The organism is Candidatus Avelusimicrobium aviculae, assembly GCF_949292495.1.
In the GTDB taxonomy this organism is placed as follows: Bacteria; Elusimicrobiota; Elusimicrobia; order Elusimicrobiales; family Elusimicrobiaceae; genus Avelusimicrobium; species Avelusimicrobium aviculae.
Genome location: NZ_CASEZB010000018.1, coordinates 57,549 through 110,929 on the forward strand (window position 1 = coordinate 57,549; position 53,381 = coordinate 110,929).

General features: G+C 49.4%; 51 protein-coding genes and 2 tRNA genes (1 of these 53 only partly in view). 42 read left to right on the top strand and 11 right to left on the bottom strand.

Features of this window, described 5'->3' with window-relative positions; genetic code table 11:
- Positions 1–928, bottom strand: partial view of a hypothetical protein gene (locus ACQY33_RS04655; RefSeq protein WP_428074419.1) — the 5' portion only. It extends 653 nt beyond the left edge of the window; 928 of the gene's 1,581 nt are visible here — the first part of the coding sequence; the start codon lies at positions 926–928; the stop codon falls past the left edge of the window.
- A 550-nt stretch (positions 929–1,478) separates the two neighbouring features.
- Complete coding sequence (locus tag ACQY33_RS04660) at positions 1,479–2,153, bottom strand: helix-turn-helix domain-containing protein (protein WP_428074421.1); 675 nt, start codon at positions 2,151–2,153, stop codon at positions 1,479–1,481.
- A 507-nt stretch (positions 2,154–2,660) separates the two neighbouring features.
- On the opposite strand from ACQY33_RS04660, the gene ACQY33_RS04665 reads away from it, so the two are divergent.
- The 8 genes from ACQY33_RS04665 to ACQY33_RS04700 all read left to right on the top strand — a co-directional run bounded on the left by ACQY33_RS04665 (position 2,661) and on the right by ACQY33_RS04700 (position 11,122).
- Positions 2,661–4,052 (top strand): YfcC family protein, encoded by a 1,392-nt coding sequence (locus ACQY33_RS04665; protein ID WP_428074423.1) that lies wholly within the window; start codon positions 2,661–2,663, stop codon positions 4,050–4,052.
- Between the two features lie 85 nt (positions 4,053–4,137).
- On the top strand, positions 4,138–4,443 hold the full coding sequence (locus tag ACQY33_RS04670; protein ID WP_428074425.1) for a hypothetical protein: 306 nt from the start codon (positions 4,138–4,140) through the stop codon (positions 4,441–4,443).
- A gap of 125 nt (positions 4,444–4,568) precedes the next feature.
- On the top strand, positions 4,569–5,000 hold the full coding sequence (locus tag ACQY33_RS04675; protein WP_428074427.1) for a hypothetical protein: 432 nt from the start codon (positions 4,569–4,571) through the stop codon (positions 4,998–5,000).
- The gene (locus ACQY33_RS04680; protein WP_428074429.1) at positions 5,000–6,328 is read left to right on the top strand and encodes a terminase large subunit domain-containing protein; all 1,329 of its coding nucleotides are present in this window, start codon (positions 5,000–5,002) and stop codon (positions 6,326–6,328) included. Before ACQY33_RS04675 ends, ACQY33_RS04680 begins: the two co-directional genes overlap by 1 nt.
- A 77-nt stretch (positions 6,329–6,405) precedes the next feature.
- A complete protein-coding gene (locus tag ACQY33_RS04685) occupies positions 6,406–7,500 on the top strand; it encodes a hypothetical protein (RefSeq protein WP_428074431.1) in 1,095 nt (364 codons plus the stop codon).
- A 14-nt stretch (positions 7,501–7,514) separates the two neighbouring features.
- A complete protein-coding gene (locus tag ACQY33_RS04690) occupies positions 7,515–8,684 on the top strand; it encodes a hypothetical protein (protein WP_428074433.1) in 1,170 nt (389 codons plus the stop codon).
- A 61-nt stretch (positions 8,685–8,745) separates the two neighbouring features.
- Complete coding sequence (locus ACQY33_RS04695) at positions 8,746–9,969, top strand: hypothetical protein (protein WP_428074435.1); 1,224 nt, start codon at positions 8,746–8,748, stop codon at positions 9,967–9,969.
- Positions 9,959–11,122, top strand: coding sequence for a hypothetical protein (locus ACQY33_RS04700; RefSeq protein WP_428074437.1), 1,164 nt, complete (start codon positions 9,959–9,961; stop codon positions 11,120–11,122). The genes ACQY33_RS04695 and ACQY33_RS04700 overlap by 11 nt, the downstream gene beginning before the upstream one ends.
- Positions 11,123–11,251: 129 nt before the next feature.
- Here ACQY33_RS04700 and ACQY33_RS04705 read toward each other — a convergent pair whose 3' ends face one another.
- Positions 11,252–11,437: a hypothetical protein gene (locus ACQY33_RS04705; RefSeq protein ID WP_428074439.1), complete on the bottom strand. Its 186-nt coding sequence runs from the start codon at positions 11,435–11,437 to the stop codon at positions 11,252–11,254.
- 73 nt (positions 11,438–11,510) lie between these two features.
- Here ACQY33_RS04705 and ACQY33_RS04710 point away from each other — a divergent pair, with 73 nt between their 5' ends.
- The 7 genes from ACQY33_RS04710 to ACQY33_RS04740 all read left to right on the top strand — a co-directional run bounded on the left by ACQY33_RS04710 (position 11,511) and on the right by ACQY33_RS04740 (position 19,645).
- Positions 11,511–13,082: a portal protein gene (locus ACQY33_RS04710; protein WP_428074441.1), complete on the top strand. Its 1,572-nt coding sequence runs from the start codon at positions 11,511–11,513 to the stop codon at positions 13,080–13,082.
- Positions 13,083–13,294: 212 nt separating this feature from the next.
- Positions 13,295–13,594, top strand: coding sequence for a hypothetical protein (locus tag ACQY33_RS04715; RefSeq protein WP_428074443.1), 300 nt, complete (start codon positions 13,295–13,297; stop codon positions 13,592–13,594).
- Positions 13,581–14,192: a hypothetical protein gene (locus ACQY33_RS04720; protein ID WP_428074445.1), complete on the top strand. Its 612-nt coding sequence runs from the start codon at positions 13,581–13,583 to the stop codon at positions 14,190–14,192. Before ACQY33_RS04715 ends, ACQY33_RS04720 begins: the two co-directional genes overlap by 14 nt.
- A gap of 14 nt (positions 14,193–14,206) precedes the next feature.
- A complete protein-coding gene (locus tag ACQY33_RS04725; RefSeq protein ID WP_428074447.1) occupies positions 14,207–15,184 on the top strand; it encodes a major capsid protein in 978 nt (325 codons plus the stop codon).
- A 9-nt stretch (positions 15,185–15,193) separates the two neighbouring features.
- On the top strand, positions 15,194–15,571 hold the full coding sequence (locus ACQY33_RS04730; RefSeq protein ID WP_428074449.1) for a Bbp16 family capsid cement protein: 378 nt from the start codon (positions 15,194–15,196) through the stop codon (positions 15,569–15,571).
- Positions 15,572–16,451: 880 nt separating this feature from the next.
- Entirely contained in the window at positions 16,452–17,039 is a 588-nt protein-coding gene (locus ACQY33_RS04735; protein WP_428074451.1) for a hypothetical protein, read from the top strand.
- Positions 17,039–19,645 (top strand): hypothetical protein, encoded by a 2,607-nt coding sequence (locus ACQY33_RS04740; protein WP_428074453.1) that lies wholly within the window; start codon positions 17,039–17,041, stop codon positions 19,643–19,645. Before ACQY33_RS04735 ends, ACQY33_RS04740 begins: the two co-directional genes overlap by 1 nt.
- Positions 19,646–19,692: 47 nt before the next feature.
- Here ACQY33_RS04740 and ACQY33_RS04745 read toward each other — a convergent pair whose 3' ends face one another.
- Positions 19,693–20,529, bottom strand: a complete 837-nt coding sequence (locus ACQY33_RS04745; RefSeq protein WP_428074455.1) for a hypothetical protein — start codon at positions 20,527–20,529, stop codon at positions 19,693–19,695.
- Between ACQY33_RS04745 and ACQY33_RS04750 the strand changes: the two genes are divergently transcribed.
- The 10 genes from ACQY33_RS04750 (at position 20,516) to ACQY33_RS04795 (ending at position 27,041) form a co-directional block, all read left to right on the top strand.
- Positions 20,516–21,037 carry a hypothetical protein gene (locus ACQY33_RS04750; RefSeq protein WP_428074457.1) on the top strand — a complete coding sequence of 174 codons (522 nt, stop codon included), beginning with the start codon at positions 20,516–20,518 and terminating at the stop codon, positions 21,035–21,037. The two genes, ACQY33_RS04745 and ACQY33_RS04750, sit on opposite strands and share 14 nt — an antisense overlap.
- A 4-nt stretch (positions 21,038–21,041) precedes the next feature.
- Positions 21,042–21,533, top strand: a complete 492-nt coding sequence (locus ACQY33_RS04755) for a virion core protein, T7 gp14 family (RefSeq protein ID WP_428074459.1) — start codon at positions 21,042–21,044, stop codon at positions 21,531–21,533.
- A gap of 8 nt (positions 21,534–21,541) precedes the next feature.
- Positions 21,542–22,789 carry a hypothetical protein gene (locus ACQY33_RS04760; RefSeq protein WP_428074461.1) on the top strand — a complete coding sequence of 416 codons (1,248 nt, stop codon included), beginning with the start codon at positions 21,542–21,544 and terminating at the stop codon, positions 22,787–22,789.
- 9 nt (positions 22,790–22,798) lie between these two features.
- Complete coding sequence (locus tag ACQY33_RS04765; RefSeq protein ID WP_428074463.1) at positions 22,799–24,772, top strand: hypothetical protein; 1,974 nt, start codon at positions 22,799–22,801, stop codon at positions 24,770–24,772.
- Between the two features lie 13 nt (positions 24,773–24,785).
- Complete coding sequence (locus ACQY33_RS04770; RefSeq protein WP_428074465.1) at positions 24,786–25,115, top strand: hypothetical protein; 330 nt, start codon at positions 24,786–24,788, stop codon at positions 25,113–25,115.
- On the top strand, positions 25,112–25,342 hold the full coding sequence (locus tag ACQY33_RS04775; RefSeq protein WP_428074467.1) for a hypothetical protein: 231 nt from the start codon (positions 25,112–25,114) through the stop codon (positions 25,340–25,342). Before ACQY33_RS04770 ends, ACQY33_RS04775 begins: the two co-directional genes overlap by 4 nt.
- Positions 25,342–25,731 (top strand): M15 family metallopeptidase, encoded by a 390-nt coding sequence (locus ACQY33_RS04780; protein WP_428074469.1) that lies wholly within the window; start codon positions 25,342–25,344, stop codon positions 25,729–25,731. Before ACQY33_RS04775 ends, ACQY33_RS04780 begins: the two co-directional genes overlap by 1 nt.
- 1 nt (position 25,732) lies before the next feature.
- Positions 25,733–25,918 (top strand): hypothetical protein, encoded by a 186-nt coding sequence (locus ACQY33_RS04785; protein WP_428074471.1) that lies wholly within the window; start codon positions 25,733–25,735, stop codon positions 25,916–25,918.
- Positions 25,918–26,142 carry a hypothetical protein gene (locus ACQY33_RS04790; protein ID WP_428074473.1) on the top strand — a complete coding sequence of 75 codons (225 nt, stop codon included), beginning with the start codon at positions 25,918–25,920 and terminating at the stop codon, positions 26,140–26,142. The genes ACQY33_RS04785 and ACQY33_RS04790 overlap by 1 nt, the downstream gene beginning before the upstream one ends.
- Before the next feature lie 194 nt (positions 26,143–26,336).
- The gene (locus ACQY33_RS04795) at positions 26,337–27,041 is read left to right on the top strand and encodes a hypothetical protein (protein WP_428074475.1); all 705 of its coding nucleotides are present in this window, start codon (positions 26,337–26,339) and stop codon (positions 27,039–27,041) included.
- Between the two features lie 63 nt (positions 27,042–27,104).
- Here ACQY33_RS04795 and ACQY33_RS04800 read toward each other — a convergent pair.
- Together ACQY33_RS04800 and ACQY33_RS04805 are read right to left on the bottom strand one after the other, a co-directional pair.
- Positions 27,105–27,179 (bottom strand) — tRNA-Arg (locus ACQY33_RS04800).
- A 403-nt stretch (positions 27,180–27,582) separates the two neighbouring features.
- The gene (locus tag ACQY33_RS04805; protein WP_428074477.1) at positions 27,583–28,884 is read right to left on the bottom strand and encodes a Na+/H+ antiporter NhaC family protein; all 1,302 of its coding nucleotides are present in this window, start codon (positions 28,882–28,884) and stop codon (positions 27,583–27,585) included.
- 131 nt (positions 28,885–29,015) lie between these two features.
- Here ACQY33_RS04805 and ACQY33_RS04810 point away from each other — a divergent pair, with 131 nt between their 5' ends.
- The 10 genes from ACQY33_RS04810 to ACQY33_RS04855 all read left to right on the top strand — a co-directional run bounded on the left by ACQY33_RS04810 (position 29,016) and on the right by ACQY33_RS04855 (position 39,155).
- Positions 29,016–30,260, top strand: coding sequence for a competence/damage-inducible protein A (locus tag ACQY33_RS04810; RefSeq protein ID WP_428074479.1), 1,245 nt, complete (start codon positions 29,016–29,018; stop codon positions 30,258–30,260).
- A 21-nt stretch (positions 30,261–30,281) separates the two neighbouring features.
- Positions 30,282–31,103, top strand: coding sequence for a hypothetical protein (locus tag ACQY33_RS04815; RefSeq protein WP_428074481.1), 822 nt, complete (start codon positions 30,282–30,284; stop codon positions 31,101–31,103).
- A 227-nt stretch (positions 31,104–31,330) separates the two neighbouring features.
- Positions 31,331–31,963, top strand: coding sequence for a TetR/AcrR family transcriptional regulator (locus ACQY33_RS04820; RefSeq protein ID WP_428074483.1), 633 nt, complete (start codon positions 31,331–31,333; stop codon positions 31,961–31,963).
- Complete coding sequence (locus ACQY33_RS04825; RefSeq protein ID WP_428074485.1) at positions 31,960–33,282, top strand: TolC family protein; 1,323 nt, start codon at positions 31,960–31,962, stop codon at positions 33,280–33,282. The genes ACQY33_RS04820 and ACQY33_RS04825 overlap by 4 nt, the downstream gene beginning before the upstream one ends.
- 5 nt (positions 33,283–33,287) lie before the next feature.
- Positions 33,288–34,022 (top strand): efflux RND transporter periplasmic adaptor subunit, encoded by a 735-nt coding sequence (locus ACQY33_RS04830; protein ID WP_428074487.1) that lies wholly within the window; start codon positions 33,288–33,290, stop codon positions 34,020–34,022.
- The gene (locus tag ACQY33_RS04835; protein WP_428074489.1) at positions 34,022–34,738 is read left to right on the top strand and encodes an ABC transporter ATP-binding protein; all 717 of its coding nucleotides are present in this window, start codon (positions 34,022–34,024) and stop codon (positions 34,736–34,738) included. The genes ACQY33_RS04830 and ACQY33_RS04835 overlap by 1 nt, the downstream gene beginning before the upstream one ends.
- Positions 34,735–35,664, top strand: coding sequence for an ATP-binding cassette domain-containing protein (locus ACQY33_RS04840; RefSeq protein ID WP_428074491.1), 930 nt, complete (start codon positions 34,735–34,737; stop codon positions 35,662–35,664). The genes ACQY33_RS04835 and ACQY33_RS04840 overlap by 4 nt, the downstream gene beginning before the upstream one ends.
- On the top strand, positions 35,661–36,788 hold the full coding sequence (locus tag ACQY33_RS04845) for an ABC transporter permease (RefSeq protein WP_428074493.1): 1,128 nt from the start codon (positions 35,661–35,663) through the stop codon (positions 36,786–36,788). Before ACQY33_RS04840 ends, ACQY33_RS04845 begins: the two co-directional genes overlap by 4 nt.
- Entirely contained in the window at positions 36,785–37,894 is a 1,110-nt protein-coding gene (locus ACQY33_RS04850; protein ID WP_428074495.1) for an ABC transporter permease, read from the top strand. Before ACQY33_RS04845 ends, ACQY33_RS04850 begins: the two co-directional genes overlap by 4 nt.
- Positions 37,895–37,967: 73 nt before the next feature.
- Complete coding sequence (locus ACQY33_RS04855; protein ID WP_428074497.1) at positions 37,968–39,155, top strand: response regulator; 1,188 nt, start codon at positions 37,968–37,970, stop codon at positions 39,153–39,155.
- A 302-nt stretch (positions 39,156–39,457) separates the two neighbouring features.
- On the opposite strand, the gene ACQY33_RS04860 is transcribed toward ACQY33_RS04855, so the two are convergent.
- Positions 39,458–39,922: a type IV pilin protein gene (locus ACQY33_RS04860; protein WP_428074499.1), complete on the bottom strand. Its 465-nt coding sequence runs from the start codon at positions 39,920–39,922 to the stop codon at positions 39,458–39,460.
- Positions 39,923–40,038: 116 nt separating this feature from the next.
- On the opposite strand from ACQY33_RS04860, the gene ACQY33_RS04865 reads away from it, so the two are divergent.
- Positions 40,039–42,327 carry an O-antigen ligase family protein gene (locus ACQY33_RS04865; RefSeq protein ID WP_428074501.1) on the top strand — a complete coding sequence of 763 codons (2,289 nt, stop codon included), beginning with the start codon at positions 40,039–40,041 and terminating at the stop codon, positions 42,325–42,327.
- A gap of 1,088 nt (positions 42,328–43,415) precedes the next feature.
- On the opposite strand, the gene ACQY33_RS04870 is transcribed toward ACQY33_RS04865, so the two are convergent.
- Positions 43,416–43,488 (bottom strand) — tRNA-Thr (locus ACQY33_RS04870).
- Positions 43,489–43,632: 144 nt separating this feature from the next.
- Between ACQY33_RS04870 and ACQY33_RS04875 the strand changes: the two genes are divergently transcribed.
- Positions 43,633–44,700, top strand: coding sequence for a hypothetical protein (locus ACQY33_RS04875; RefSeq protein WP_428074503.1), 1,068 nt, complete (start codon positions 43,633–43,635; stop codon positions 44,698–44,700).
- 270 nt (positions 44,701–44,970) lie between these two features.
- Here the strand turns inward: ACQY33_RS04875 and ACQY33_RS04880 are convergent, their stop codons facing one another.
- Complete coding sequence (locus ACQY33_RS04880) at positions 44,971–45,795, bottom strand: RDD family protein (protein WP_428074505.1); 825 nt, start codon at positions 45,793–45,795, stop codon at positions 44,971–44,973.
- Between the two features lie 90 nt (positions 45,796–45,885).
- Complete coding sequence (gene ybaK / locus ACQY33_RS04885; protein ID WP_428074507.1) at positions 45,886–46,368, bottom strand: Cys-tRNA(Pro) deacylase; 483 nt, start codon at positions 46,366–46,368, stop codon at positions 45,886–45,888.
- 114 nt (positions 46,369–46,482) lie between these two features.
- Here ybaK and ACQY33_RS04890 point away from each other — a divergent pair, with 114 nt between their 5' ends.
- Entirely contained in the window at positions 46,483–47,034 is a 552-nt protein-coding gene (locus ACQY33_RS04890; RefSeq protein WP_428074509.1) for a type IV pilin protein, read from the top strand.
- Between the two features lie 57 nt (positions 47,035–47,091).
- On the opposite strand, the gene uvrA is transcribed toward ACQY33_RS04890, so the two are convergent.
- Positions 47,092–50,040: an excinuclease ABC subunit UvrA gene (gene uvrA / locus ACQY33_RS04895; RefSeq protein ID WP_428074511.1), complete on the bottom strand. Its 2,949-nt coding sequence runs from the start codon at positions 50,038–50,040 to the stop codon at positions 47,092–47,094.
- Between the two features lie 99 nt (positions 50,041–50,139).
- On the opposite strand from uvrA, the gene ACQY33_RS04900 reads away from it, so the two are divergent.
- The 4 genes from ACQY33_RS04900 to ACQY33_RS04915 are packed head-to-tail and all read left to right on the top strand — an operon-like array spanning position 50,140 to position 53,196.
- The gene (locus ACQY33_RS04900; RefSeq protein WP_428074513.1) at positions 50,140–51,192 is read left to right on the top strand and encodes a lysylphosphatidylglycerol synthase transmembrane domain-containing protein; all 1,053 of its coding nucleotides are present in this window, start codon (positions 50,140–50,142) and stop codon (positions 51,190–51,192) included.
- Positions 51,189–51,707: a gamma carbonic anhydrase family protein gene (locus ACQY33_RS04905; RefSeq protein WP_428074515.1), complete on the top strand. Its 519-nt coding sequence runs from the start codon at positions 51,189–51,191 to the stop codon at positions 51,705–51,707. The genes ACQY33_RS04900 and ACQY33_RS04905 overlap by 4 nt, the downstream gene beginning before the upstream one ends.
- A complete protein-coding gene (locus tag ACQY33_RS04910; protein ID WP_428074517.1) occupies positions 51,704–52,069 on the top strand; it encodes a response regulator transcription factor in 366 nt (121 codons plus the stop codon). The genes ACQY33_RS04905 and ACQY33_RS04910 overlap by 4 nt, the downstream gene beginning before the upstream one ends.
- A gap of 50 nt (positions 52,070–52,119) precedes the next feature.
- Positions 52,120–53,196, top strand: coding sequence for a tetratricopeptide repeat protein (locus ACQY33_RS04915; protein ID WP_428074519.1), 1,077 nt, complete (start codon positions 52,120–52,122; stop codon positions 53,194–53,196).
- Positions 53,197–53,381: the final 185 nt, after the last annotated feature.

Genomic DNA, 53,381 nt, shown 5'->3' on the forward strand with positions numbered 1-53,381 from the left:
CCGTCGTACGGATATTTTTTGCATTGGGCAGTTGTTTAAAGTGTTGCAGATAGGCCTGTACAAAGTTATAGCCTAATAATTCGCTCATGCCGGCAATATGCTGCATAAGCGCGTTTTTCTGCTTAAGGTTCATGTTTGAATAGAGCACAATATCTAACATAGAGCCCAAAGAGGAGGGGTTTTCCTGGGATATTTGTTTCATAATACCCTGGATGTGACTTCCCTGCATGGGAGCGATTTCAATTAAATCTATTCCCGGGGTGCCCCAACTAAGAACAGGATTGTTTTTTTCAATCGCAGTTTGCAAGACTTCCCATTTTTGTTCGTGGCGTCCTCGGGCGAGCAACAAATCTTTATGGTTTGCTTTTATCACTTGTTGCAAATTCAAGTTGGGCAGCTTGTATCCCAGTTTAGTGGCAATATCTGTTTGCGCTTTATTTAAAGCGGTTTCTATGCGGTTTTGCAAATCAGCCACAAAGGCTTCTTTATTTTTAGCAGAGGCGTTTTGCTGCCAAGGGGTTATTTGAGGCATGGAAATCCCTAATTTATTTAAGGATTCCATTTGTTTTGCAAATTTGGGTTTAACAATAATGGCCGGGTCTTTTTGCAAAGCGCGGCGCAGATTTTCTATTAGTTCCAACTGATTGGTGAGTTCTGCCTTTTCTACGAGTGATAATGCTTTTGTTTCCTGCGGGCGTTCCCATTGGCGTACAGGCAGTATTACTTCCGAGGTGGACGGAGTGGCGGCGACTTCTCTTTCCCATTGGCGAACTGGTAAAATAACTTCTTTGGCTTTTTGGGCTTTGCGGGCTTCTTGCTTTAATAATTTTTGTAAAGCTTTGCCGGTGGTTTTCGGTGTTTTTTGCGCCATGACAAACTGCGGCAGCAACAGCAAAGCCGTTATGAATAGAACAGCAGCGTGTTTCATACAGTTCTTTCTCCTTAAGGTGATTATTTAAATAATAGAAATAAAAATCTAAATGAGAAAGGGCCTTTAGACCTAAAACGCTGTTAGGTCCTAAATACAGAACCCCCGCGTTTATCCAACGCGGGGGTTCAATTAGTCGACTGTTCCATTTTTTCTCTCTTTCCCAAAGATATAAAGATCCGGCCAGGTCTGCCAGTTAAGAGTATTTAAGCGGACGGACCATAACCCCTTGCCCGATGCCCCGTCCCATATCTTTGGGGTGTCCCGCCCTCCTCAGAGGGTAGGCCCAAAGCTTATGCCACGGATACCGGCACCTGGAACAAGACCGCCATGCCGCCACTGTCTTAAAAGAACTCTTTTTTCTATTTTGAACTCCCGCCAAGCCGGATTGCTCTTCACAAAACCGCCGCAGGGCAGAACCCCAAATAGTTGCGCGTATCCCGCCATACATCATACGGCACAGCTGGGTTTACGTGCGCTTTTCTGTCAAATACCTGTACCCCATATACATCTTGGGATTACTGATAGTATAATGGATTTACGGCTAAAATCAATAGTTATTTGCCGGCTGATTTTCCGTAATAACAAATACGGCGGAACCGATTACTTTTTCCGGCTCGGCAAACGATTGCGCTGGGCCGTTTTGTGGGAGCTGCCACTCTCCATCAGCCGAAACGTTTGCCAGTACGTAAGCGCCGTTTTTAAGCAAAACCACACACTGGCTAAAACAACCCGGGTTTTCCCCCGGTTTTATGGCCGCTATTTGGCGGGTACCCGGCAGTTTAAACAGAAATTTGGCCCCTTGCGTACGCTGGCGGGGCAATGTCCACCATTCTAATACATCACCGTCTTCATAAGGATTATCCCCGGAAGGAATAGACCCCAGTAACGGCAGGGCGATGCTGTTGCTTTGGGCGGATAACGCCGGGCGGGGGATATATTGCCCTTCATTCGCGTTTTCACGTAAAGTATGGCTTTGCGCGACAGCCGCTTCCGGATAAGCAATGGGAGCTGCCGGCATTTGCAGCATTTTACGCAAGGTGTGGGGAGCCGTTTGAAAAAGCCCCGCCATTTGTTCTATATAGCCTTTAGAGGGGTTTCTTTTTCCGGTAGTCCATAAAGCCACGGTGGCGGTGGATACTTTTAATATCCGGGCCAATTTAGCCTGCGCGCCGCGTAAAACGCCGTTGTTCCATTTTTCTAGTTGTTTTTCAAATTGGTTCATATGGCCCCTCCCAAAAAATTTCTGTTGCGGCGATAAAAACGCTTGACAAATGCTAACAGAATTTACTATACTAACAAATGTTAAGAGGGTAACTTCTTAACTGGCGGGGAGCCTCCCCCGCGGTTTTCACTCATTTACCTACCTAGTTTATTAAGCGGTTCTGCTTTAGAATCGGCGCCGCGGCCTGGCGGCGTGTAGGCTTAATAACTGCAGTAATACGCATTCACCCGAATGTTACTTACTATTATTATAGCAAAAAATGAGTGATTTTGTTAGTAAAGTTATATTAGTTTGTAAAGACGGACCCACCTTATACGGGCAAACCGGGCTGTTCGGCTGGTATAACTTTACTGACTTTTTAATAGGGTTATTTATGATGTATGGCTATAAAATAGTATGTATTTTGCTGTTGGGCGTATGCGTTGGGGGAATATGGCATGATTTAAAAAAATGGTAGTACGTGGCTTTGTATAGAGGGAAAGGGCGGAAATAAACTATAATATATAAATGCAGAAAGGTTTTTCTATCAATATTTACGGCCTTATTTTCTCTATCATGATTATAGTGTCCGCTTTAACGTATATTCTTCCCGCCGGCCAGTATGACACCGTGCAAAAAGACGGACGCACCTATACGGTAGCCGGTTCTTACCACCGGGTGGATCCGGCCCCCCAAGGCATCGGCGCGCTGTTAACAGCTCCCGCCAAGGGCTTTGGCGATTGTTCAGACATTATCATCTTCATCTTCATTACCGGGGCCATTTTTACCATTATTGAGCGTACCGGCACGGTAAATGCCGTTATTTTAGGCACCAGCTATCTTTTTTCCAAAAAAGACCGTTTAAAAAAATTCTTTATTCCCGCCAGTATGCTGTTGTTTTCCTTGGGTGGGGCGGTTTTTGGCATGGAAGAGGAAACCCTTATTTTTATTCCCCTGTTTATTCCGCTGGCGTTGTCTTTGGGATATGATACGGCGGTGGGGGTAAGCATTCCCTTTTTAGGGGCGTGGGTGGGGTTTGGCTCGGCCTTTATGAATCCGTTTACGGTGGGCATTTCCCAGGGGATAGCGCAGCTGCCGTTGTATTCCGGCATGGGATACCGTGTGTTAGTTTGGGGAATTTGTACGGCGGTGGTTATCGCTTTTGTTACTTGGTATGGGGAACGCGTGCGCAAAAACCCCAAAAAAAGCATTACCTACGATATTGACCAGCAAAAACGCAAGAGTTTGCATTTAAACGTGTTGGAAAAGCCCAAGTTTACCTGGCGGCATTTGCTGATTATGTTTATTTTTGCGGCCGGTATGGTTTGGCTGGTGGCGGGGGTGGCCCTGTATCACTGGTATATTATAGAAATATCCGGTCTGTTTTTAGGCGTGGGTTTGGTATGCGCGGTGGTGGGTAAACTGAGCCTGAACCAAACCACGGACGCGGTGATAGACGGCGCGCGCAGCATGGTAAGCGTTTCCATTATGCTGGCTTTGGCGCGGGCGATTGTGGTGATAGCGGCGGACGGACGCATTTTGGACACGGTGCTGTACGGCATTGCCCAGTGCATCGGACATATGAACCCGCTGATGGCGGCGGAAGGAATGTTTTGGGCGCACTCGTTTATTAACTTTTTTGTGGCGTCCGGTTCCGGCCAGGCGGTTTTGACCATGCCGGTCATGATTCCGCTGGCGGACATCATTGGCGTAAACCCGCAAATTGCCATTTTGGCTTACCAATTTGGCGAAGGCTGGACCAATGCCATTATCCCCACCGCCCCCGTTACTATGGCGGCAATAGGTATGGCGGGAATTCCGTGGCTGAAATGGGCCAAATGGAATGTGCCGCTGCAAATTGTATTAGCCGTGCTTTCCATGTTGCTTTTAATACCGCCGTTTTTATTTGGCTGGCACTAATTAAAAACCTTTCCAAAAAGGGCCCGGCCGGGCCCTTTTTTATTTTCTTTTTTATTGTTGAGTTGCGTGCAAAAGGCGGTGTGCGGTGGATAGAATAGATTTTGAAAATATCCTGTATGCCCGTGCTGACTGGGCCGGGGCGCAGCTGTACCAAAAAGAGGGGGAATTGTTTTGTTTGTCTCAAGACGCCCCGCTTAAACGGTTGATTGAAGTTTATAACCGGTTTTTTAAGCGGCAGAACGCTCTTTTCCTGCAAACAGACGCTTTGCCGGAACGGGAAGAATGCAGCGCATTTAACCGGATTTTTGAGCAAGAGGCCCGGCGTTTAGGGCCTTGCGCTAGCAACCGTGCTTTTTTATTACGTATTAACGAAACCTTGGATAAAATTTGACAGATATCATTTTTTTTGATATAATAAATAAATAACTTACAAATGCAAACGCGTTTGTAAGTTTTTTCTTTTCTTTTTGGAAATTCCTTTTTCTGTTTACTCTACACTTTTTCCAGGGGTTTCCTATGCCTGCTTCCAAAATTGCAAAAACACGTAAAAAAATATCTTCTTGTGTGCCATATAATGAGGAGTATCCTTCCCGCTTATTGGCTTTTTTTGATATTGCTCCTTTTAAAATCACCGAAGTTCAAAAAAAAGACGGCACTATTTCCCTTGTGGAAACCGCCTGTGAACTGCCCACCTTTGAAGCGTTTGCCAAAACCTTGGGCACCACCCGCCACATGTTAAAAAAATGGGAAGAAAAATACCCCGCTTTTGCCCAAGCGGCCGATAAAGCGCGCGATTTGCAAAGCGATATCCTTATCCAAAACAGCCTGCGGGGTAACTATTCGGCCTCTTTTGCGGTATTCACGGCCAAAAACTTACTGGGATGGCAAGATGCTAAAGAAGAGGCTTGCTCCCAGCCCAAGGCTTTAGTGGTACGGTGGGAAAAATAATGCGGCGCGGACATGCATTGGCGGGCTGTTTGCAGGCGGTTATACCGTATGCCCCGCGTTATCCGCAAACGGAAATCCACCCCAATTTAGAAACCCACCGTTTTTGCGTGTTGGTTACCCACCGGCAAATGGGCAAAACGGTGTGTACGGTGAACCATATGCTAAAAAGCGCATTGGTTAACCCGCTTTCTAACGCCCGTTATTTTTATGTGGCGCCTTTTTTAAAACAGGCCAAACTGATTGCCTGGGATTATTTTAAACGCTACACGGCCCCGTTGCCCGGCGTAAAGTTAAACGAGGCGGAACTGTGCGTTTCTTTGCCGACGGGCGCTAAAATTTGGGTGGCCGGGGCCGATAACCCGGACGCCTTGCGCGGCACCTACGCGGACGGCGTCGCCTTGGACGAATACGCCCAAATTAAACCCGGTTTGTTTGAGGAAATTATCCGGCCAATGCTTCTTTCCCGCGCGGGCTGGGCGGTATTTACCGGCACGCCCAAAGGGCAAAACGCGTTTTATGATTTATTTCTTTTTGCGCAAAAGCAGGCCGCGCTTTGTCCGCTGGAGTGGTGGTGCGGGGTGTATCCGGCGGATGAGAGCGGGGTTATTTCCAAAACGGAATTGGAAAACATCCGCCAAAGTACGCCCGCCAATATCTTTCGGCAGGAGTATTTGTGTGATTTCTCGGCCTCGTCGGACAACGCGCTTATTGCGGTGGATTTGGTTTTGCAGGCGCAGGCGCGCGGTTATGGCGCTTCCCAGCTGGCGGGCGCGCCGCGGATAGTGGGGGTGGACCCGGCCCGCTTTGGAGATGACCGCAGCGTTATTTTTTGCCGCCAGGGTTTGCAGGCGTTTGAGCCGCAGGTTTTTTGTCATATAGACAATATGGCTTTGGCGGCCCGTGTGGCGCAGACCATAGAATCTTTCCGCCCTGACGCCGTGTTTATAGACGCCGGCTGCGGCAGCGGGGTGATAGACCGCCTGCGCCAGCTGGGCTTTACGGTAACGGAGGTGCCTTTTGGCTCCACTCCTTTGCAGGAGGGGCGTTACGCCAATAAACGGGCGGAAATGTGGGGGGAAATGGCCCAGTGGCTGCAAAGCGGCGGGGCTTTGCCCAAAGCCCCCGCTTTAAAAGCGGATTTGTGCGTTCCCCAGTATGATTTTGACCCTTCCGGCAAAATGCGTTTGGAAAGCAAAGACAAAATAAAAGAACGCTGTGGACGCTCGCCCGATTTAGGGGACGCGCTGGCCCTTACGTTTGCTTTCCCGGTACGGGCCCGCAGCGCCATGGGGGCGGAATTTGCCCGCAGTGATTATGGCGTGTTATAGGTTGTAGGTCTTATTGACGGGACGTATAGGACCTTTGGCCCTTGTGGCTCTCTTATAAAAAGGCTAAATTATATAGTATGAGATATTTATTTTTTATTATTTTAATCTTCAGTTTGGGGCCGGGGCTGTATGCGCAGTCCATGAAACCTTCCGGTTCCAAAATAAAACGGGTTTTGCTGGATAAAAAATATATTGTGGAGACTCCCTCTTCGGAAGGACAATATATGATACGGATGGTGAAAAAGGTTTCTGATTTGCAACATAAAACATTCCGTTCCCCGGAAGAGTTGAACCGCACGCTGGATTTTTCTTTAGAGGATTTCAAATTGCCGCCGTTGGGGTATACGATGCTTAAAAAAGCCAACGAAAGCCGTATTAAAGCTTCTAAAAGATTATTTAAAGAAAGAGTGGCTTGGTATCGGCGTGAGCGGACGAATATATTAGCCAGTTTGGATATTCACCCGGCGGCGTATCGCGTGGATTATATGCCGTTAATTAACCCTTCCGCCAAAATTATTTTTTTAGGGGAGCGCCATTACGTGGCTAATATCCGCAAACAAATAGAACAGCTGGTGTTGCAATACCGCAAGGCTCATCCGCATAAAAAAGTATATTTGCTGACGGAATTTTTAGAGATGAATTATCCGGATGAACCCAATTACGGTTTTTACCGAGGGGTGGTGTTGAAAGGGAAGAAAATGTCTTGGACGTATCTTTCCGTATTATTGCGTTTACAGCAAAAGGGCGTGAAAGTTTTAGGGTTGGAACCGTTTCGCGGTTTGAAAGAATTGGCGCAGGAACTGCGTGTGCCAGACCCTAATTTCAGACGCGGCTCTTTATCTTTAATAGGGCAGTATATACGCAATAAATCCTGGGCAAATACGATACAGGCCGCCGTTTTACAAAACCCGGATGCCGTATTTTTTGTATATACGGGGTTTGGGCATTCTTCTTATAAATATTTAGAAAATCTGCCTTTTATGTTAAAGAGTTATCCTTCCCAGGTGTTTTTATTTGATATCTTGGGGGACGATACATTAAACCCCGCTTTCGCGGATTTGTTTAAAGAAGATTTTCTGTTTGATAAAAAAACCATAGCCGTTACAGAACTTAAAAACGCGAAATACCGCCGTTTGTTGGGGGCGGATGTGTTGGTGTATGTGCATCCTTAAACAAGGGGGCGTATATGTATAAATTTTTATTTGGCGTGCTTATAGCGGCGGTTTGCTTTCAGCCGTCCTTTGGCCAGCCGGTTATTAAAAAAACGCTTCCGGCCGTTAAAAAAGGCTTGCAAAACACATTGGGAAATACGCGGGCCGTCCGTGCCCAATCAGCCTTTCAAAACGCGCGCAAAAAACCGTTGCGCGCAGCCCCTAAAGCGCCTGTTCACCCTTCCGTGCCTGTGGCGGGCGGCGCTTTGCCCGCTTATTCATTAGATATAAATTCTTTGTTATCTGAGGAAGACCGCTTTATCATAAACAACAGCGCTTATTTTGATAAAATGCCGCCCGCTCCCCGCGCGGATATGACCGCGAAGGAAAAATATCTTCATATTCGCAACAAGCGGGTAAATGCCCTGGAAAAATTGGTTTGGGCAAAACGGTTGGATTTTGTCAGAAAAAACATAGACCCGATAGCGGATAATTTACGTATCAAAGTACAGCGGGAAGCGATTAATTACTTAAATTATATTCCGCAGGACGTACGTTTCTTGTATTTGGGGGAAAACCACTTTGTTCCCTCCATCAAAGAAGAAGTAATGGATATTTTATATCAACTGCGTACGCGGTGGCCCCAAAGAAAAATCATTTTATTTACGGAGTTTTTGGCGGATACGGTTTATATAGCCAACGGCCCGGTGCCGGGGGAAGTAAGCAGAAGTTACGGCGGGGTGGTTTGGGAATATGCCCATGAACTGGGAATACCTGTTGTGGGAGTTGAAAATGCCCCTTTGTGGAATGATTTGAATAATCCGAACAATGCCGAAAGGTTTGACGTTTATATGGATGCCACTGCCCGCCGCAATGAGCGTTGGGTTCAGCATATGCGTCCTTTCATGGAAAAAGAACCGGACGCCTTGTTTGTGGTATATGCCGGCGGGGCACATACGGATGCTTCTTTTACCCGTAATCTTCCGGCTTTGGTAGGGGAGAAAAAATCCTACATCATTAGTTTTGACGTGCCGGGCACCAAAGCCGCTTATAATCCGGTTTTTAACTATATAGGGGTTCCGGAAGAGTTGGAACAAGAATTTTTGAAAAATAAAAATTATAAATTGTTAACGCTTACCCAAAACGGAAAATATAAAAAGCTGATTGGATTTGATTTATCTGTTACTGTGCATAATCCGCAGTAGAAAACCTGCCAGGAGTTTTGTTGCATGGCTCCAAATTTTTTGCGAGAGAATGAAGACTGCTATGTTTAAATTTATTTTATGCGCTCTATTGTTGGTTATTTCTTTTAATGGCGTTTTTGCCCAACGGGGAAATTTGAAAAAGAGTCTTGGTTCCGGCGTTTGGGGTGTGCGGCCCAAATACTATACATTAAAAGATTTGCGCATCCATAAAGCCAAAAAGGCCAAGCAACTTAGCAAAATTAAAAAATGGCGCACGCTTTCCGGCCGTTCGCTTGCCGTAGATCCGGCCGTTCCTTTAAGGGCGTCCGTGCTTCCTTCGTATATAATGGACATAAACACTCTTTTTTCAGAGAAAGAATTACAGATAATCAATAATAGTTGGTATTTTGACGAAGTAAAGCTTCCGCCTTCCGCCAACGTGAGCCCGGAGGAACGTTATTTGATTGCCCGCAACAACCAGGTAAATATGTTGGAAAAATTGGTGTGGCGTGCCCGGCTGGATTATTTTAAGAAAAATTCGTTTGAAATAGCGCGTAATTTGGACGTAAACATCCATTATGGTTCTATTAATTATTTAGATTATATTCCGCAGGACGTAAAAGTTTTGTATCTGGGGGAAACGCATTATTCCACCAAAATACAAAAAGAAATCGTAAACGTATTGGAACAGGTTTCCTCTCTCCACCCGAAAAAAGAAATCTATTTGCTTACGGAATTTTTCTCTGATTGTTATGTTTTACAGCCAGGCCGGTGGCTGCCCAAATGGCTAAGCAAAGTCTACGGCGCTTCGGTGTGGAAAAAGGCTCATGAACTAAAAATGAATATTGTGGGGGTAGAAAACCAGCCGTTGGTAAACAGTTTGTGCAAGGAAACGTTTCATACCAAGTTTGCCGAGCGGATGGACGGTACGGCCCGCCGCAATGAAGCCTGGGCCCATGTGGTGCGCTCGTTAATGAAAAAACACCCCAACGCATTGTTTATTGTGTATGCGGGGGGATCTCATGTGGATGCTTCCTATTACCGCAACTTGCCCGCATTAATAGGGGAGGAAAAATCTTTTATTATTGACTTTGATTTGCCGGACATGAAACCGGTTTTCAAACCTCTTTTTAATTATATGTCTATACCGGGTAGTATTTACCAGAGTTTTGCCAAAAACAAAAACTCCAAACTTATTACGTTTCTTTTAGATGAAAAATATAAAAAATGGATAGGGTTTGATTTGTCCGTTACCGTGCATATGGTGCCGGGGGAAATGCCTAAAGGATTGAAACATGAAAAATAAACTGCTTATAAGCCTTTGGTGCGCGGGTTGTTTAGCCTGCCCGGTATACGCGCAAAAAAATATTGTTAAATCCGCTCAAAAAGTAGTGAGGGTGGGCGCTGTTCGGCCGGAGTTTGCGCATGTGCCGGGCCGAGTCTATGAGGTAGATTTTTTTGAAGACTTGCTTGGCAGAGAAAACGAGGCCGTAGGCCGTTCCATTTTGGGCCGTTCTTTGCAAAACCTCAGTTTAGAAAGAGAATTTTACGGCATAGCACGGGCCGCGCGGGATAATTATATTCGTTCCCTGTTGCGCATACGCTGGATGAACCAATGGAAAGTTTTCACGCAAAACCAAGCGGCTGTTCGTAAGGCGGTAAAAGGGTATCTATTTGACCGCCGCCCCATTGCCTATGATAAACTGTTTGATTTTTCTTCCCGCTGGATATTTTTAGGGGAAATGCACGGCCATACGCCTATTGTGGAAGAAGTGGCCGGGTTTGTGGCAAATTTTTCCCGCCGGCACCCAAACGCGCCGGTTTATTTTGCTACGGAGTTTATAAACACGCGCGACGACGTCGGGCAAGAGCGTTTGTTTATCCGCACTCCTGAAGAATTAGAGGCTTTTCGGGATAATATATCCGCGGACATGTTTGGTCCGTTTCAGGCTTTGTTAAAACAGGGGGTTATTTTAGTAGGGCTGGAAGATTGGCAGGAATTTCAATACCAGGCGCAGCAAGCTTTTAAAGAGGGATATTTTGACATGCGCCTGCCGTCTGATACGGAATATGAGTATCGGTTGGCACGCTCTCTTTGGGGAATGGAGCACCGCAATCAAGTATGGGCTAAACGGTTAGCGTTCTTACGGCAAACCATTGGTCCGGAAGCTTACGTTTTTGTATATACCGGCTCCGGCCATGTAAACCGTTCTTTACCCGGCAATTTACCTTTTTTATTAAAAAAAGAGTCCTCTCCGGTTATTACCCTGTCTGTTTATGAGGAATATAGCCTGGATTTCTTTTTGTGGGACGGATATGTAAAATCCTCAAAAAAGGATTTGTTTAATATTCCCTGTCATTCCCGTGATTGCCGGCATCCTCAAAAATTATTGATGTGGCATAAAAAACCAGAGTTTACCCGTTTGCTTGGCTGCGACGGGCGCGTATGGTTTTTTTAAAAAATACTTGACAAAAAAGGTTATATTTTATATAATCCTTTTTAGTAATATTTATTAGCAAAAATCTCCTGCTTTTTAACCATAAAAAACCCGCCGGCAGGCGGGGTGAATAAAAATCTTCTTTTCCCTTTACAGGCTTTGCGGCGCAGTGGCCAGCAGGTAAAACATCAGCCCCACCAGTGCCGCCGTCAGCAACGCGCATATCAGCGCAGCCGTTTTTTTGCTTCCTTTTGGAAATATTTTGCGGGTAATAATGTAAAACCCGGGGAAACCCAGCATTACCGCAAATACCGCAATAATAATCAGTCCCGTCATAATCTGCCTCCGTTCTTACATTATAGCAGTAAATTCTTTCCTTTCCCATCCACGTTTTTATTACAGGTGACGTATGAACAACAAACAACCCAATTATTGCCGGATATATGATGACCTTTCGCGCGAGGCTGCCTCCTGGCGCAGCGCGTGGAAAGAACTGGGCGCCTATTTAGCCCCTACCCGCGGTTTCTTTGAGGGGGATGAACCCAACCGCGGCCACAAAATAGACCACCGCAAACTGATTGATTCGGACCCGCTGTTAGCGGTGGAAGTATTATGCGCGGGAATGATATCCGGGCTTACCAGCCCTTCACGCAGTTGGTTTGAGCTGGAAATCTCTCCCGAGTCCGCCCGCCGGCTTCCCGGCGCCAAAGAATGGAGCCATGCCGTTAAAACCCGCTTGGAAGAAGCCTTTGCCTCTTCCAATATCTATGCGGCGCTGCACGGTTTCTATCAGGAAATTGCCGTTTTTGGCACAGCCGCCATGTTGCTGGAAGAGGACTTGCAGGACGTGCTGCGCTGCCGCTTGTTCACGGCGGGGGAATACGTACTGGGAGCGGACGGGGACGGACGCATCAACTCTTTTGGCCGGGAATTCTTTTTAACCGCCCGCCAAATGGCCGATAAATTTGGCGTGGAGCGTTTGCCGCTTAGCGTAGCCCAAGCGGTAAAAGACGGGCGCGGCAGCGCTTGGCATAAAGTGCGTCATTTAATTGTGCCTAACCCGCAGCAGGATTCCCGCTATAAAGACAACGCGCATATGCCGTACCGTTCCGTGTACTTTACCCCGCAGGGGGAGGTTTTAAAAGAGGGGGGATATTGGGAATTCCCCGTCATAGCCGCCCGCTGGGAAGTAAAAAACACGTCCGACGTGTACGGCAAAGGCCCCGGCTGGAAATGCCTGGGCGATGTTAAAATGCTGCAAAAAATGCAAAAGACCAAATTGGTGGCTTTGGATAAAAACACCAATCCACCCATGATGGTGTCTTCTGGAGTGCAAGGGGAAGTAAACCTGCTTCCCGGCGGGCTGACGCGTTACAGCGGCGCGACGGACGCCGCCGTGAAACCCGCCTATCAGGTACAGGTGGATATGGCCTCTTTGGAAAACAGCATAGAAAAAGTAAAAAACACCATTAAATCCCAATTTTTTGCCGATGTGTTTGTTATGCTCAGCGCGCAGAATTATTCCAACATGACCGCGGCCGAAGTGGCGGAACGCCACCAGGAAAAACTCCTGGTATTAGGCCCGGTGTTGGAGCGGCTTAAAAACGAATTGCTGGACCCGCTGGTGGAACGTTCCTACGCCATTTTGCTGCGCCGGGGAGCGCTGCCTAATCCGCCGCAAAGCGTACAAGGGCTGGATATTGGCGTAAGTTATGTCAGCATGATTGCCCAAGCCCAAAAAGCGGCGGGTATGGCGGCCGTATCGCAGGCTATGGCGTATGCGTCTTCCTTGGCGCAGGCCAAGCCGGAAGTATTGGACCGGGTGGATTTTGACGCCGCTCTGGAACAAGGCTTAGATATGCTGGGGGTGCCCCCCGGTATTTTAAGAACGCGCGAGGAAGCCCAATCCCTGCGCGCAGAACGCGCCCAACAGCAAGCCGCCCTTTCCGGCGCGGGTGCCGCCGGCAGCCTGCCTCATTAAATTCCAAAGAGAAAAGAAGAAAAATCCTTACGCGGGCGCGTCTTAAATTACCGCACGGCCCGCGCAAGGGGGGGGGAAGTTCGTCCTTCCGGGGAAGGGGGCTTTCTCCTTACCCATGCAACCCACCAAAGCCGGGCGGCCGCGCCTTAAATTACCGAGCGGGCCCCCAGGCGGAAAGGAAAAACCGCCCCGGAGGTTACTTCCTTCCCTTTATGAAAACCAATACACAGCAACAAAACGACCAGGACTTGCGTTCCCTGCTGCAAAATGTCTCCGCGCGGCGCGTATTATGGCGCATTTTATGCGCGGCCCGCTGTGCGGAAAACGCCTTTTGCGTGCGGGACCCTTACTCCACCGCCTATATTTGCGGACAACAAAGCATAGGCGTGTGGCTGATGGAAGAAATATGGCGGGCGGACCCCGGCGCTTTTATGCGTATGCGGCTGGAGAGCGAAGCCGCCCAGCGTGCCCGCCGCCAAACCCAGGAGGAAGAAGAAAATGACAACCCCTAACAATGTTACCGCGGAAAATAAAGATACGTTTCCCGCCCCCCAGCCGGGGCCTGCCGCCCCGGAAGCGGAGCCGGCCCAGCCTGCGGCGCAGGAAGCAACCCCGCCGCCCGCCGCTCAGCCCGCCTCTGACGGTGTACAAACCCAAGCCCCCGCTTCTTATGATGACTTAAAACTGCCGGACGAATCCCAAGCCCCGCAAGAGCTTTTGGACGGGTTTAAACAATTAGCCAAAGAATTAGCCCTGCCCCCGCAGGCGGCCCAGCGGTTGGTGGATTGGGAATTTGCCCAAGCGCAGGCTTTGGGGCGCACACAGCAAGCCAAACACCAGGAAATTTTGCAAGGCTGGGCGGACGCCAGCAAAGAAATGCTGGGCGCCCGTTACGAGCAGGAACTGGCCCTCGCCGTACGCGCGGCGGACCAGTTTGGGGGGGAGCCGTTGCGCCGGCTTTTGCAGGAAACGGGGCTGGGCAATCACCCGGTAATAGTAAATACGTTTTGCCAAATCGGCCGTGCGACGGCGGAGGATTCCAGCTTAGGGGGGAAAGAAGCCTCCAGCGGGGATAAAACCTTTGCCGAAGCGTTGTACGGCTCTAATTAAGTTAAGGAGAGTATATGGCTATCATAGCAGACAAAAACTACGGCTTAGTGGATTATGCCAAACAGTTTGACCCTTCCGGCCAGGAACTGGCTATCGCGGAAGTGTTAAGCAAATCCAACGAAATCATAGGCGATGCGTTGGTACGTGAATCCAGCCTGGATTCCGGCCATGAATACGCGGTACGCACCGGCATTCCGGAAGGAACCTGGCGCCGCGCTTACCAAGGCATAGAGCCTTCCAAAGCCACCACCAAAGTAGTGGTGGAGACCTATGGCACGCTTTCCGCTTACAGCGTGGTGGATAAATTAATCGCGGAAAAGGGAGGGCACGTCCAGGCGGTGCGGGAAGGGCAGTCCAAGGCGATTATTGCCGGGATGTCCAATTCCATGGCGTCCAACCTCATTTACGGCAACGCCGGGGAACACCCGGAACGCTTTACCGGGCTGGCCGCGCGTTACAGTGAACTGTCTGACGCGGAAAGCTCCCGTAACGTGATTGACGGCGGAAGTGAGAAGGAAGGGCAAAACTCCTCCATTTATTTAGTGGTATGGGATACGGACAAAATTTTCACTTTCTTCCCCAAAGGCAGCAAAGCGGGTATACAGCGTGTGGACCACGGGTTGGTAAACCACGTAGACGCGGAAGGCAACGAATACCCCGCCTATAAGGAATATTTTGAGTGGAAACTGGGTCTTGCCGTGCAGGATTGGCGTTACGCCGGACGTGTGTGCAATATTGACGTTACCAACCCGCCCGCTGACCTGATTGACAAAATGTGCGAGTTGGAAGAGCGCATCCAAAGTTTGGCTATGGGCAAGCCCGTTTGGTATATGAACCGCACCGTAAAAGCGGCTTTAAGAAAGTTGACCAGCAACAAAACCAACGTGCAGTACACGCCGGATCAGATAACCTCCCGCCCGCTCATGACGTTTAACGAAATCCCCGTACATGTATGCGATGCCATTACCGATACGGAAAACTTGGTGAAATAAGGAGGTTTTATGTTACTGGATCAAAATGCCGTATTTTCTGATAAGCAGGCCGTAAGCGCCACGACCGCCTCCACCCACACGGTGGACCAAGGCGCCGCGGGGGACGCGCGCGCCGGTTTATACGCCGTGGTAAAAGTGGATGAAACTTTTTCCGGCGTTACCCAACTGACCGCCGCGCTGGAAACGGCGGATAATGAAGGGTTTTCTTCCTCCAAGGTGTTGTTAAGCGTAAGCAGTGCCGGGGAAGGGCTGGTACAGAACGCGGTGCTGTTAAAAGCGCCGGTTCCGGCCGGGGCCCAGCGCTACTTGCGCGTGAAATACACTGTAACCGGAAGCGGCACGGCAGGCAAGATATCCGCGTTTTTAACGGATATGGTAGACCTGTAACCGCGCCCGAATGTGCGGGGCGGGGAATAGGCCCCGCCCCGCCCGCGGGGCAAAATAAAATAAAAGCATAAGAAATTAGTGTGGGCAGCAGGTGTCCTTTTGTAGGTTCGTTTTCCGTTAAACAGGATTGTAATAAGTAAATGGCCTTGCGTCAAAAAGGGAAAACGGTAAAAAAACCGCTTTTTGAATTTGCAGGCTTGATTTGGGGGTAGATAACAGAATACCGTTGCTAAAAACGTTGAAATTTAAGGCATTTTTGCTCAAAATAAGCTTTTTAAAGCCTTAAAATACGCTATAAAAGTATTTCTAAAGCTATGTGGACGGTTCTGGGGGAACCAGTGCGAGCAAGAAAGCCTTGTCTAGAGGGAAAATATCCTTGCTTTCCTCGCCTTTTATTAGGGAGAAGAGGTTTTTGTTTCATGAAGAACGCTAACAGGAGGGAATCCTCTCTGCTATCCGGTGTCTGCAGAGCGCAACAATGGCTTTTAGGTGGGATTGTTGATAAAAAATAATATTTTTATATTATTATCAATGCCTTATGAAAGGAAAAGGGGAGAAAATATCCCCGCAAAAAATAAAAACTGTATCTTTGTGTTTTTTTATGAAAAAATATTTATAAAAATATATTTAATTTTAAATATATTTAAATTTTAAGTATTTTTAAAATATTTGTTAAATTTAATATTTTGTTTTGTGTTATTATTTTTGAATAAAAAATAATATTAAAAATAAAAATATTTAAAAAATAAATAATTTTAAAAATAATACTAAAAATATATTTATTATTAAAATGGAAAATTGCATTTAAACATATGATTTAAAAATATTACTAAAAATAAAAATATTTAAAATTTAAATAAAATTAAAATGGAGCATAAAAATGGTATCTAAAATTGACATTTGCAATTTGGCTTTAGCTCATTTAGGGCAAGAGGGGATATCTTCCTTAACCCAAGATGATGAACGTGCCCGCCGTATCCATTTATTTTATGAACCGGTAAAGGCGGAAGTTTTACGCACCCATAACTGGGCTTTTGCTTTGGTGAGGGAGCCCCTCGTGCTGTTGGAAGACCCTTCCGCCCCCGCTTATCCGTATTTATATCAATATCCGGCGGACGGGCTGTTTGTGCGCAAAGTATTTGCGGGAGAAAGCGGGCGCAAGCCTTTTGAGTTTAAAGAGGTATACCGCCGGCGCATTAACCAGCGCGCCATACAAACCCCGGCCCCCCAGGCCGTGGCGGAATATACCCGCGACGTGCAGGATGCCACCCAGTTTGACCCGGCTTTTGTAAAAGCGTTTTCTTTGGCGCTGGCGGCGGATTTGGCGCTTACGTTAACGGGGGATGAGGCCTTGTCTCGCCTATTGCTTACCCGCTATGCCCAAAGTTTGGAAGAAGCCCGGCGCAGCAATATGTCTGAGGAATTTCAAATTCCCCCGGCGGAAAGTGTTTTTATGGAGGCGCGCTAATGGTATATCATCATTTGCAGCCGGCTTTTAGCGGGGGGGAAATCAGCCCGCACGCGGCCGCCCGGGCGGACGGAAGTGTTTTTTCTTCTTGGTTAAAGACGGCTAAAAACATCATTATCCACCCGCAGGGAGGGGCCTCTAACCGGCCGGGCAGCGTTTTTGTGGCCGCGGCCAAATATACGGATAAATCCGTTCGCCTGCTGCCTTTTGTCTTGGGCGATAATGAAACATATGTTTTGGAAATGGGGGATAAATATTTGCGGGTGCATACGCCCGCCGGCCCGTTGCTGGAGGAGGACGGATCTCCTTGGGAAGTGGCTACCCCCTACAGCCAATATGATGTAGCCCAGCTGCAGTACGCCCAATACAACCAAACAATGTATTTGGCGCATGGAAAATATCCCGTATATAAATTTTCCCGCTCCGGGCCTAATGATTTTACCTTTGAGGCAGTTTCTTTTACCGGCGGGCCGTTTATGGCGTCTAATACGGATGAAACCCTCAAAATGCGCCTGTTGGAACAAAGCGGAGAAATTACCGTGGAAGGAGTAGCCGCCAGCGTATCTTTTCAGCCTAAAGTGTACAGCCATTATGCCATACGGGCTTTTTTTAGGGGGGAAGGCTTCTATTTAGATAATGAATACAACTGCAATATCCAGGCGATGGTGAATCGTTTTAATACCACTTACGGGGGAGAGGGGTTCAGCGCGGTTAATTTGGGCGGGGTGGTTACCATTACTTCCCCCCAAGCAAACGGCGGAGATTATAACGGCGCCGAACTGAAGCTGGAATATTTAGAAGACATCTTTGCTTCCCCCAGTGAAACTGCCGTGTACCAGTTATCCGGCGGGGCCAATGCGGGGAGTATTGTGCCCGGCGCCACCCAAAGTTTTATGCTGGAGAGTGATTTTGATTTTTTCTTTCCGGACCACGTGGGAGGGGTTTTCAGCTTATCCCATGAAGTAGAAAGCCAATATGTTTGCGGTATTATTGCCTATAACGGCGCTTCCCAACAACTTAAAAGCGGGGGCGATTGGCGTTTTAAAACTTCCGGAAATTGGAGCGGAACCGCCGTGTTGGAAAAATCTACCGACGGCGGCCTCAGCTGGCGCGGCGTGAAACATTTCTCCCGCGAGGAAGACGGCGACAATTTAAACGAGTTTGGCAATTTGGAAGAGTCCTCCCAACTTTACTTATTGCGTTTACGGGGGGAAAGTATCACGGGCAACCTGCAGTATGAAATGTGGAGCGACAGTTTTATCCAGCAATCCATAGTAAAACTGACCTCTTACGTCAGCGCGCGTAAAATGGGGGTGGAAGTTCTCCAGCAGGCGGCGGGGGAGGAGTGGACTTCCCGCTGGGCGCAAGGCAGTTTCAGCCAGCGTGCGGGTTACCCGGCGTGCGTGTTTTTTTATCAGGACCGCCTGGGTTTTGCCTGTACCGCAAGTGAGCCGCAGACACTGTGGTTTTCTAAAATTTCCAAGTATGAGGATTTCGGGCATTTGCGCACCCAGCAGCAGGCGGACGGATTTAGCATCAATTTAAACGGGAGAAGCCTTAACTCCATTCGTTCCGTGGCGGTGTGCGGCAAATTATTTGTTTTTACTTCCGGCAGCGAGTGGACGGTCTCTTCTGCCGGGGCGTTTAGCGCGTATAATGTAACCGCCGTTCAGCAGAGCGAGCGCGGCAGCAGCTCTGTTCCCGCTTTGGCGGCGGGTGGAAGGGTGCTTTTTGTGCAGGCGCGCGGAAGCGCCGTGCGGGATTTTGTGTATGATTATTCTACCGACGCTTACGCCGGGGACGATTTAACCCTGCTTGCCCGTCATTTATTTTTTAACCGTGAGGTAAAAGCCCTCGCTTTTCAGCAGGAGCCGGACACCTTGGTTTGGTGTTTAATGGGGGACGGCACCCTGCTCTGTTTAACCTATCTGCCCGGGCAAAACATTTGCGCTTGGGCCCGGCAGGAAACGCAGGGCAAGGTAATCAGCTTGTGTAATTTGCCTGCCGGCGGGTATGACGCCATGTGGTTTGCCGTAGAACGTGCCGGCGGGGTTTTTATAGAGAAATTAGCCCCGCGTTTGGCCACCAAAAACCCGCAGGACCAAATATTTTTGGATGCGTGCGTATCTTTTCCGGGTACCAGCGGCCATACGGAGTTTAGCGGGCTGGCGCATTTAGAAGGGCAGGAGGTATACGCGTTGGCTGACGGAAACCCCGCCGGCCCGTTTACGGTGCAAGACGGTGCTATTACGCTTCCTTTTGCGGCAAAAACGCTGCATGTGGGGCTTAGTTATGAGGCCGAGCTGGCTACCCTGCCCGCTGAATTAAGCTTAACGGACGGTACTTCGCGCGACCGTAAACGCCGGGCTGCCGGAGTCTGCTTTTTATTGGCGGACAGCCGCGGCGGTTTTGCCGGGGCCGAGGAAGGCAAGCTGGACGAGTTGGTTTATGCCCCTCAAACGCCGGACGGTAAAGCTCCCGCTTTGCAGGACACGCTTTGTGAAAAAGTGTTCTCTTCCAGCCACGGGTTTTTGAAGGGGATTGTTTTTAAACAAACCGATCCTCTTCCCGTTACGCTGTTAAACATTATTGTAAAATCCTGCTAAATAAAAAGGGCCCTGGTTTTAACCAAGGGCCCTGAAAAACAGCTTATTTAATTTGCGGCTTGCGGAAGCGCGGCCGGTATTTCCCGGTCGGGCACGGTAAAAGCCGCGTTATACGGCAGCGGGGCTGCCGGCATGCCGGCGGGGCGGAAGCTGCGTATTTCGTCTTTTACCATTTGTTGGTATGCCGGGTTTCCTACCACAAAACCTACAACGATGTATCTTAAGTCATCTTGGGCGGCAAAGGTTATATAAACGGTAACAGGCATGCCGTTTTGGCTTTCTCCTTTCCCTTGTAAAAATACCGTATTGGGGACGGAAAAATCCGGCTCCGCCGTTAGCTGAAACTGCTGACTTTGTTTTTCTGCTATTTCGTTTGCTTGCTCTTGCAAGTATTCTTGAACGTTGGCCAAAGGCTTGTCTTTCTGTATATACGCCACAAAGCCGGAAATGGGAGTTTGGGCTTTATTGTTCTGCTGGCCCTGGTTCTTTTTAATAATGGCGCCCGCGTTGGTATCAAAAGCCGCCGCTATGCTTTGTTCGCTGTCTATCTCAATCCATTTGGACATTTCCGTCCCGCCAAACAGATTGATGGTGAAACCGTATTTAGGATCCGTATAGGGGCGGATGCCGGTGGTGATTTCCGTCTTTTGCATGGTTTTATCTACCAACTCCATAAAGGGCATGACGTATTTGTTTACGCCCAGCATAATGGAAATAATAGCTATGGCAAATAATACAACCGTAGCCAAACCCGCCAAGATAAGCGGCCATTTGTTTCTTTTTTTACCGGCTATTACCCAACCTAATTTAAAGATTAGGAAAAACACTACATATACCAAAGCGGCCAAAATTAAAAAGGCCAGTATTGCGATGATAAGAGCCATAAAATCTCCTTATTTAAAAATACAGCAAAAGCGAACTTTTACTATTACAAATGATATTAGTTTGCGCCGTTCTTGTAAAGCTGATTTTTACCGCGTGTCACGCCGTATGCGCCGCCTGGACCGCCAAGAGCTGCAAGCCACGCACGGCCGGGCGGACGCGCCGCTGTTGGAACGTTTTGCCCGTGCCGGGGCGGCCAACGTAACGGTATGCGCCCGCGGAAAAGCGGTGGCGCTAGCGGGCGTCACGCCGGACGGTTTATTGGGATTCAGCGCCTGCGTTTGGTTGGTTACTGCGAGGGGAGTGGAAAAATACCCGGTGGGTTTTTTTAAAGCGGCGCGGGCGGCATTAAAGTATTTTTGGGCGTTATATCCCGTACTTTACAATTACATAGATTTGCGCTACCCGGCGGCTGTGCGTTTTGCCCAAGCGTTGGGGGGACACTCAGCCGGGCCGGAGGTGAATGTGCGGGGAGAGCCTTTTCAATTATTCATATTTAGGAGGAAATAAAATTATGGGAGGAGCAGTTAATTTAGGAGGCGCGTTAGTAACGGGGGCGTTATCCGTGGCGGGGAAAAATAAGTCTGAGCGGGAATATTACCGCGCCATGGCCCAGGCGGCAGACAAACAAGCCGCATTGCAAGAGGCCGCTTCCAAGCGGCAGGCGGAATATATTTTCCGTTCCGCCGCGCAGGAAAGCGCCCGCCTGCAACAGGAATATACGGCCGCGCAAAGCGCGCAGAAAGCGGCGTTTGCGGCCAATGGGCTGGGGCAGTCCGCCACGGTGCAGCAAATCATGCAGGACAGCCGCTGGAACTTACTTACAGACCAGCAAACTCTCCGGCAAAACACGGCGGACGAATTGTATGAAAACAACCTGTCGGCTCTATTGGGGGTGCAAGCCAAGCGGGATGAAGCGTCCCAATACCGCAGTTTAAGTTCGCGCTTGTCCGGCAGTTTTTTAAGCCAATATTTACAGCGCTTGTTTAACGTATTTTCTTACTAGGAGGGCCTATGAAAGTACCCGTTTATGAAAAACAAAAATCATTGCGTGTTACCCAAGCCGCCGGCGGGCAGGTGTTTATCCCGTCAAGGGCCGCTTTTGATGAGAACCAATATACCCGTTTGGAAGGAAATATCAAAGCGCTTGGCGGCGCCGCCGCCTTATTAAACCGCGCGGGAGAAGAAATAGCCCAATACAAGCAGAATCGTTCGCCAAACCCGATGGAAAAACAGAATGAGACCGTTTTATCCACTGAAGCGGAGCATGTGTTAACCGGCGCGCTGGAGCAAGCAAAACAGGAGGCCACCCGCCGGGAACGCCAACAAACGCAAAATGAAAAGCTGGTTTTGGCGCAGGCGGTGGCGCCGTTGGCCTCCACCCCGGAAGAATTAGAAAAATTGATGGAAAAAAATTTTTCCTCCTCCCCCGCCAAAAGCTTTTTATATGCGCAGGCGGTGGGCAATAATATAAACGCCGCTTTAGCCGAGGGGCAGACCCCGCAGGCCGCGCAAATGCTGGCCCGTTTTGAAAATTATTTATCCCCTCAGGCGGGGCAGGGGGCTCGCCAACGGCTCCAGGCGGCGGCCGGGCGGCGGGCCGCGCAGGAGGTGTTTACCCAGGCGCTTCGGGAAGGGAAAAATCCCGCAGGGTGGACGGATAAAGAAATAGAGGATCTTTCTTTTGGTGCCAGCCGCAATTTGCCGCCCGGCGTACAGCAGGAAACCCGGTTGGAATTAGAATCTATGGCCGGGGCGGAAAAAGCGCGCCTGCAAAAACAGAAAGCTTCTTTATTGGGCGGTATACTGCAAAGCGCTCAAACAGGAGACCAAAAATCAGTAAGCCGGGGCTTGTATTCTTTGGCGGAATTGTTTCCGCAAGAAGATAAACACCTAACCGCCGCCGTGCGCAAAGCGGTTGCTTCTCCGGGCCGGAAGTCTAACCCCGCTGTTTACAACCGTTTTTACAAACAACTGGCTGAGCCGGATTTTAAAGAGAACGGCTTGGCCCAAGCTTTGGAAAAGGGGGAGATTAGCGGGAGCGACTATTTGCTCTTAATGAAAGAACGCGCCGGCCTTTTGGCGGGGGAAGACGCCCGCTCGCGCAATTTGTTGTATTCTGCCGCCCAGCGTTTGTGCCGAAAGGAAGGCTTAAATACCGAAGAATCTGAAGACTTTAAATACGCCGTGTTTTCTTTGCCGGGGGATTATTCCTCCAAACTGGCGGCTTTAAAAAACTTACGTGATGTTTATTTTTTATGAGGTTTTATTATGACTGTTACCAACACCCACACCAAACACATTTACCCGGGGGACGGCCAGCGCACGACGTGGCCCTTTACCTTTCCGCTCTTTAACGCACAGGACCTGCGCCTATGGCGCGTAGGTACGGACGGAAAAGCCGAAATGGTCTCTTCCGGCTTCTACGTGGATATGGAAGAAAAAGAAGTAGAGTACCCCCTTAAGGAAGAAAATCAGCCCGCGCCCGTAACGGGGGAATATATTGTACTTCAGCGCATGACTCCCCTTACCCAAGAGTTTGATACCAAACGCCAACAAACCTTGGATTTGCAAACCTGGGAGGACGCACACGACCTAGCCGTCATGCGCGAGCAGGAATTGGCGGAAGAACTGTCCCGCACGCTTAAATTTCCCATCCAAACCCAGACGGCGGATACGGACGCTGCCGCTTACCTTGCCACTATTACAAATTTAAAAGACCAAGCGCAGGAAGTATCCCAAGAAGCGTTGGAAACGTCGTTGCAGGCCAATCAAAACGCGCAAGCCGCCGCGCAGACTGCCTCCCAGGCCAAGCAACAGGCCCAAGAGGCGCAAGATAGCCTGTCTGTATATGTTTCCCAAGCACAGGCAGCCAAAGAAGCGGCGCAAGAAGCGCAGGAACAGGCGGAGGATTTTTCTTCCGCGGCGCAAAATTACGCCCAAACCTGCCAGCAGGAAAAGAACTCCGTTCAAGGGTTGGCGCAAACGGTAGCCACCCAAACCCAGCAGGCGGTAAATGCCGCCCAAACGGCGCAGACAAACGCGCAAACCGCCCAAACCAACGCGCAAAGCGCGCAGTCTTCCAGCCAGTCGGCGCAGGGTTCCGCCCAATCCGCCGCGCAAAGCGCGCAGGCGGCGGCTTCTTCGGCTTCTTTGGCGGACATTCAAAATAAAATAACCAACTGCCTAACCAAAATCCCGCAGGATATCAATTTAGTGTTATCGGAAGGCACGCTGACGCTTAAAGCGGGAAGCAAAGTGTATGTGCCAAACGGTCCCGGGGTTTTTGACAGCGTTACACTTGCAAATGATGTTTCATCATCGGTAATAGGGGGGGCTTCTTTGTCAACCAAGTGCGTATTGCTTTATTCCCCCAGCGATAATAAGCTGAAAGCATACAATGTCAATTCCATGTACAGCGGGACCTCTTTGGTAGGTACTTCTGTTACTTTTTATGACACGACCAGCAACGTGGTACAACGCTATGACGGCGGAAGTCTAACTATATCCGGCTTATCTTTTCCTATTGCGCTAATTACCGGGGTTAGTACGCAAATAACCTCCATAGACCAAGTATTTAACGGGTTTGGGTTTATCGGAAGCGTACCGTTTATTTTGCCCGGGGTGGAGTGTTTGCGGACCAACGGCAGAAATACCGACGGAACATTGAAATCCGCGCCTACCACAATATCCACCGTTTTAATCCCGGAACTGATTGGTGATATATTAAGAACGGAAATTTATATTAACGGGGCAACCTCTTCCGTGGCATTACAGAAAGGGGGTTATGTTTATAACGAACAAGACAACCTTTTTTATTTTGGAACAGCCGCAAGAAATGTTTGTTTTGCCTTTTCCGTAGCGCGAGACAGTACGGGCCGTATCTTGAGCCTAACCCCGCAAAATACGTTTCACACGGTGGATTATAATGATTTGGCGAAAGTGGATGGCTTGGCACAACAAACAGATAGTTTAGTTCAAAATGGCCGAATTGGCTTTCCAAATTTGTCCGCCAAGGTATCCATAAATAGCGGATATACTGCCCCCTCAAACGGGTGGGTGCTTATTATTTCTTCAAACAGTAATGCAAATACAGAAATGAAATTTGATAACGCACAGGTTTACTTCCAAGGCGCCGCCGGCTCTGCCGCGTCCGCCGCTTGCGGCTTTATTCCAATAAAAAAAGGACAAGTTGTAACTATTACGGGAGAGGTATCCGTGAAACAATTTATGCCTTCATTATAAGGAGAGTATACGCATGATTAAATACGCCAAAATAGAAAACGAAGAAACAAAAGAAGTGTCCGTCGGTTTAGGAAGTGACGTCTCTTTTTATCAATCTGTAGGAATGGAAGAAATGGACGTGGAAGAAGCTTACAACGGTAACTGGTATTTAAAAGGCTATGCCCCCGCCAAACCTGCCCCCACTGTTAAAGAACAGGTGCAGGCGTTAGAAACTCAAACCGGCCTTACCCGCGCCGTGCGGGAACTGGTGCTGGCGGAAGGCTCCGGCGCGAGCGATTACGTAAAACAGCAGGCGCAGGAGATAGAAGCTTTGGCCGCGCCCCTGCGGGAGGAAGGACAATGACCCCTGAAAAAATAAAATCTTGGTTGTACATAGCCGGCGTGGCGGGGGCGGTGTTGTTTTGGTGTTTTACCATGTACGGCTTGCCTCCGCGGGTGGAAAAATTGGAAGCAGCTGTTAAAGAACACGAGCGCAAGCTAACGGAAAGCGGCGTTAAAATAGACATTATTTTAGACGACGTAAAAACCATCAAAGGCTTTATTATGCAACGCCACGCGGGGGGTGAATAATGGCTACTTTCAGCAAAACCAGCGAAGAACGCCTTTTAACCTGCCACCCGGATATTGTGGCCGTCTGCCGGGAACTTATTAAGCAAATGGACGTAAGCGTTTTGTGCGGGCGGCGCACCAAGGCGGAGCAGGAAGCGGCGTATAAAGCGGGGCGCAGTTTTGCCCAATACCCGCAAAGCGCGCATAACCGGGTGCCCAGCCACGCGGTGGACTTAGCCCCTTACCCAATAGACTGGAATAATTTACAGCGGTTTAAAGAAATGTGGCTTCGGTTTGACGCAATATCCCGCGTGTTAAAAGAACGCGGGGAAATAATGAGCGAATTTATATGGGGCGGTGATTTTAAGCGTTTAAAAGACTGCCCCCATATTGAAATAAAGGAGAACTAAAATGGAATGGATTCAAAGCAATTGGAATGACGTACTGAGTATTGCCGGCGCGGTTATTTTAATTATAACCGTTGTGGTAAAGTTAACTTCCACCGATAAAGACGATACGGTTTGGGCTCAGGTGCTGAAGGTGTTGTCCGCCTTGTCATTATGCAATCCGGACGGCTCGTTTATAGGTAAGAAATAATGTGGGCGAGCATAGGGGCCGTGGCGGCCCTGGGGCTTGTATTATGGGCGGTAATTGCGCTTGCTAAAAACAGCGGGCGCAACGCCGCTAGGCTGGAAGCTTTAAAACAGGAAGCGGAACGGACGGCAAAAGAACAGGAGCGGGCAAATGCGATTCATGACAGCGTTGATAATCTGCTTATTGACGACGTGCGTGAGCGGCTGCAAAACGTGGCGCGCAAGTAACGCTACAGCCTGCCGGGTTGGGTTTGATTACAAAGACCCGGGCGTGAACGACCAAAACGCCCGCGCGCTGCTCAAGCATTATTGTATTTGCAAGGGTTCGCCGGCTTGCCAGCCGCCCAGATAGGCCTAAATGCTTGCTTGTCTTGGGGCTAAAGACCCATGTATTAGGTACGCTAAAAATTTATCATATAATTATGAGAAAATTTTTTAGCGTACTCTTTTTACTCTGCCTGCTGGGGCTTGCTCCGTGTGCGCACGCACAAAAATGGAAAGCGTTTAAAGAGGCCCTGGTGCCTGCTCGGACAAAAGTGGTTTTTTATACTGTTCAGCGAAAAGTGGAAGCGGCTGTTTTGCGGGCGGCGCAGCGCAAGGGTTTGGCTTCCGTGGAAACTAAAAATAATGAGATATTGATTTCCTCATTAAGCCAGTTTGCTCCGGAGATAAAAAGATACGGCCGGCCGCCTTTTCCTTTGGCGGAAAATGAAAACGAAATGTACCGCGGTATGGTGTTGGATGCGGACGGAAAAGACTTGCGCTATATTTTACAGCATGGGCTGGAAGTTTCCAAATCTCATTACGAAAATTTTGCCGCTTATGACGGCAAAGAATATCCGGATGGGAGTTTGGCTATTTATGCTTCCCATAAAGTGAAGATCGCGGAGACGTTTCTGTATGCCAAGGTGGGGGTAGAAACTTATCTTCCGGTTATCTTTCATCTTAAAAAATTGGGCTGGCGGAGTATTGTATCCGTCCCGCATGATATTCCCCCGTCTTGGATTTACCGCGTGAGCGCAATTTTAAAAATAAACGGGCGTTTAACGTGGGGGGAGTTAAAAATAAAAAATAATGAATTTATTTTTATTCCTTATCCGCCCTCACCCCAGGCGGCAAAAGAATAGTTTTTGCTTTATTTAATCATAAAAAACCCCCGGTTTGTGGCGGGGGCTTTTTATGGGGTTAAATGGTGCGCTCGGCGGGAGTCGAACCCACATTTCCAGCTTCGGAGGCTGACGCTCTATCCATTGAACTACGAGCGCGCAAAACGTTTATTTCTTTTATTCTAGCAAATTATATACGTGGCGGAAAATGTCCCGTTACGCTTGGCCTCCTTGAAATGATAAAGGGTATTTATACACTCAGTTTATTAGTAAAGCGTATGGGCCCCAATTATATGGGTGTATAGGCCCAATGCCCCAAGACAAATTGGCAGTAAAAAAATATTATGAAATATATGAAAAATTTTTTTGGCTTTTTTCTGTTATGTGGTTTGTTGGCGCTCAGCCCTGTTTTTACTCCTTATCCGCCCGCAAAATCAGGGAAAAAGCCAAGAAAAAAATAAATCCTTTTTTATTAAACAATCCTAAAAACCCCCGGTTATACCGGGGGTTTTGTGTGGATAAATAAATGCGCCGGGCGGAAAGATTATCCCGCTTGCGGGGTTTATTGCGCGCGGAATTTGCGCGGCAGGCCCAGCCAAATGGCTACTAATGCCCCTATACCCAGCAAATACGGGTAGTATAAATACTCCATAATATGCAGGGGGGAAATACCGGTTAAGCTGGCCGCCATAAGGAGCTGCGCCCCGTAAGGGATAATGCCCTGCACAAAGCAGGAAAAGATATCCAACAAACTGGCGGAGCGGCTGGGCATAATTTTAAAACGGTCCGCAATTTCTTTGGCTATGGGGCCCGCCATAATCAGCGCAATGGTATTATTTGCCGTGCATAAATTGGCAAAGCTGATGAGGCCGGCAATGCTCAGTTCCGCCCCTTTGCGCCCCTTGAGGTGGGAGGTAAGTTTTTGGATAATCCACGCCAAGCCGCCGCCGGTGCGTATCATTTCCAGCATGCCGCCGGCCAGTATGGTTACTATAATCAGCTCACCCATGCCGGTAATGCCGGCCCCCATGGAAACCGTCCATTCCCAAATGCTAAAACTCCCCAGTAAAAGCCCAATAATTCCGGAAAGCACCGTGCCCAGCAAAAGCACCACCATCACGTTTACGCCCATAATGGCCGCCCCCAATACAATGAGATATGGCAGCACTTTCAGCCACTGCACTTGGGCGGGTTCAAAACCGGCGTGGGCGTTGCTGCCCAGCAGAATGTATAAAATGGTGGCCAGCAGGGCAAAGGGCATAACAATTTTGAAGTTTGTTTTAAATTTGTCTGACATTTTGCACCCCTGTGTGCGGGTGGCTACGATGGTGGTGTCAGAAATAAAAGACAGGTTGTCCCCAAACATCGCCCCGCCCACGGTGGCCGCCGCCATAAGGGCCGGGTTCATGCCGGTTTTGGCGGCAATGCCCGCCGCCACCGGGGCCAATGCCACAATGGTGCCGACGGACGTCCCCACGGAAACGGAAATCACGCACGCCGCCAAAAATACCCCTGCCGCCAGCACATTGCCGGGAAGTATGGACAACGCCAAATTGACCGTAGCGTCCACCGCGCCCATGGCTTTGGTGGTTTGCGCAAACGCTCCCGCCAAAATAAAAATAAGCACCATCAGCATAATGTTGGGGTTTGCCGCCCCTTGGCAGAAGGTTTCAATGCGTTTTTGCAAGTTGCCATTTTTTACCATGGCTACGGCCACGATGGAAGAAATAACAAACGCCACCGTAATGGGCATTTTGTAAAAATCCCCGGCGATGATAGACACTACTAAATAGGAAATTAAAAATACTCCTAACGGCACTAACGCCCAGGCGTTGGGGCGGGGTTGATTGGTTTGTGGGTTCATGTTATCCTTAAAAAACGCGCCGTACGGCGCGGTGAATATAAAATTTTACTTATATATTATATGAAATTTTAAGGCATGCCTCCTTTATAAATCCCCCTGAAAGATTTTGAAAAAAATCATACAATAAAGCTATGAAAGCCGCCGTTATTACAATTGGGGACGAGATACTCCTGGGTCAAATTACGGACACCAACTCCCGCTATATCGCGCGAGAGCTGGCTCTTTTAGGTATAGAAACGCTTGCCATGCACACGGTGGCGGACGCGGGGGAAGAAATTTTAAACGCGCTGAAAGCCGCTCTTTCCCGTGCGGACTTGGTGTTTCTGACCGGCGGCCTGGGCCCCACTAAGGATGACCTGACTAAAAAAACCTTGGCGGATTTTTTTGATATGCCGCTGGTTTTTAACCCGCAGGTTTATTCTTGGCTGGAAGAAATGATTTTGCCCCGCCGCGGGGAAATAAACGAATACAACAAAACCCAAGCCATGCTGCCGCAGGGGTGCAAAGTGCTTCGCAACCTGCGGGGTACGGCCAGCGGCATGTGGTTTGAGAAAGAGGGCAAAATAACCGTTTCCCTGCCCGGCGTTCCGTTTGAAATGGAATATTTAATGCAGGCGGAAGTATTGCCTTTGCTGAAGCAAAAATGCGGGGCTTCTTTATTACAGTACAATTTGTTGCACGTCTATAATATTCCGGAGGCGGAGCTTGCCTTGCGCCTGCGCCCGTTTGAGGAGCAGCTTCCGCCCGGCGTAGGGCTGGCCTATTTACCTTCGGAAGATGAAGTAAAACTGCGCCTTACCGCCAAGGGCGGCGCGTTGAAAGACTTACAAAGCCAAACGGAAATTTTAAAAACCCATTTGCAAGGGCTTCGTTTTGCGGAAGGGGAAAAACCTTCCAATGTGGCGGCGGTGGCCTGTTTGTTTACGCAAAACGGCCTTACGCTGGCGACGGCGGAGAGCTGTACCGGGGGGAATATCGCCCGTTTAATTACGGGGTTGGCGGGCGCGTCGGACTATTTTTTAGGCGGTATTGTTTCTTATTCCAATCAAGTAAAGAAGGACGTGCTGGGGGTATCTGCTGCGGATTTGGAAAAATACGGCGCCGTCAGCCAGCCGGTAGCCCAGCAAATGGCGCAGGGCGCGCGTAAAGTAACGGGGGCGGATTGGGCCGTTTCCACCACCGGCATAGCGGGCCCGGGCGGGGGGAGCCCGCAGAAACCGGTGGGTACGGTGTGGATTGCCGTGGCGGGGCCGGCGGGCGGTTTCGCAAAAAAATTTGTTTTTTCTTCCGTGCGGGAGCGTAACATCGGCAAAGCCTCCGCCAAAGCGTTGGAAATGCTGTGCGATGCCGTACGCGCGGACGTACATATCAAATAATCATAGGGCAGGAGGGCGTTTATGGATATTTTGGATACAGTTTATTTAACGGGCATTGTGCCGTTTATAGGCAAGGTAAGCCCGGCGGAAGCGGGGGATTTGGCGCGCGCTTTGTCTATGGGCGGGCTGCCGCTGGCGGCTTTGCATATCCAGAGCGAAAAAGACGTTTCCCAATCCCGCGTGATGCAGCAGGCGGTGGAAGATTTTTTTATTTGCGCCTGCGGGGTGGAAGATGAAAAATCCGCCCGGTTGGCCGTACAGGCCGGGGCCAAACTGGTGTTTGCCACCGGGTTGGACGCGCAGGTGCAGGCGGTGTTGGCGGCTAATGAGGTGTTGGCGCTGCCTCCGCTTTCGCGCGTGGTGTTTGATAAATTGGGGCAATATTTTTCCAGCGGGAAAGTGGCCCCCTGCCTCTGCCCGGATTTGCAAACCCCGCACCGCCGGGGCAAATCTTATTTTGAGATTTTCGTGCGCCGCGTGCGCCAGGCCGTAAACAATATGCTGGGGTTTGACCTGCGCCACATAGGCATTAACCAGCCGGACGGGGAAACCTCCGCCCGTACGGCGGGCGAGTTTGAAAGCCTGTTTGGTTTTGCCCGTACGGACCGCGGCGGCGCCTATTTTGCCGGCGAAGTGGTGGAAGTAATGAAGAAACCTTTCTACGGGCATAACGGCCATATTGCCGTATCCACCAACGACGCCGCCCGCGCGGCGCATTATCTGCAAAAGCAAGGCGTCCAATTTAATTGGGACAGCGCCGGCTATAGCGAGGACGGCTCCCTTCGCGTGGTGTATTTAGCCAAAGAATTGGGCGGATTTGCCGTGCATATTTTGCAAAAATAACTATTGGATTTGCTTGTATGGATAAAACTCCCCGGGGTAAACCGGGGAGTTTTTTTAAAAAGAAAAAATGGCGCTTACTCTTAGTGTTTTAGGTTCTTGTTTAAAGTGTGGCAACAAATATAAAAGCGTGTAAAGCAGATGTTTTTAACGGAGAGAAAAAGAGGGTTGACAATATAATTATACAAGCGTATAATAATTATACATATGTATAATTTTTGGGAGGATTTATGGGCCGCGTTTCTTCTAATACGGATGAAAAACTAATCCACGCCGGGGTTTTTTTAGCCCGCAAAAAAGGGCTTAAAAATTTTACGGTAAGGGAAGTTTGCTCCCGCTCTCATGTCAACTTGGGCATGTTTCACTATTATTTTAAAACCCGTGAAACGTTTGACGCCGCCGTACTGAAAAGTTTATATGGGGAAATGATGAGCGCCATTAATTTGGAAATTTTGCCTTCCCGCACGCCCCGGCAGAATATAGAGGCCGTACTGCGCGCCATCTATCTTTTTGCCGGCAAGAACCGCCGTCTGATTTCCATGCTGATTGGGGACGCGTTCAGCGGGGACAGGCAAATAGTGCGGTTGGTGGCTCAATTATTTGCCCAGCATGTTTCCGTACTCATGAATGAGCTGAAACGCGCGCAAAAACTGGGCCAGCTGCGTACCCAAAACGCGCGCGATGCCCTGCTTTTTTTGTTGCCGCAGGTGCCGCTGGCGCAGGGGGTGTTGGGGTTGGCGGAGCGCATGGGTAAAAATTTCCCGCCGGAGCTGTACCGCCAAGTGGTGCAGGTGGCGTGGGAGGCCGATACCTTCCGCCGGGCGCAATTTATGTTAAATGCCGTGTTGGGGGACAGTAAATGAAAAAATATTTGATAGCAGTACTTCTTTTGGGCGTAGGGGGAATTGGCTTTGGGCAGGATATTTCGCTTGCCGCGTGCGAAGCCGACGCCTTGGCCTTTTCTCCCGCCGTAAAAGCGGCGCAGGCAAAAGCGCAGGCGGCGCTGGCGGGGTATCAGTCTTCGCGCGCGGCGTTGTATCCGTCTTTGTATTTGGACGCGCAAGGCAGCTGGGTGTCTGAAATTCCCACCATGCAGCTGGGGCCCCAGCAGTTTGAATTTGGCAGTGAATGGGGGGGAAAAATCGGCCCTACGGTAGAGTTTACCCTTTTTGACAAAGGCGCCCGTTCCTCCGCCAGCAAGGCCCGCTTTTCAGCCTACGAGTCCGCCCTGCAGGATTTGGACGCCGCCCGCCGTTTTGCCCTGCTTGGCGTGCGCCAGGCTTATTTTACCGTCCAGCGGGATTTGGAGCATATGTATTTGGCTTCCGAGCAGTTAAAAGTGGCCCGCAAGCAATTAAAAGATATAGAGTCCGCCTACCAAGCCGGCGCCAAAAGCCGTTTGGACGTGCTGATGGCGCAAAAACAGGCCCTTCGTTTGGCGCAGGAGGCCAGCGCGGCGCGCGGCGCTTTAGGCACGCACCTAAGGGATTTGTTTAAACTGACGGGTACGGACTACGGCCTTAACCCCGCTTACGCGCTGGACGCGCGCGTAACGGAAAAATTGCCCGGCCATACCACGGCTGTCGTGCGGGCGGACGAGCCGGAAAATACCGTTCATGCTTTGTCCCAAGCCGCCGGGCTGGGGTTTGACTCCAACAGCCCCCGCTTGGCTTCTTTAGATTCGTTGGTCCGGCAGTATGAATATATCTCCCGCGGGTATGCGGCTGCGGTTTGGCCGCGGGTAGGGCTTACGGGCGGCGCGTATTGGGAATACCCCAACGGCCCGCTGCAGGAGGACGTGTTTTTAGGCCGGGCGGGGCTTTCGGTGCGGTTGCCTTTGTTTGAGGGGGGAAAGAACAAAAAGCAGGCGCTTTCCCAACTGAAAACGGCCCAGGCGCTGCAAGAAAACCGGGCGGAGCTGGAACAGTCTTTAGAGGCGTTGTTTTATTCCTCGCGCGACAGGCTGCAATCCTTGGATATAGAAGAAGACCTAGCCCGCCAGCTGGTGGAAGCGGCCCAAAAAACCGCCGCGCTTACGTATGAAGCGTACAAAGCCGGTTCCGTTACGTTTTTGGAGGTGGACGACGCCAACCTGTCCCTGCTTCAAAGCCGTATCGCCCTTTCGGATTTATATATACAGCGTTTAAACAGTTTAGCCGTTATGGATAATTTAGGGAGATAACATATATGAAAAAAATCATTGCCGTTTCTGTTGCGGTTTTATTTATCTTGGTGGGGGCGTGTTTGATTTTCTGGCGCCATACGCCGTTTGCGTACAGCGGGGTGGTGGAAGCGGTGGAGGTGGACGTACCCTCCCGTTTGGCGGACACCATTGAAAGCCTGCCCGTGCAGGAAGGCTCCCCGGTGCGAAAAGGGGAAGTATTGGCAAAGCTGGAGTGCAAAGACGTGGCCCTGCAGCAAGCCATTGCCCAAAAAGAGTTTGAGCGCGCCTCCCAGCTGTTAAAAACCACGGCCGGCTCGCGCGAGAATTACGACCTGAAAAAACATCAGTTTGACCAAGCCTCCCTGCATAAAGACTGGTGTGAAATTAAAAGCCCGTTAACCGGAAAAGTGCTTTATAAATATTACGAGGAGGGGGAATTGATCCCCGCCGGCAGAAAACTGCTCACGGTGGCGGATTTGGCCCAAATGGACGTATGGGTGTATGTGGAGCATGACCTGCTTGCCCGCTTACAGCCCGGTATGGAAGTAACCGGCTTTTTGCCGGAAACCGGCCAGCATTTTAAAGGAACCGTTTTAACCATTAACGACGAAGCCGAATTTACCCCCAAAAACGTGCAAACCCGCCGCGAGCGCGAACGCCTGGTATACGGCATAAAGACCCGTTTTGCCAATGACGCCAACCAAACCTTAAAACCGGGCATGACGCTGGAAGTGTCTTTCCCGCTGGAGGATAAATAATGCCCGCGCTTGGCGTACGGGTGGAAGATTTAAGCAAAACGCTGGGCCGCACAGCGGCTTTGCGGGGAGTAAACACCGTGTTTGAGGCCGGGCTTGTGCACGGCATAGTAGGCCCCAACGGGGCGGGAAAAACCACCTTAATGCGCGTACTGACGGGCCTTTTGCATCCCACAAAAGGGCGCGTGGAATATTATGACGAAGCGGGCCCCGTTACGCCCGCCCGGGCCAAATATGAAACGGGGTATTTCCCGCAGGAGCCCAGTTTATACCCGGATTTAAGCTGCCGCGAGCATTTGGAATTTTTTAGGGATTTATACGGCCTGAGCGAGGCCGATTACCAACCCCGCATGCAGGAATTGTTTGACGCCACCGGCATGAGCGCCTTTAAAGAACGCCCCGCCGGGAAACTTTCCGGCGGCATGTATAAAAAACTGGGGCTGATGTGCGTACTGCTAAACCGCCCTCGTTTGTTATTGTTGGACGAGCCTACCGTGGGGGTGGACCCCGTCAGCCGCCAGGAACTGTGGGAGCTGGTTTACGGTTTTGCCGGGCAGAATACCACCGTGGTGTTAAGCACTTCTTATATGGACGAAGCCCAGCGATGCGCCAAAGTGCACGTGCTGGACGGCGGGTTTTTAAAAGCCGCCGGAACGCCGGAGGAATTGATGCGCAAATTTCAGGTAAAACAGTTTGCCGACATCTTTTTAAAACCATGAGCACAGAAAGCAATATCATACAGGTGGAAAACTTAACCGTGGCTTTTGGCGGTTTTAAAGCCGTGGACGGAATTTCTTTTGAAGTAAAACGGGGGGAGATATTTGGTTTTTTGGGGGCAAACGGCGCGGGCAAAACCACCACCATACGCTGTATATGCGGGTTGTTAAATCCCACTTCCGGAACGGTTAAGGTGGACGGGAAAGACGTTTCTTCCTCCACGTCCGTCTTAAAACCGCGCATTGGTTACATGTCCCAAAAATTTACTTTATACCCGGATTTGACCGTTAAAGAAAACCTGGCTTTTGCCGGCAGTTTGTACGGGCTCAAGCGCAAACAAATAAAAGCCCGGGCGGAAGAACTGATGCAGTTTATCGGCCTTACCCAGCATTTAAATGAACCGGTTAAATTGCTTTCCGGCGGCGTAAAACAGGTCGTAGCGCTGGCCGCCACCCTGCTGCATGACCCGGATTTGGTTTTTTTGGACGAGCCCACCGCCGGCACTTCTCCCACCACGCGTGCGGATTTTTGGCGTTTGATACGCACCCTGGCCCAAAACGGAAAAACGGTTTTTGTTACCACGCATTATATGGACGAAGCGGAATACTGCGGGCGCATTGTGCTGATGGAGCGGGGTAAAATCATCGCCACGGGCACCCCGCAGGAGTTAAAGGAGCAATTTTTCCCCCAGCCGCCGGTGGAATTGGTTTTTTCCCGCCCGGAAATATCCCGCGTGCGCGCGGAATTGGAGCGGAGCAATATCGGCGAGGCGGAAAACTTTTCCGGCGGGCTTCGCGTGCGTGTAAATGACTGGGCTCGCTTTGAGGCTTACGCCAAAGAACAAGCCGGCGTATTTGCCTTTCACCCAGTGGAACCCACGCTGGAAGACGTATTTTTAAAGGCGGTCAGTGGGAGGAAAGGCGCATGAGGCTATTTTTAAGGCGTGTAAGGTCCGTCGCGGCCAAAGAATACAAGCACATCCTGCGTGACCCGTTTACCCTGGTGGTTGCGCTGGTGCTGCCGCTTATTTTTGTGGGCATGTTTGGTTTTGTGATTGACTTGGATTATAAACACATGCGCCTGTACGTGCGCGATAATGACCAGACTTCCGTTTCCCGCCGTTTTTTGCAGGAGGTATCTTCTTCCGGGTATTTTGACCAAACCCCCCTGCACGGCCCCGCCCAGGCGGATGAGGCCCTTCAAAAAAACAACACCCCCGCCGTACTGATTATTAAGCCCGGCTTTGGGCGCCATGTCAAAGCGGGGGATATTTCCGATCCCGGCCAGGCGCAGCTGCTTACGGACGGTACGGACAACGTGCAAGCCAGCATTATCCAAATTTACATGCGCGGTATCATAGAGGCTACCAACGCCCTGTTTTTGCCTGAGGGCGGGGAAGGGGCTTCTGCGCGCATACGCACCCGTTTTTTATTTAACCCGGAGCTTAGCAGCCGCTGGTTTATTGTGCCGGCGTTAAGCACGGTGATTATCGGCCTGTTGGCTATTATGCTTACCGCGCTTACGGTAGCTAAAGAGTGGGAAAACGGCTCCATGGAGTTGCTCCTTTCCACGCCGGTCCGCCCGGCGGAAATCGTGTTGGGTAAATTAATCCCCTACTTTTTGTTGGCTTTGTTTGACGTGCTGGTGGTGTTTGTATTGGCTTTAACCGTGTTTCGCATTCCGTTTGAGGGCAGTTTCCTCCTATATATGCTGGCTTGCGCTGTTTATGTTACGGGGGCGTTGGCGCTGGGGCTGGTTATTTCCGTAGTTACGCGCCAGCAGCAGGCCGCCATACAGTTTGCGTTTGCGGTGGGGTTGTTGCCGTCGTTTATTTTTTCGGGTTTTATTTTTCCCATAGAAAACATGCCGTTGTTTTTTAGGTGGTTTACGGCGCTGTTTCCGCAGCGGTGGTTTTTGTTAATCAGCCGCACGCTGTTTTTAAGTGAGGCGGGGTTTGCCCCGCTGGCCCCCGCGTTTTGGGGGATAGGCCTTTTTGCCGTGGTGATGATTGTACTGGCCGTATTTAAATTTAAAACGGATGTGGAACCATGAAAATACGCCGCGTTACGCTGCAAGGATTTTTTAAGAAAGAGTTTACGCAAATTGTGCGTGACCCCAAAATGTTGTTTGCCATTTTTTTCATTCCGCTGATACAGACCGTTATGTTCGGTCTGGCTTTAACCAGCGAGGTAAAAAACGTGGAGCTGGCCGTTTTGGCCAAACCCAACAGCCGCGTGGCGCGCGATATACGGGCCCGGGCGCAGGCTTCGGGCTGGTTTAAGGTGTTGCCCGTCAGCCAAGAGAAGGACCCGGCTTCCTTAATAGAAAGCCGCCGTGCGGAAGCCGTATTAATCGCCCCCAAAGAAGGGTTTGAAAAAGCCCTGGAGCGCGGCAACGCCCCCATACAACTTTTGGTAAACGCCATCAACGCACAGCGCGCCCAGCAGGTAAACGGATACGTACAGCAAATTGTGGCGGAAGTGGCCGCTGAGCGGGGATATAATGTTTCCGCCGGTTTAATTCAGTTGGACCAGCGCGTTTTGTTTAACCATAATTTAGACACCACTTCTTATATGATACCGGCTTTGATGGTGATGTCCACCTTTATTGTGCTGCTAGTAGTGTGCGGCATGGCCATTGCCAAAGAAAAAGAAACGGGCACTATGGAAAAATTGATTGCCTCCCCCTGCACGGTGGAAGAAATTATGTTGGGCAAAACGCTGCCTTATTTTGTTATTGGTTTAGCCATCGTGGGGTTGGTGCTGTTTGTGGGGGTGGCGTGGTTTGGCATACCGTTTAGAGGAAATTTATTGTTGGTGGGGGTAAACGCGGCGCTGTTTGCTTTGTCCGCCTTGGCGGTGGCGTTGATTATCAGCACGGTGGTTTCCACTCAGCAGCAGGCTATGATGGGCAGCATGTTGTATTTACTGCCGGGTATTTTGCTTTCCGGGGTATTTTTTCCGGTGGCCAATATCCCGCCCGTGTTTAGGTGGATGTGTTATTTAAACCCGATGATGTACTCCGTAGTTAATTTCCGCGCCGTGATTTTAAAAGGGGGGGACGCGGCGCTTTTTTGGGGCAACTGCTTTTGGCTGGCGGTCATTTGCGTGGTTTTGTGCGCGCTGGCGTATAAAAATTTTAAATCTACCTTAAACTAGGTCCAAAAGACCTAGGTGCTTATAGGCCTAAAGTCTCTTGTAGAAAAATATAAGGGAAAGTTATCCTATAAGTATGATAAATACAATTAAAACAACCCTACTTTTTTGTTTGGGACTGTGCATTTGTATAGGTACCCAAGCTTATGCGCAAGGAAAGAAAGAAATTTCTAAAAACTTGGTGCGCAAACTGACGAAAGAACAGGTTGATGCCAAACGCATCCAATCCGTTTTATGGCAGAAAGCCAAAGTGACCCGCTCAGAACGCAAAATTAAAAAGAATATGCGTTTGCAGGCGGCTTTGCAGGCGGCTAAGAATCATCATAATTTAACACCTATTGTTTCTATTGTGCCTACGCCTAAAGACCAGTTAAAATTCAACGCTTACCGTTTAACGCCTTCTCAGATACAGGCCCAGGCAGACAGATACGAAGCGTTAATGAAAGAATTTCTGGAATTTAAACGCAACTGGGATTCCCGTAAATTTTACTTACAGCTTTATAAAGACTTTAACGCTATTGAGCCTATGGAAAGAAAACAGCTTTTGCGTGAAGGCGGAATTTTGGTTTCTAATATCAAACATCAGTTGGATTTTATGCTTAAGGATGATGCCCCCCTGCAGCAAGCTTATGTTTATCTGGTTGATGTGCTGGAAGAATTGGAACCGGCTTATTTCGGTATGTTTGAAAAGAAAGGAGCCGAACCCCGCAGTGACCGCCCCTACGTGCCGGAACAGTTTTTCTTAAAAGATCCGGCTCAAGCCCAATGGCGTGAAATGCAGTGGGAAGATTACCAGCCTTTATCTTCCGGCGCGAGAGAATTGGTTATGCCGGTGGCGCAGCAGCTGCCTAAAAACCTGCATATCGCTTTGGTGAATGACCACCCGGGCATGATCGGCTCGGTTAAAAATTGGGTTGCCGCCGGTTATTTTGGCGAAGGGGCCAGCGTGGAAATATTCCAAACGGCGGACGCTTTGCTTCAAACCAAAAAAGATTTTGATGTAATAGTAACAGACTTGCTGGTTCCCGGCGGAGGCGGCCAGTATTTGGCTTACCATTTAAGAAAAAACGGTTATGAAAAACCCATCTTGGCGTTAAGCGAATACCGTGAGGAAGATTGCCGCGCCCCTGAGTTGTTTAATGTGGGGATAGACGGCTATATCTACGCGGATGACTTCTTCCGCAATTATATCGGATACCGTCTGTTGCCGGCTTCGCTTAAAACTTATTTTGAGTTGAAAGCCCAGAATGGTTGGAAACATTAATCGCTTAAAAATAATATGGAAAAACCGGGCCTTTGTGGAAAAGGCCCGGTTTATTTTATGCTAAATTGCCACAGCCATTTTTTGGCCGTCCAAAAAAGTAAATGAAAAATAACATAGATTTTTGTGTGGAAAGAATTTAAACAAGAACACATAGGGTGTAATGGCTTGTTTTATCGTTCAACCCTTTGCAAAGGAACGCCGCTTTGGGGTTCCGTTTGTCTGTTAATTTAAACCTAGTCTTTTGTTTTAGCCATAAAAAAAGCCGCTTTGAACAAGCGGCTTTTTGTTGATAAGAAAACAGGTTAAAAACCGTTATCAGCCAAGTCTTTGCTGCCGGCAATGGCATAGCAAAATTTGGCGCTTTCATCGGCCGTACTGTATTTGCAGGTGCGGGTCCAGTTGGTGCCGTCGTTGGTGGACGTTTCAATGGTGTATCTGGGTTCGGCGATACGCTGCGCCTGAATAGTGAACGGAGCCGTGCCGCTTACGGAAATACAAAAGTTTTTGCCGCCATATCCGGAACCGCAGGATGCGTTTTGCGGCAATTCAATGTCTAGCTTTCTTAACGTGTCATTGGCGGGCCAAGTGTCTTTCTGCAGATAATAGCGTTCCGCCGCGTAGCGCAGAGCGCCGGAAAGGGTTAACGCTTCCGTGGCGCGGGATTTTTCAATAGCGGTGGTATACTGCGGCAAAGCCACGGCGGAAAGCACCCCGATAATGAGCACCACCACCAGCAGCTCAATTAACGTAAAACCTTTTGTGTTCATAATAAAAATCTCCTTATGACTGGTATAAATTGTACATAAATAGTATACCAAAAAACCCGTAAAATGCAACACGGGCCTTACGCGCGGGAAGAATAAAAAATTGTTAATATATGAATATGGCTAAAAAACGCGTTTCACAGAAACAGTATATCTCTTCCGCACACGCAAAACCGCAGGGCGGTTTATCCGTTCCCGGCATTTTTATGCGCAAAGCTTTGGCTTGGGGCGCCGGGATACTGGGTATATTTATTACCGTTTCTTTTTTTACCGGTACGTATGACACGGCCCAAGCCAAAGACACGCTTCTTTTTGGCGGGGGGAGTGCGCTGGTTTTATGGTGGATTTCGCTTCTGGCGCAGGAAAAACGTTTTTTTGTTTCCCGGGCTAATTGGCTTTGGTATATTCCTTTTTTGGGATATTACGCGTTTATGCTGGCTTCCGTACTATGGGCGCCGTACCGTACCGAATGCTGGGCAGAGTTTAGCCGTTACGTATTGTATTTTGGGTTGACCCTGTTGGCGTTGGCGCAGTTTAGGTCGTTTTCCGTACGGGTACTCAGCCGCTGTATTGTATGGGCGGCGTGGATATCCTACGTTTACGGTTTTTTGCAGGTGATAGACCTTTTCGCGCCGGGGGCTGATTTTATGCCTTGGCGCGCTTTTTTTGGGGACCGTATTTTTTCCACCCAGGCAAACCCCAACTTTTTTGGGGATTTTATTGTTTTTTCCTCTTTTATTGTGCTGGCGGAATTTTTACGCACCCGCCAAAAGCGTTTATTGGTTTTGTACGCCTTGGGGGTGATTGATTTATTCTTTACGCAAAGCAAGGGGGCCTGGCTGGCGTTTGGCGCGGTGTTTGCCGCGGGGGCGTTGGGGTATGTGAACTATTTTTCTTCCCGTTTGGCGGCTTACCGCCGGCGGGTGAATATAGCCGCGGCGTGCGTGGCGGCCGGGGCCGTGCTGTTGGCGGGGGTATATGCGTTAAAGAGGGTGGATTCGGTAGGGTTTCGCGTGCATACTTGGGCTTCCGCCTTTTCCATGGTGCAGGATTCCCCAGTTTTAGGCACCGGGGTGGGCAGTTTTAAAACCATTTATCCCGCTTACAGAAAACCGCAAATTTTCTTTATAGAAAACGCCCATAATACGCAAACCCAACACGCTGAAAACGAAACGCTGGAATTGTGGGTTACGGCGGGCTCGGTGGGGTTAATTTTATTTTTGTGGATGATGTTTTTTGTGTTTTTTTCCGCCCATAAGCGATTGCAGTTTTTGCGCGGGAAAAACCAGCCGGAAAGTTATTGGCTGTGGGGCTACGGCTGCTCTTTGGCGGGTATTTTAATACATAACCAAGTAGACGTAAGCCTGCATTTCGCTTCTACCGGGGTATTTTTTGCCCTCTTTTTGGGGGTGTTGGCGGGGCTATCTGTCCCGGGGGATTGCGGACAGTTAAACGCTCCTTGCGCGGGGGACGGCCCGGCTCCGGTTCTTGCGGGAAAAGCGGGCCCGTTAGCCTGGGGTTTGCGGGTCTTGGTGTGGGCGGCCTTGGCGTGGACGTTTTTTGTGTTGGCGGGGCAATTTGCCGGCGTGACGGAAGTAATGTCTTCCGCCCGGTTTGGGGACGCTTTTTTAAAAGCCTCCGCTTGGGCGGTGTTTTTAGCCGCCGTACTGGGCGTGTTTTTTGTTACCGCGCGCGCGGCGGGGCGGTTTTCCAGCCCGTGCGCGCTGGCTGTTCTTTTGTTGGTTTCCGGGGCTTCTTGCTTGGCTTTTAGGCCGTTCATGGCGGACCATTACTACGGCGTTGCCACCGGTTTTGCCTCCCGCAACCAGCGGGACGGCGCCTTGGATTATTTTCAAAAAGCCATAGAGGCCAACCCGTTTAATATGGCTTACCGCCAATACCGCGCCACCTTGCTTGCGGGCGGGTTGGATTTTGCCAAAACTTTTAATACCAAGAAAGGGGACTCCTCTTCCCCCGCGACGGATTACGAGCGTGTTTTGCGGGATTTTGACGCCGTGCGCGCCGCTTCCCCCAACCATGCGCTTTTACACCAGGCGTATGGAGAGTTTTATTATTCGGCCGCGCTAAAATATTCGGACATGGCTTCCCGCGCGGCGGACCGTACCCAATATGATAAATATAAAAAACTGGCTTTGGAAAATATGGATAAAGCCCAGGCCAGTTTTGAATATTCCTTATTGCTGGACCCGGTCAACCAAGCCACTTATATCTTTTTAACCCAAATTGCCATTTTGCAGCGCCGCCCGCAGGAAGCCCGCGCTTGGATTGCCGCTTACCGGCAGGGTCCGGCTGAAATCAAAGAAGAGGCTTTCTTGCAAAAAATGCGCGCCAACCCGCGTATGGACGCGCTGGAAAAACAGGTGGACGCGGCCTTTGGCAAAAAATAACTTCCTCGGATAAAACACTAATAAAAACAAGCGTTCTTTTTGCAAAGAACGCTTGTTTTAGGTTGGGGTTTTGAAGCGGTTATTTATCTGCTTGTTTAGGGACAGGTAAAAACACGTTTTACTGTTCATTTGGCAACAGCCTCCGGCGCTGCCCAAAAGCCGCTACGGGCGGGGGCTGCATATTAAAAGGGTGTTTCCTCGGAAGTCTGTCACCGCTTTCCAATAACGGCAAGTGTTTGGTTTCCGGGCGTAACGCGGGTGAACAGGGCGCGGCGCCGGCCGCCCATACCGGACGGATGAAAAACGAATGGGGTGTTTGCCCGCTTTAAAACCCCCGTGCACGGTAGCCGTACATCCGCACAAAATAAAAACTGACAGGCAAATAAAAACTATTTTTTTCATAACGCCCCCTTTATATTAAAAACCCATATAGCGTGTTTTTATTACATATTTGGAATAAACGCGGAATAGGCCAAGGCGAGATAGGTGTACGCACTGTTAACAAACAGGCGATTTAGTTGGAAAAAATAGCGATTTAGCGTTTATTACCCAAGCCATTAAACGAATACGAAAAGGCTTTGGCGTTGGAATGTATAAAATAGGCGCTTTGCATAAATAACCCCCGTGGCTAAGATACAGTACCAAAAGTACTTGCTATCCGCACTCGGGGGTTAAATGCCGGACGGTACCTACGGAGACAGTTTCAATACAGAAAAGGTCGTCCGTCCAGCATCCGGCACTTTCAATAATCTAACACTAATAAGGGCGGTTGTCAATTTGGCGTCCGGTCTTTTTCGTTTTGGATAGCGCAGATTATGGTGGAAGAATTTTTCCAAAATATAACCTGGGTACTGGGCGGTAACAGAAAACCGGGCGCTATGCGGATAAATACAAAAGGTACAGATTCAGCCAACCCCGGCGGAGCAAATTTAACGGCCCGTTAGGCTGTTTGTATCCAACAGGCTGAAAATACTTCTATTATATAGAGCAGGGTTCCCTCCTTTGCACAACGCCGTGTTTAAGTGCATGCGGTTTCTGCAATACGGTATGTAAACAAAAGCGCTTTGTCAAAAAAGGCCAATAAAAAAAGCCGAGACGGGGGATCGAACCCCGGACCTACCGCTTACGAAGCGGTTGCTCTACCAGCTGAGCTATCTCGGCATAACACCTGCAAGTAATTGTGTATAAATATTTTACAAAAAACAAAATAGTTTTGCACGTAAAAGCTGTCTAGGTTTTTTGGCCCAGTATTTTTTAGGGCTAAAGGCCCTGTCGCTAAAGCGTGAAAAACGCTACCCTATAATTATGAAAAGACAAAACCTATATATCGCTGTGATTTTTGCGGCTGTCTGCCTGTTAGCGGGCCAAGCTGCTTTCGCCCAAAAAAATCTGGGCCGGGCTGTGCGCCGTTTGGCAAATTCTAAAGCGGAACAGACAGCCTTGGCGGATATGTTTAAGGCTTCATCCGTTGTTAAGAATTCGTCTAAAAAAGCGGGGAAAAATCTTTCTAAAGCCGCCGCTTTTGTAGAAGAAAACCCTGAGGTTCTAAACGCCATTAATAAAGCGCTTACCAAATCGCAGGGGGAGTTGTTATCCTCCTATAAAGTGGATACCCGTGTGTTTTTAACGGATAAGTTCCGCGCTCATTTTTCCGCCAGCGAAGGTAATCCGATTGTTTTCTTGAATATCAGCCATGGTTCCTCTTTAGGGGCGATGGAATTATTTAATAAGTTGGGAAATGTAATGAACAACCGCCGTATGTATATTCAAACGCAGGAAGGCGGTTTGGTGGTTTTATTTAAAAACTATAGTAAAGAGCTAAATGCCGATTTGGAAGAGCTGATGAAAGCGTTCGCCTTAAGCGGCAAGTATAATTTTGTGCAGGCGGCAAACTTACGGACAAACATGCTCTATCTATTTTCTTCCAACGGGAAAAAAGCGATTCATCCCATGACGGAAACGGATTTGGTTGAGTTCTCCCGTGTGTTAGGCAGAGATATGCAGCCGGGCAGAACTTTCCGCCCGCTTACTCCGGCGGCCAAACTAAAAGCCATTCGTTTTATGCAGCATAATGTGCTGGCAAATGATCCCTCCGCCGCTATGGTGGTGTTGGAAAACCGTGGTGTTGTAAAGCTGGCGGGCCAATTCCCGGTGCGCCAAGCCGTATTGGTGAAAGTTACCACGCCGTTTGTCACCCAGGATTTAACCAACACCATTTGGAACCGCGCCAGCGGAGATAACCTGAACTGGGAACAGCAGGTGTTTTTCCAAAACGGAGATTTTGGCGATGACCTCTTGTTACAAACCGCTGTGGACAACCTGTTCCAAGCGTTAAAATATAACTACCGCTTAATTGTGCATTCTTCCCGCTAAGGTTTGCAGAACGGTTTTACTAAAATCCCTCCTGTCTCACGGAGGGATTTTTTATTTTGCGGCGTGTATGGTGGGACTTGCTTTATTTATTTGATGATTTTTTTCTTAAATAAAATAACATCCAATCCGTAAAACAGACGGGACAAAAGGGGACAGCGCAGCGCGATTTTCTTTTCTAACGGCTAGGCGCGTTGGATTAAAACATTAGGAAAATGAAAATAAAAAACGCTTCAGTTTGGTCTGAAGCGTTTTTTATACTGGCGTGGGTTTTTAATTAATTTCGCTGCAAATGTTTTTCCCTTCCGGCAAAGCGGCGGTGCAAACCACGGGGGAACCGTCATACGGTTTAAAAAGCGTATACAGTAAATCCCCCGCCGGGGTGCGCACCGCGGCGGTAATGCCGGCGGGCATAAGCATCATTTCAAAGCCGGGGCATTTCATAATGCGGGGGGTTAATTTTTGGCATTCGTCAAAATCTCCCTGCCAGACGTTGGGGTCCAGCTGGCCTTCTTTCACGCGCTGCAGCTGCAGCGTTTCCGCGCGGGATAAGGCTTCCGTTATGAAAGAGGTTTCCACTTGGTTTGCCATTTGGCGGTATTGGGGCAGGGCGACCGTCATCAGCAGGGCGGATACAAACACCAACGCCAGCAAGATGGATACAATGGTAACCAAGGTGAGGGAATTGTCTTCCGCTTCCACAAAATCGTCCGGGTCAAACTCGGTATTTTTCAGCACCACGGCGCTGTGGCTGATGCGGTCATGCAAGGTCTGTCTTTTATTATCAAACGCCGCAATAAAAAAACCAAAGTAAAACGTAATATTGGTGACGATTTTAGATAAAATACGTTCCGTAGCCTGCCAGAAAGTTAAGCGGCGGCCCCGGCGGTCCACCACTTTTAAGCCCATGATAATTTTACCCAAGCTGGCTTGCATGGGGGAGCTTTCCATTAAAGCATAATACAGCCAAATAATAACCACCGTAGCCACGGAGGCCGTGGTAATGCCGGCGGTTTGGGTAAGCACCCAAAACAGTATGACAAATACCGCCGCGTCAATTAAAAAAGCAAATAAACGTTTCCAAACGCCTGCATACATAATTAAATCCCCCTTAGAGAGTTTTCTTTTATGGTATAAGAAAAGAAACATCTTTTGCAAGTGGAACCGGCAGTTTTTAAGATGGTAATTTTATTTGCACAAGGCAACGGCTTGGGCGTTGGCGGCTTTTAACAAATCCTGCGGGTTTAGTTTAAGCTGCAGCCCGCGCTGCCCGGCGCTTACGTAGATATAATCCCACAAAATGCAGTCTTCATGCACAAAAGTGGGGTAGGCTTTTTTCATGCCCAAAGGAGAACAGCCGCCGCGTACGTAACCGGTAAGGGGCATGAGCTCTTTTACATGCACCATGGAACAGGCTTTATCCCCGGCGGCTTTGGCGGCTAGTTTTAAGTCCAGCTCGGCCGCTCCCGGTATTACGCAGACAAACAGCCCGGTGCGCTCCCCGCGAAGCACCAGTGTTTTGTAAACCTGCTCAATATTTTCGTTGAGAGAGGCCGCCACATGCTGGGCGCTTAGGTCCTCCTCGTCCACGGCGTAGGGGATAAGCTCGTAGGGAATGGATAAATCGTCCAAATGGCGCGCGGCGTTTGTTTTGTGTATTTTTTCTTTCATATTGTACGTATATTATAGAATTTTTGCCCGGGTATTTTAAGAATGCCTTGACGCGTTTTTTTTTTTTTGATAAATTTTGCTAAAAGCAAAATTTAGTTAAAAAAAGGGTTGAGTATGAAAAACGCAAAAACGGGCCAAATAAGTGGCTTTACGTTGATTGAGCTTTTGGTTGTGGTGTTGATTATCGGGATATTGGCTTCCGTGGCTTTGCCGCAGTATGAAAAAGCGGTGGAAAAATCCCGCGCCACACAGGCGTTGGCTTTGCTTAAATCTTACGGGCAGGCTTTTCAAAGTTATTATTTAGCCAATGGTTCTTATCCCTCTTCTTTTGACCAGCTGGATGTAGATATGCCCTGGACCGGGACGGAAAAATGGTATAACATGGCTACAGACAGCCGCTCTAACGGGGAATGGTCCTTGCAAATTTTACACCAATCGGATATTTTGGGACTATATATCGGACGTTTAAAAGGAGAATATAAAGGGGGCGGTTTTGCTTTTTTAGGAGATAATAATTTTAACTATGATCAGGATAATATTATCTGTATGGAAAGAATTTCTACAGGGGTTGTGTTCTCTAAAAATCAAGGAGATTATTGCAATAAACTCTTTGGTGCTTCTTATCAAAAAACTGCAGGCGGAACACGTTTTTTCCGTATGCAATAATTATTTAAAATAAAACACCCCGGTTTATCAAGACCGGGGTGTTTTGTGTTCTGGCATTTATTTTGCCAAAGCCGCTTTTTTGGCGGGTGCTTTTGGGGCGTTTTTCTTTTTACTTTCCTGGGCGGTGTGCAGTTGCGCTTGCGGGTGGGTTTTTAAAAACTCGTCCACGGCGTCCAGCTCCGGCTTTAAGTATTTGCCGGTGTAGGACTGCGGGCAGGCGGCCACTTCACGCGGGGTGCCTTCGCACACAATTTGGCCGCCTTTGTCGCCCCCTTCGGGGCCCAGATCTATCAGCCAGTCGGCCGTTTTAATAACGTCTAAGTTATGCTCAATAATAAGCACGGTATTGCCTTTATCGGCCAGGCCGTGCAGTACGTGAAGCAGCTTGTCAATATCGGCAAAGTGCAGGCCGGTGGTGGGTTCGTCCAAAATATACAGCGTTTTGCCCGTGCCTTTGCGGGAAAGCTCGTCCGCCAGTTTTACACGCTGGGCCTCCCCGCCGGAAAGCGTGGTGGCCGCCTGGCCCAGTTTAATGTAGCCAAGCCCCACGTCATTTAAGGTTTGCAAAATGCGTTTAATGCGGGGGATAGCGTCAAAAAATTCCAGCGCCTGGCTTACGCTCATGTCCAGCACTTCGGCAATGTTTTTGCCTTTAAATTTTACTTGCAGGGTGTCTTCGTTAAAGCGTTTGCCGTCGCACTCTTCGCATTTTACATAGATGTCCGGCAAAAACTGCATTTGAATTTTTAAAATGCCGTCCCCTTGGCATTTTTCGCACCGGCCGCCTTTTACGTTAAAGGAGAAGCGGCCCGGTTTGTAGCCGCGGCGTTTTGCCTCAGGCATTTGGGCAAACAAATCCCGTATATGGGAAAACACGCCCGTGTACGTGGCCGGGTTGCTGCGCGGCGTTTTGCCAATGGGGCTTTGGTCCACAATAATCACTTTATCAATATTTTCCAAGCCTTTAATGTCTTTGTGTTTGCCGGGGGTGTCTTTGGCGTTGTAGAACTTTTTTGCCAGGGCGCGGTATAAAATTTGGTGTATCAGCGTACTCTTGCCCGAGCCGGATACGCCCGTCACGCACACAAATTTGCCCAGGGGGATTTTTACGTCAATATTTTTTAAATTAAATTGCTGGGCTCCCAAAATTTGTATGTTTTTGCCGCTTCCTTTGCGCAGGGTCTTGCGCGGTAAAATCATGCGCTGCCCGTTTAAGTAAGAGGCGGTAAGAGAGTTTTGGTCTTTTAAAAACTCCTCCGTGGGTTCAGACGCAACAATTTGCCCGCCGTGCTCTCCCGCCCCGGGGCCTATTTCCACCACGTAGTCAGAAGCTAAAATGGTGTCTTTGTCGTGTTCTACAATAATGAGGGTATTATCCAAATCCCGCAGGTTTTTAAGGGTTTCTATCAGGCGGTCGTTATCGCGGGAGTGGAGGCCGATGGTGGGCTCGTCCAGCACGTACAGCACGCCCGTTAAGCCGGAGCCTATTTGCGTGGCCAAATGAATGCGCTGGGCCTCTCCGCCGGATAAGGTTTGGCTTTTGCGGTCTAAGGTTAAGTAAGAAAGCCCCACGCTGTTTAAAAAACCCAGGCGGGCTTTAATTTCTTTCAGCACGTCTTTGGCGATGGTTTGCTCCTTGGCGGAAAGTTCCAAACCGTTGATAAACGTAAGCGCGGCCGAGACCTGCATAGATGTTATTTCACGTATGTTTTTACCGCCTACGTAGACGGATAAAGCTTCCGGCTTAAGGCGCGCTCCTTGGCAGGTGGGGCAGGTGACCTCCCGCATAAAACGCTGGTAGACTTCTTCTTTTACAAATTCGCTTTCGCTTTCCTGGTAGCGGCGTTTTAAATTGGTGATAACACCTTCAAAATCCTGCTCTCCGCCGGAGATGACGGATGTGTAACTGGCGTGCCCTTTGCCGTATAAAAGCAAGTCTTTCTGCGCGCGGGAAAGCTTGTTCCACGGCGTGGACATGGAAATGCGGTTCTGGCGGCAGACTTGTTTTAAAATGTCATAATAATACCCGCTCCAGGAGTTTTTCCACCGGTGGGTGCGGGTGGTGACGGGGTTGTCCCACGCGGCGATGGCGCCCTCGTTAATGGATAAAGAAGCGTCCGGCACTACCAGGTCTTCATCCACCTCTATTTTAAGGCCCAGGCCGTTGCAGTCCGGGCAGGCCCCATACGGGGAATTGAAAGAAAAAAGCCGCGGTTCCAGTTCGCTAAACCCAATGCCGCAGTGGGCGCAGGCGTTGTTTTCGCTGTATGTAAACTCGCGCGGGGAGGCCCCTTCGGTTTCCAGCACGCGCACCAGGCCTTTGGAATATTTGAGGGCGTTTTCCAAACTTTCGGTTAAGCGTTCTTTTTCAAACTCTTCCACAAAAATTTCATCGGCCACCAGCTCAATGGTGTGTTTTTTGTAACGCTCCAACACGGGGGGCTGGGCCACTTCGGTAATAATGCCGTCCACCCGCGCTTTTACGTAGCCCTCTTTTTTCAGTTTGGCAAAAAGCTCCTCATACGTTCCCGCGCGGCCCTGCACCAGGGGGGACAAGATATAAACGGTGCTTTCATTGAATTTTTTTAAAATATCCTGGGCGATGCCCTGCACGCTCCACGTTTCCACCGGGCGGCCGCACTGCGGGCAGTGGCGTTTGCCTATGCGCGCGAAAAGCAGGCGCAGGTAATCGTAAATTTCCGTCACCGTGGCCACGGTGGAACGCGGGTTTTTGGAGGGGTTTCTTTGCTCGATGGAAATGGCGGGGGAAAGGCCTTCAATGTGTTCCACGTCCGGCTTTTCCATCAGTTCCAAAAACTGCCGCGCGTAGGCGGACATGCTTTCCACATAGCGCCGTTGGCCTTCGGCGTAAATCGTGTCAAACGCCAAGGAGCTCTTGCCCGAGCCGGAAAGCCCGGTTACCACCGTCATTTTGTCTTTAGGGATTTCCACCGTGATATTTTTTAAATTGTGGCCCTTAGCGCCGATGACTTTAATGCTTTTCATAACTAATTAAAAATTCCGTTTTAAAATGAAAGATAAATAAGCCCAAAAGCTTTATAATAAATTATATAATTTATCTAAGTATCTATTTAAGGTGCGCATATGAAAAAACCCGTTAAATACTTATTGTATGCGTTGGGAATTTTGTTTTCTTTGGGGATTATCGGCCTGCTTATTTACCAAGCCAAAGACAGTTTTGTTAAAATTTGGCGGGAAGTAAGCACCGAGTATCTTGCCCTTTCGGTGCTTTCTTCCGCGTTTATTTATGTGGCCATGGGCATGAGCTTGTATGAGGTGCTGCGCATTATGGGCCGCAAAATAGGCCGCGGTGCCGCGGTGGGAATTGCGCTGGTGTCCACTACGGTAAATTATGTGGTGTCTTCGCTCGGTGTATCGGGTTTTGCGTTGCGCGCGCACCTGCTTAACCGCCGCCGCGTGCCGTTTGGCATGTGCGTAACGGCCAGCATTGTTATTACCGTTCTGCTCTATTTTGTGTTGGCTATTATCATTTTGCAGGGCTCCATTTTGATGTGCATCAACAGTTCCGCCACCACCATGCAGCTTTTGAAGAACTTTATTTTAATTGTGGTGATGTGCGTGGTGTGCGCCGTGGTAACCGCGTTTTTGTTTAATAACGAGTGGCGCTCCAAATGGGTAAGGCGCATTTTCCGCTTGATTAACAAAGTGCTGTTCCACGTTTTCCGGGCGCTTATCCCCAAAGGCAAATACGATGATTTTGTAGACCAGCTGGACGAAGGGATAGACCTTATCCATAAGAAAAAGAACAAACTTACCTGGACGATTATTTACGTCTGCGCGGATTGGCTGTTTACTATTTTGGTGTTGTATTTTGCTTTCCGCGCGGTGGGCGTGCATATTACGGCAGGCGTGCTGGTGGCCGGCTTTGCGGTGGGTATGGTAACCACGTTAATCCCCCTGCTGCCCGGCGGGCTGGGAGCCATGGAACTGGCCATGACGGCCGTTTACGCGCAAATGGGAATTAATTGGGACGCCGCCCTCATGGCTACCTTAATCTACCGCGTGGTGTATTATATTTTGCCCGGCATTGTGAGTATTTTTATTTATTGGGGGCTGCAGCTGTCCGAAGCGCCCCGTTCCAAGAAAAATAAACGTTTACCCGGAAAAACATCATGAGAGAAAGAATTAACGAACTTGTACCCAAAAAACACGCTTCCTGCTATATTCATAAAACGGCCTGCCTGCTGGGCGGCGTAACGCTGGAAGAAAATGTATCCGTTTGGCCTTGCGCCGTGCTGCGCGGGGACATTGCCCCCATTACCGTGGGCGCCGGCAGCAACATACAGGATAACGCCTGCGTGCATGTAAATTACAACAGCCCGGCTGTTATCGGCAAAGGGGTTACGGTGGGGCACGGGGCCATTGTGCACGGCTCCAAAATAGGGGATAACTGCTTAATTGGCATGAACGCCGTGGTATTGGAAAGCGAGATTGGCCCTAACTGCATTATCGGCGCGGGCAGCGTGGTAACGGCGGGCAAGAATATCCCGGCCGGGTCTTTGGTGATGGGCGTGCCCGCCAAAGTGGTGCGCCAACTGGATGAAGACGAGATAAACGGCATTTTACATAACGCGCACGAATACCAGCGTTTAGCCGCGCTTTATAAAGACCAATGTGAGGAAATGCTGTGAAAAAGGTGGTTTTGATAGAAGATTCCAAGGTGCTTGCCACCGCCTTAACGGGCGCCCTAAAGATAGAGGGCGTGGAAACGTTTTGGGCGGCGGACGGGGTAACCGGGGTTTCTTTGGTTAAAAAGCATAAGCCGGATTTGGTGCTGTTGGATTTGATGCTTCCCAAATTAAGCGGGTTTGACGTGTGCAAACTGCTTAAGACGGATAACGCCACCTGGCGTATACCGGTGGTGATCATGTCCACCTTAAGCGATGTGGACTCGCGCGAGCGCGCCACCGAGTCCGGCGCCGACTACTTTATCCCCAAACCGTATGATTTGGTTTCCACGTTGGCGGAAATAAAAAAATATTTAAAGATATAAACGGCCAGAGCGGCCGTTTGTTGTATATATAAAAGTAAAAGGAGAGCTTCATGGCTGTTAAAAAAACAAATCGGCCCGAGCCGGAACTGCTGGAAGAACTGCTGGACGCAAACCAGCCTTCCCGCGCATTGGAACTGTTACAAGGCGTAAGAAATAAAAACGCCCAATTGCGTTTTTTAGAAGGGGAAGCCTACCGCCAATTAGGTTCTTTTGAGAAAGCCATAGCCTCTTATGCCGCTTCTTTGCAAATTTGTGAAAGCGCCGAAGGCCGCATGGACGCGCTTTTGGCCTTGGCCGCGTGTTACCGCACGTTGGGGCATTCCGCCGCCGCGTATGAAATGGGGCAGGACGCGCTTCAAATGGCGCAGGAACTGGAAATGGACGATTACCTGGTCCGCTCCATGCAGGAAATGGGTATGGCTTTGCGCGCTTGGGGCCGGCTGGAAGAAGCCTTGGAACTCTTGGACGCGGTTCTTTCTTATTACCAAGAACAAAAAGACTGGGCCGGCATGAGTTTTATCTGCTGGGCCAAGGGGGGAATCTTCCGCCTGCAGGGCCATTTTGAAGACGGCATTAAACAATTTAAAGACGCTATCCGCCTGGCTAAAAAAGCGGGGGACGAAATCAACCTGGCTTACGGCTATTGCGGTTTGGCGGGCATCAGCCGTATTTGCGGCAAGATTGACGATTGCGTAAAAAATTATAAACTGGCGGAGAAAATTTTCCGCAAAACGCAGGACGTGTTTGGCAAAGCTTATACCAACTGCGGTATGGCCAACGGCCTGCGCCAGCAAGGCAAATACGATGAGGCGCTTAGGCATTATAACGCGGCGGACAAGCTGTATTCCTCCATCAATGACACGGTGGATTTAGGCTTTGTAAAATGGGGCCGCGCGGACATTTTAAAACGCAAAAACAAACTGGCAGAAGCTTTGAAAGACTTGCAGGAAGCCCGCGTTTTGTTTGATAATTCCGATGAAATGCGCGGCCAGATACTGACTAAATTGTCTTTGGCGCAAGTATTGTACGCTTTAGGCAAAACCCAAGAAGCCGAGGAATTATACGAGGAAGCTGTAACCCAAGCGCGCGCAGAAGGCCTGCATACGTATTTGGAAAGTTACACTTAATTTGTTTCTACAAAAACACCAAAACGGGCCGGTTTTTGCCGGCCCGTTTTTTATAACTACTGCTCACAATAAACCCCGGGCGTAAGCCCGAGGGATGGAGTGTGTATCCCCAAATCTTCATATTTAGTACCATCTCAATATGGAACTTACCAAATTAAGTCACTGCGTTTATCACTGCCGATACC

Bases quoted from the DNA above. Each gene is read 5' to 3' on its own strand.
- ACQY33_RS04660 (WP_428074421.1), bottom strand. From the start codon at position 2,153: ATGAACCAATTTGAAAAACAACTAGAAAAATGGAACAACGGCGTTTTA.
- ACQY33_RS04665 (WP_428074423.1), top strand. From the start codon at position 2,661: ATGCAGAAAGGTTTTTCTATCAATATTTACGGCCTTATTTTCTCTATC.
- ACQY33_RS04675 (WP_428074427.1), top strand. From the start codon at position 4,569: ATGCCTGCTTCCAAAATTGCAAAAACACGTAAAAAAATATCTTCTTGT.
- ACQY33_RS04680 (WP_428074429.1), top strand. From the start codon at position 5,000: ATGCGGCGCGGACATGCATTGGCGGGCTGTTTGCAGGCGGTTATACCG.
- ACQY33_RS04685 (WP_428074431.1), top strand. From the start codon at position 6,406: ATGAGATATTTATTTTTTATTATTTTAATCTTCAGTTTGGGGCCGGGG.
- ACQY33_RS04690 (WP_428074433.1), top strand. From the start codon at position 7,515: ATGTATAAATTTTTATTTGGCGTGCTTATAGCGGCGGTTTGCTTTCAG.
- ACQY33_RS04695 (WP_428074435.1), top strand. From the start codon at position 8,746: ATGTTTAAATTTATTTTATGCGCTCTATTGTTGGTTATTTCTTTTAAT.
- ACQY33_RS04700 (WP_428074437.1), top strand. From the start codon at position 9,959: ATGAAAAATAAACTGCTTATAAGCCTTTGGTGCGCGGGTTGTTTAGCC.
- ACQY33_RS04705 (WP_428074439.1), bottom strand. From the start codon at position 11,437: ATGACGGGACTGATTATTATTGCGGTATTTGCGGTAATGCTGGGTTTC.
- ACQY33_RS04710 (WP_428074441.1), top strand. From the start codon at position 11,511: ATGAACAACAAACAACCCAATTATTGCCGGATATATGATGACCTTTCG.
- ACQY33_RS04715 (WP_428074443.1), top strand. From the start codon at position 13,295: ATGAAAACCAATACACAGCAACAAAACGACCAGGACTTGCGTTCCCTG.
- ACQY33_RS04720 (WP_428074445.1), top strand. From the start codon at position 13,581: ATGACAACCCCTAACAATGTTACCGCGGAAAATAAAGATACGTTTCCC.
- ACQY33_RS04725 (WP_428074447.1), top strand. From the start codon at position 14,207: ATGGCTATCATAGCAGACAAAAACTACGGCTTAGTGGATTATGCCAAA.
- ACQY33_RS04730 (WP_428074449.1), top strand. From the start codon at position 15,194: ATGTTACTGGATCAAAATGCCGTATTTTCTGATAAGCAGGCCGTAAGC.
- ACQY33_RS04735 (WP_428074451.1), top strand. From the start codon at position 16,452: ATGGTATCTAAAATTGACATTTGCAATTTGGCTTTAGCTCATTTAGGG.
- ACQY33_RS04740 (WP_428074453.1), top strand. From the start codon at position 17,039: ATGGTATATCATCATTTGCAGCCGGCTTTTAGCGGGGGGGAAATCAGC.
- ACQY33_RS04750 (WP_428074457.1), top strand. From the start codon at position 20,516: ATGATAAGAGCCATAAAATCTCCTTATTTAAAAATACAGCAAAAGCGA.
- ACQY33_RS04745 (WP_428074455.1), bottom strand. From the start codon at position 20,529: ATGGCTCTTATCATCGCAATACTGGCCTTTTTAATTTTGGCCGCTTTG.
- ACQY33_RS04755 (WP_428074459.1), top strand. From the start codon at position 21,042: ATGGGAGGAGCAGTTAATTTAGGAGGCGCGTTAGTAACGGGGGCGTTA.
- ACQY33_RS04760 (WP_428074461.1), top strand. From the start codon at position 21,542: ATGAAAGTACCCGTTTATGAAAAACAAAAATCATTGCGTGTTACCCAA.
- ACQY33_RS04765 (WP_428074463.1), top strand. From the start codon at position 22,799: ATGACTGTTACCAACACCCACACCAAACACATTTACCCGGGGGACGGC.
- ACQY33_RS04770 (WP_428074465.1), top strand. From the start codon at position 24,786: ATGATTAAATACGCCAAAATAGAAAACGAAGAAACAAAAGAAGTGTCC.
- ACQY33_RS04775 (WP_428074467.1), top strand. From the start codon at position 25,112: ATGACCCCTGAAAAAATAAAATCTTGGTTGTACATAGCCGGCGTGGCG.
- ACQY33_RS04780 (WP_428074469.1), top strand. From the start codon at position 25,342: ATGGCTACTTTCAGCAAAACCAGCGAAGAACGCCTTTTAACCTGCCAC.
- ACQY33_RS04785 (WP_428074471.1), top strand. From the start codon at position 25,733: ATGGAATGGATTCAAAGCAATTGGAATGACGTACTGAGTATTGCCGGC.
- ACQY33_RS04790 (WP_428074473.1), top strand. From the start codon at position 25,918: ATGTGGGCGAGCATAGGGGCCGTGGCGGCCCTGGGGCTTGTATTATGG.
- ACQY33_RS04795 (WP_428074475.1), top strand. From the start codon at position 26,337: ATGAGAAAATTTTTTAGCGTACTCTTTTTACTCTGCCTGCTGGGGCTT.
- ACQY33_RS04805 (WP_428074477.1), bottom strand. From the start codon at position 28,884: ATGAACCCACAAACCAATCAACCCCGCCCCAACGCCTGGGCGTTAGTG.
- ACQY33_RS04810 (WP_428074479.1), top strand. From the start codon at position 29,016: ATGAAAGCCGCCGTTATTACAATTGGGGACGAGATACTCCTGGGTCAA.
- ACQY33_RS04815 (WP_428074481.1), top strand. From the start codon at position 30,282: ATGGATATTTTGGATACAGTTTATTTAACGGGCATTGTGCCGTTTATA.
- ACQY33_RS04820 (WP_428074483.1), top strand. From the start codon at position 31,331: ATGGGCCGCGTTTCTTCTAATACGGATGAAAAACTAATCCACGCCGGG.
- ACQY33_RS04825 (WP_428074485.1), top strand. From the start codon at position 31,960: ATGAAAAAATATTTGATAGCAGTACTTCTTTTGGGCGTAGGGGGAATT.
- ACQY33_RS04830 (WP_428074487.1), top strand. From the start codon at position 33,288: ATGAAAAAAATCATTGCCGTTTCTGTTGCGGTTTTATTTATCTTGGTG.
- ACQY33_RS04835 (WP_428074489.1), top strand. From the start codon at position 34,022: ATGCCCGCGCTTGGCGTACGGGTGGAAGATTTAAGCAAAACGCTGGGC.
- ACQY33_RS04840 (WP_428074491.1), top strand. From the start codon at position 34,735: ATGAGCACAGAAAGCAATATCATACAGGTGGAAAACTTAACCGTGGCT.
- ACQY33_RS04845 (WP_428074493.1), top strand. From the start codon at position 35,661: ATGAGGCTATTTTTAAGGCGTGTAAGGTCCGTCGCGGCCAAAGAATAC.
- ACQY33_RS04850 (WP_428074495.1), top strand. From the start codon at position 36,785: ATGAAAATACGCCGCGTTACGCTGCAAGGATTTTTTAAGAAAGAGTTT.
- ACQY33_RS04855 (WP_428074497.1), top strand. From the start codon at position 37,968: ATGATAAATACAATTAAAACAACCCTACTTTTTTGTTTGGGACTGTGC.
- ACQY33_RS04860 (WP_428074499.1), bottom strand. From the start codon at position 39,922: ATGAACACAAAAGGTTTTACGTTAATTGAGCTGCTGGTGGTGGTGCTC.
- ACQY33_RS04865 (WP_428074501.1), top strand. From the start codon at position 40,039: ATGGCTAAAAAACGCGTTTCACAGAAACAGTATATCTCTTCCGCACAC.
- ACQY33_RS04875 (WP_428074503.1), top strand. From the start codon at position 43,633: ATGAAAAGACAAAACCTATATATCGCTGTGATTTTTGCGGCTGTCTGC.
- ACQY33_RS04880 (WP_428074505.1), bottom strand. From the start codon at position 45,795: ATGTATGCAGGCGTTTGGAAACGTTTATTTGCTTTTTTAATTGACGCG.
- ybaK (WP_428074507.1), bottom strand. From the start codon at position 46,368: ATGAAAGAAAAAATACACAAAACAAACGCCGCGCGCCATTTGGACGAT.
- ACQY33_RS04890 (WP_428074509.1), top strand. From the start codon at position 46,483: ATGAAAAACGCAAAAACGGGCCAAATAAGTGGCTTTACGTTGATTGAG.
- uvrA (WP_428074511.1), bottom strand. From the start codon at position 50,040: ATGAAAAGCATTAAAGTCATCGGCGCTAAGGGCCACAATTTAAAAAAT.
- ACQY33_RS04900 (WP_428074513.1), top strand. From the start codon at position 50,140: ATGAAAAAACCCGTTAAATACTTATTGTATGCGTTGGGAATTTTGTTT.
- ACQY33_RS04905 (WP_428074515.1), top strand. From the start codon at position 51,189: ATGAGAGAAAGAATTAACGAACTTGTACCCAAAAAACACGCTTCCTGC.
- ACQY33_RS04915 (WP_428074519.1), top strand. From the start codon at position 52,120: ATGGCTGTTAAAAAAACAAATCGGCCCGAGCCGGAACTGCTGGAAGAA.